The sequence below is a fragment of the Streptomyces sp. NPDC058650 genome, from assembly GCF_042717315.1.
Lineage (GTDB): Bacteria > Actinomycetota > Actinomycetes > Streptomycetales > Streptomycetaceae > Streptomyces.
This window is the reverse complement of record NZ_JBHXRL010000001.1, coordinates 706094-763764: the sequence shown is the minus strand read 5'-3', so window position 1 is coordinate 763764 and position 57671 is coordinate 706094. Positions and strand designations below refer to the sequence as shown.

Below are 57671 nucleotides of genomic sequence, written 5' to 3'. Positions count from 1 at the left end.
TTACGCCCGGATACGGGAAGTCGCCCCGGACGAGTGGTAAGTGGACGCGTCGCTTCGGCGTGCCCGCGCTCTGTGGCAGTCTTGGCCGGTGTTCGGGTCTGGGCGTGCGTACGGGGGCTTCCGCGATGAGCGGTGACGGTCGGGACGATCCGCTGGACAGCGGCGGCGGCGCGGAGACCGGTGGTCCGCCTCCCCGCCAGGTGCCGAGCCAGGGTGGCCCGGGAAGCGTCTCCGATGCGCCCCTGAGCGGGCCGCCGATCGGGGCGGGGACCGTCGAGGCGAGCGTTCCACAGCAGCGCGAGGGCAAGGCGGGAGCCGGGCCGGGTGCCGCTTCCGGTGCCGGGGCCGGGGGCGTCGCGGGGGTGACCGCCGCCGAGGCGGACCAGGTCGGAGACGAGTCCGCCGACGAGCCGGGCGGGGTCCTTCCGCCGCCCCTCGAACTGCCGCCCTCCGACGCCGAACTCGTCCAGCTCATGCGGGACGGCGACGGCTCCGCGTACGAGGAGCTGTTCCGGCGCCACTCCGAGGCCGTCCGGCGGTACGCGCGCACCTGCTGCCGCGACGCGCACACCGCCGACGACCTCACCGCCGAGGTCTTCGCCCGCACCCTCCAGGCGGTGCGCGGCGGGGCCGGGCCCGAACAGGCCGTGCGCGCCTACCTCATGACCACCGTCCGGCGGGTCGCGGCGAACTGGGCCAGGACGCAGAAGCGCGAGCACCTCGTCGAGGACTTCGCCCTCTTCGCGGCGGAGGCCTCCCGCTCCTCCGAGGTCTCCGACCACGACACGATGGACCTCGGCGCCGACGTACGGGCCATGCACGAGGCCGAGCAGTCGCTCGCCATGCAGGCCTTCCGCTCGCTGCCCGAGCGCTGGCAGGCCGTGCTGTGGCACACCACCGTCGAGGAGGAGTCGCCGAGCGAGGTCGCCCCGCTCTTCGGACTGACCGCCAACGCCACGGCCGTCCTCGCCAGCCGGGCCCGCGAGGGCCTCAAGCAGGCCTACCTCCAGGCCCATGTCAGCCAGGCCCTCACCTCGGGCGGCGACTGCGCCCGGTACGCGGACCGGCTCGGCGCCTACGCGCGCGGCGGTCTGCGGATGCGGGCCGAGCGCGGGCTGCGCAAGCACCTGGAGGAGTGCGCCAAGTGCCGGCTCGCCGCCGGTGAGCTGGCCCATGTCAACGCCGGGATCCCCGCGCTGCTGCCGGTCGCCGTCATCGGCTGGTTCGCCGCCGGGTACTCCCTCAAGGCCGCCGGTGTCGTCGCGGGCGGTGCCGTCGGTGCCGCAGGCGCGGGAGCCGCCGCCGCGGCCTCCGGCGCGTCCGGCGGAGCTTCCGGAGGCTCCGCCTCGGGCGGTGCCGCCGCCGAGGGGCTCGGCATGCCCGCGAAGGCCGGCATCGCGGCCGGTCTGGCCGTCGCCGCGGCCGCCGGGCTCGTCTGGGCCATGGCCGGGGATCCGCAGCCCGTCGCCGCGCCCAAGCCCACGCGGCCGGTCGTCACCCCCGTCGTACCACCGGAGCCCGCTCCCCCGGCGAAGCCGACGCCCGCGCCCGTACCGCCGCCTCCGCCCGTACCGTCCGATCCGCCGAAGCCCACTCCGACCCCGACTCCGGCGCCGACGCCCACGCCGACCCCGACGCCAAGCCCGGCGAAGCCCTCCCCGAAGCCGAGCCCCACGCCGAGCCCCACGCCGACTCCGACGCCGAGTCCCAAGCCGACTCCGACGCCCACCCCAACGCCGACGCCGACGCCCAGCCCCGAGAAGACGTCTCCGAAGCCGCCTCCGCCCGCGCCGCCCGTCGTCTACCAGGTCAACGAGCTGGAGTACGGGATCTTCGGCGACGGCACCAAGCCCGAGGTGTCCCTCTCCGACAGCAGCTGGATGTGGCCGCGGAACAGCCCTTCGATCGGCGGCACCCCGTACGCCCACGGGGTGAGCGTGCACGCGCCGTCCTCGCTGCTCGTCAACCTCAACCGGCAGTGCACGACCTACGACGCGATCGTCGGCATCGACGACATCAGCGCCCTCCTCGGCCAGGGGGCCGGCGTCCGCTTCTCCGTCTACGGGGACGACGCGCGGCTCTGGCGCTCCGACGTGGTCCGGGCGGGCGACCCGCCGCTCCCGGTGCACGTCGACATCACGGGCCGCTCCACGATCCGGCTCGTGGTGGAGGAGCACACGCCCTTCGGCCGGGCCGCGGTCGCCGACTGGGCGCAGTCCCGGATCAGCTGCTCCTGACCCGCTCCGGTCCCTCCGGCGGCGCCGTACCGGTGTAGGCGGCGGCGAGTGCCAGGACGTCGTCGGGGCCGAGGCCCGTGCCGGCTGCGCGGGCGGCGGCGAGGCGGGAGGCGCCGAGGGCTGCGAGCGCCCGCGCCGTCACCTCCTCGGCCTCCCGCAGCTCGGGGACCGAGCGGGGCAGCTCGTGGCGCCAGGAGTCGACGGCGGCCAGGACCGTCACCGCGAGGGCCGGTTCGTCCGCCTCGGCCAGGGTGACCGCGAGCCCCTCGCCGAGCGCCGCCACGATGAGGTCCGCGCACTGGGCGTCCCGCGCGGCGCGCAGCGCGTCGGCGGCGGAGGCCGTGGCGGCGGCGCCCGCGCCCTCGTACGCCTCGACGCGGGCGGCGAGTCCGGCCAGCACGGCCGCGAAGTGCGGTGGCGCGGGGCCGGTGTCGACCAGGCTGCCCGCCGTCTCCAGCCGGGCACGGGCCGCCTCGACGTCGCCGAGGTGGAAGGCGATGGCGGCACCCAGGAAGCACACGAACATCTCGGTGTCCCGCACGTGGTGGCGCTCGGCCTCCCGTGACGCCTCTTCGAGTCCCTTCACGGCGGCCTCCATGTCACCGGCGCGGTAGGCGAGTTCGGCGAGCCGGGCGACGAGGAACGGGGTCTCGGCATGGGCGCCGACCTCGCGGGCCAGGCCGAGGGCCTCCTCGTACGCCTCGCCGGCCTCCTCGTAGCGGCCGCGCATCATGTTCGCCTCGGCCGCGGCGCTCGCGATCTGAGCGCCCATCCAGCGGTCGCCGACCCGCCGGGAGAGGACGCGGAGTTCGGCCAGGTCCTCGTCGACCCCGGAGACGCCGCCGGACATGCCGCCCGGCAGGTCGACGACCAGGTGCGTACGGAACATCAGACTGACGCCGACCTCCCAGTCGCCGCCGTGGCGGCGGCAGTTGGCGACGGAGGAGTCCAGCAGGGCGCGGATCCGCGCCGGTTCCTCGGTGAGGTACGCGGTGAACGGCCAGAGCATGCCCGGGAAGCGGGCGCCCTCGGGGCCCGGCTCGGCGCCGAACGCGGCGCGCACCCGGCCGACCAGGGCGAGGGTGTCGGGGTCGTCGCGGTAGTGGGCGGCCGTGTGGCTCTCGACGGCGAGGAAGAAGTGGAGCATGCGCAGGTGCATGCGCGGCCAGTACCGGGGGTCGGCCGGGTCGTCGGGGTCCTCGCCGAGGGCGAGCGCGCGCTCGACCCACGTCAGGCCCTCGGGGCGGTAGTTGCGCAACCACCAGAACCAGCCCATGGCGAAGACCAGACGGTGGGCGGCGGCCTCGTCGGGGACGGTGAGGAGGACCCGGTGGAGCGCGGCGCGGATGTTGTCGAGGTCCCGCTCGATCCGGTCGATCCAGGGGAGCTGCTCCCCGGACCGCAGCTTCGGCTCGGCCTCCTCGGCGAGGGCCGTGAAGTGGGCGGTGTGGGCGGCGCCGGTGGCGGCGAGGAGGGCGGGGGTCTCGGCGGCGCGCTCGGCGGCGTACTCGTGGATGGTCTCCAGGAGGCGGTAGCGCATCTCGCCCTCGTCGGTGGGCGCGGCCACGACCAACGACTTGTCGACGAGCGCGCCGAGGGTGTCGGCCGCCCCGGGGGCCAGCGCCTCGGCGGCGGCGAGGTCCCAGCCGCCCGCGAAGACGGAGACCTGGCGGAGCAGGGTGCGCTCGGCGGGTTCGAGCAGGTCCCAGGACCAGTCGACGACCGCGCGGAGGGTCTGCTGGCGGGGCAGGACCGTGCGGGAGCCGGAGGTGAGGAGACGGAACCGGTCGTCGAGGCGGTCGGCGATCTGGCGCGGGGTGAGCAGCCGGAGGCGGGCGGCGGCCAGTTCGATGGCGAGCGGCAGGCCGTCGAGGCGGCGGCAGATCTCGTCGACCGAGCCGGCGTCGGCGGCCGGGTCGAAGGTGGGGCGTACGGCGCGGGCGCGCTCGGCGAAGAGCCGGTGGGCCGGGGCGGGCGGGAGGGGCTCGACGGGGCGGACCGATTCGCCGGGGACGCCGAGGGGTTCGCGGCTGGTGGCGAGGATGCGGAGCCCCGGACAGTGGGTGAGGAGGGTCTCGGCGAGGGCGGCGGCCGCGCCGATCACGTGCTCGCAGTTGTCGAGGACGAGGAGCAGGGAACGGCGGGCGAGGTGCTCCACGAGGTGGGCGGTCGGATCGTCCTGGAGGGGCAGGCCGTCGCGGCTGATCAGGTTGATCTCGCGGAGGCGGAGCGCGGAGAGCACGGCGCCGGGGAGCGCCTCGGGGTCGTCGAGCGGGGCGAGTTCGGCGACCCAGGCGGCGGGGCCGACGGAGCGCAGGGCGGCCACCTCGGCGAGCCGGGTCTTGCCAGAGCCGCCGGGCCCGGTGAGGGTCACGAGGCGGGAGCGGGTCAGATCGCCCTGGAGGGCGGCGATCTCGGGCTCACGGCCGACGAAGGAGGTGAGGCGGGGGCGGATGTTGCCGGGGGTGGGGTCGTCGGCGGGGTGGGCGGCGTGGCGTCGCTCTGCATCGGGCTGGGGCTGGGGCCCGGGCTGAGGCTGGGGCTGGGGCTGGGGCCCGGGCTGGGGTTGGGGTTGGGGCTGGGGTCCGGGCCTGGACTCGGGCTGCGGCTCGGGGACGTACGCGAGGAGTTCGTGGTGGAGGGCGGTGAGTTCGGGGCCCGGGTCGGCGCCGAGGGCGTCCGCGAGGGTGCGGCGGGCCGACTCGTACGCGGCGAGGGCGTCGGCGTGCCGGCCCTCGGCCCGCAGGGCGCGGATGAGGTGGGCGTGGAAGGCCTCGTCGTACGGGTACGTGGTGGTGAGCTCGGTCAGCTCCGGTACGAGTCCGTCGGTGGCGCCCCGGCGCAGATCGGCCTCGACGCGACGGCGCAGGGCCGCGAGCCGCTGGGCCTTGGGCCGGACGCCCGCCGGGGCGGGGAGGTCGGCGAGGGCCGGGCCCCGGAAGAGGGCCAGGGCTTCCCGGAGGAGGGTGGCGGCGGTGTCGGGGTCGCCGCTGTCGAGGCGGGCGCCCGCGTCCCTGACGCGGCGCTCGAAGACGTACAGGTCGATGTCGTCGGGACCGGCGACGAGCCGGTAGCCGGGGCCGGGCGTCGAGACGACGGCCTCCGCGCCGAGGACCCGGCGGAGGCGGCCGACGAGGGCCTGCAGGGCGGCGGGCGCGTCCTGCGGCGGGTCGTCCCCGTACACGTCGTCGGCGAGCTCGGCGGTCGAGGCGGCCCGTCCGCCGCGCAGCGCGAGCGCGGCGAGGAGCGCGCGCAGGCGGGCGCCGCCGAGGGGGAGGGGGGTGCCGCGGGGGTCGAGGGCCTCGGTGGTGCCGAGGATGAGATACCGCACCGGCTCATTGTGTCCGGTGGGCTCGGGGCGCGCCTCGGGGTTTACCCGGGTGGGCCCCTCAGAGCACGGTGGTCAGAACTGCGAGGTGTCCAGGGCGAAGCCGAGCGGGAAGGGCAGTGGGACGACTGTCCCCAGCTTGTGGATGGACTTGTGGCCGAAGTCGTCCCCTGAGGGCTCGGAGCACACGACGGCCTCGCCTGCCTCGCGGTCGATCATGAGGTAGACGGGGATTCCGGCCCGGGCATAGGCCCGGATCTTCTGGACGCGGTCGCGGCTCGCCGTGGAGTAGGAGGTCACCTCGGCGACGAGGAGGACGGCGTCGGGGCCGTGCCATTCCTGCTGGTCGTCGAAGCTGCCCTTCGGAGCGATGACGAGGTCCGGAATGACACGGACCGTTTCGACGGATCCGAGCAGCCTGAGACCGATGCCCGTGTAGCGCCCGACGCCCTTGTCGTGGTCTCGGACCTGACCGCTCAGCTCCGAGACGATCTCCTCGTGCTCGCCGTTGGCCGGAGGTACCACGCAGATCTCCCCTTCGATCAGCTCCACACGCCAGCCCTTAGGGGCCAGCGCACTGAACAGCTCGAAGGCCTCCGGAACACTCATGCCCTCGCGGTCGGGGATGCCCTCGGAGAACGCGTCTTCAGGAACCGGCAGCGGCATCGCCATGCTGGACCTCCTTCGCTCGGTGCGAGGCTCTCAGCTTAGGACGGGTACCGCGGCGGGGACTGGAACACGTTCACTCAAGCGAGCGTGCTGTGACGTTTCACCAGGGAGCCGTCGCCCGGCTTCACGCCGGCAGTGACCTCGATGCCGGGATCAGTGGGCCCTGGACCGCTCGGTGGGCGCGGGGTTCTGTCGTGTTCGTCCAGCAGGAGCCTCGGCGGGCGAGGAGGCGGTGGAGCCAGAGTTCGGTGGAGACCAGGTCGGCGAGGCCGTCCAGGGGGATGGGGGCGCCGTCGGCCGCCGCGCACAGCGCCTCGCGGACGACGCGGGCCTCGATCAGGCCCGCGTCCGCGAGGAGCGGGGCGTCGAAGAGCGCCAGGAGGTGGGGGAGCGCGGCGCGCAGGCCCGCGCGCGTGGCTGCGGCCGGGACCGCCGGGTGGGGTGCGCCCCAGCCCGGCGGGAGGTCGTGGACGCCGGCGCCCGTGAGGACCGTCCGCAGGATGCTTGCTCGGGCGTCCGGCTGGACCCGGAGTGATTCGGGGAGCGCGCGGCAGGCCCGTACCACCTGGTTGTCGAGGAACGGGGCGTGGAGGCGCTGGCCGCGGATCTCGGCCGCCTGCTCCAGGACCCGGTGGTCGGCCGCCGCCCGGGCGAGGGCGGCACGCGCGCGTGCCTCGCCCGGGCGCTGTACGGAGGCGGGAAGCGTCGCCGCACGGTTCAGGCGAACCGATACTTCAGCCAGCGCCTCCCCCGTCATCCAGCGCGCCGCGGGCCCCGGCCTCGACCAGGTGAGCGCGGAGAGCGAGGCCTCCAGGGGGCCGAAGCCGTCCGGGGCCGCGCGGTTCGCCTCCTGGACCCGTCGCGCCGCCGCCTCCAGGCCCGTCCGGTACGGGGTACGGGCCAGCTTCCGCGCCGCCCTGTACACGGTCAGCGGCACCAGGAGCGCGCCCGCCGACGCGCCCGACGCCTTGGCGAGCGCCGCCACCGGGCGCACCAGGGAGCGGCGCCTGCGGTCCATCAGGAGGTCGGCGAGGCGCGCCGGGTGCGCGTCCAGGACCTGCTTGGCGCCCATGCCCGTGAAGTGGTCGGCGCTGCCGCCCGCGAGGCGCCTGCGGTGGCGTTCCGCCGTGACCAGCGCCGGACCCGGCTCGTCGGTGAGCGGCCCGTCCAGGACGGCGTACGGGAGCGCCTCCTCGCCCGCCGCGACGACCACGTGGTGCAGGCGCGGGTCGGCCGCGAGCTCCCCGGCCCGTTTCAGTTCGTCCTCGCGGTCCGAACCGGCCCGGGTCGCCAGGTCGTTGAAGGTGACCGCGAGCAGGCGCTCCCCCGCGCCCGAACCGTGGCCGAGGATCGTGCCCGGCCGGCCCGGCAGCCCCGCCGCGAGGAGCGCGATCGTGCCGGAGGCGCTGCCGCCGGACAGGTCGGCGCCGATGCCGGCCGCCGGGCCGCCGCCCCGGGCCGCGCGCCGGTCGGCCGGCCCCATCCCGGGGACCGGGCCCGGGTCGGGCAGCGGGGCCTCGGGCGCGTGCCGGGGCGCGGTGAGCCGGGCCCTGACGGCCTCGACCAGGGCGTCCCGTACCCCTTCGACGGCCTGCCGGGCGTCGGTCTCGGCCGCCGCGACCGCGAGCGAGGCCACCGTCTCGTACCCGGCGATCTCCCGCGATCCCTCCCGCAGGATCAGCGCGTGGCCGGGCGGAACCCGCCGCACGCCCTCGTACGGGGTGGAGTCGCGGAGCGCCTCCGGGGTCTCGGGGCAGGCGAGCAGGGCGCCGAGGTGGCCGATGTCGAGCTGGGCCTCGACGAGGTCGGCGAGCGGCAGGGCGGCGGTCGCGAAGGCGGTGCCGCCGGCCCACGGGGTGTGGAACACCGGCCGGGCGCCCGCGAGATCACCGGTGACGGTGACGCGGCGGCCGGCCTTGACGACGGCGGTGTAGCTGCCCGGCCACGCCGTCAGATGCCGCAGTGCGCCCCCGCGCGCCGTGAGCAGGCCGACCCGTAGCTCCTCGTCGGTGGCGGAGCAGCAGCCGAGCACGGCGAGGCGGGTGTGGTCGTCGACGGCCACCACCCGCACCTCGTCGGGGCGCCAGTCGCCGACCGCCCACAGGGGGTCGGGGTCGCCCCAGAGGAGCTGCGCGCCCACCGGTTGCACCGTGCGCCCCTCGGACGCCGTCGCGCCGGAGCCGGCGTAGCCGGTGGCGCCGGAGGTCGCGTAGCCGGGTGTGCCGGAGCTCGCGTAGCCGGTCGCGCCGGCGTCGTAGCCCGTCGTGGAGTCGTAGCCCCTCGTGGAGTCGTAGCCGCCGTTCACCGCTCCCGCCCGCGCCCCCGCGGTCGTTGCGAAGCTCGCGGCGACACTGCTCCAGCCCACCAGCCATCGCATCGGCGCCTCCACGTCCGTTCCGGTGGAGGCCATGCTGCCACGACAACGGCGCACGGGGCGGAGTCCGGGCGCACGCGTACGAAAGCCGAATGCGCCCCTGGCATGGGCCAGTTGGGAACCGGTGTCATTCGGCCAAATATCGACCCTCCCCTGCGGGTCCCGAAGGCGTCCGGGCGTCTGCCCGGCGCACCCCCGGCCCTCATGCGTCACCGGCAGCCCGGGAGGCGCTCCCGCCTCCCGGCGCCGTCCGCCGCCCGCGGGGAGCAGAGCGGCGGTGTCCCCCAGCCCACTGGTCCGGGACACCGTTCCCGGCCGAGCGGGCCGACCCACGCACCGACCATGGAAGCGCTCCCCCCGCCGACCGTACGAGAGCGCACGGCCGGGCGCACGGCCACACGGCGGGAGCACGGGGCGGGCCTGTGGCCCTCGGTGCCGACCGTTCACACAACAATCCCGCCATCCGGAACACCGCCCCTTAACGGTAGGGATGCGGCGAACTACGCTGTGTTTACGAATGCCGCACGCCTATGCCCGGCGTCGTGGCGGCCGTCTGTGGTGTCGAGGGGTGGCGTCATGTCCAGGGAGCAACGCGGGCCGAACGAAAAGCTCGGCACGGTTCTCGCCCTCGCGGGAATCAGCAACGCCGGGCTGGCCCGGCGCGTCAACGACCTCGGTTCACAACGGGGTCTGACGCTTCGTTACGACAAGACCTCGGTCGCCCGGTGGGTGTCGAAGGGCATGGTGCCGCAGGGCGCCGCCCCGCACCTGATCGCCGCCGCGATCGGCCAGAAGCTCGGCCGGCCCGTGCCGCTGCACGAGATCGGGCTCGCGGACGCCGACCCGGCGCCCGAGGTGGGGCTCGCCTTCCCGCGCGACGTGGGCGAGGCGGTCCGCTCGGCCACCGACCTGTACCGGCTGGATCTCGCCGGACGTCGGGCCGGCGGTGGCGGCATCTGGCAGTCGCTGGCCGGCTCCTTCGCCGTGAGCGCGTACGCGACGCCCGCGTCCCGCTGGCTGATAACCCCCGCCGACCCGTCGGTGGAGCGCGAGGCGCCCCGCTCCGGCCCCGGCGGGGAGGGCACGGGCTCCGCCGCCACGGCCGCCGCGGAGCACGCGCGCGTGGGCCACAGCGACGTCGCCAAGCTCCGCGAGGCCGCCGAGGACGCGCGGCGCTGGGACTCCAAGTACGGCGGCGGGGACTGGCGCTCGTCGATGGTGCCCGAGTGCTTACGCGTGGACGCGGCACCGCTGCTGCTCGGCTCGTACTCGGACGAGGTCGGCCGCGCCCTCTTCGGGGCGACCGCCGAGCTCACGCGCCTGGCCGGCTGGATGGCCTTCGACACCGGCCAGCAGGAGGCCGCCCAGCGCTACTACATCCAGGCCCTGCGGCTCGCCCGCGCCGCCGCCGACGTGCCCCTCGGCGGGTACGTCCTCGCTTCCATGTCCCTCCAGGCCACCTACCGGGGCTTCGCCGACGAGGGCGTCGACCTCGCTCAGGCCGCGCTCGAACGGAACCGGGGGCTCGCCACCGCCCGCACCATGTCCTTCTTCCGGCTCGTCGAGGCCCGCGCGCACGCCAAGGCCGGCGACGGGCCGGCCGCCGCGGCCGCGCTGAAGGCCGCCGAGGGGTGGCTGGAGCGGTCCCGGGCGGGCGACGCCGACCCCACCTGGCTGGGCTTCTACTCGTACGACCGGTTCTGCGCCGACGCCGCCGAGTGCTACCGGGACCTGAAGGCGCCCCGCGAGGTGCGCCGCTTCACCGAGCAGGCGCTCTCCCGGCCGACCGAGGATTTCGTCCGCTCGCACGGGCTGCGGCTCGTCGTCTCCGCCGTCGCCGAGCTGGAGTCGGGCAATCTGGACGCGGCCTGCGCGGCGGGCACGCGCGCGGTGGAGGTGGCGGGGCGGATCTCCTCGGCGCGGACGACCGAGTACGTACGGGATCTGCTGCACCGGCTCGAACCGTACGGGGACGAGCCGCGCGTCATGGAGCTGCGGGAGCGGGCCCGGCCGCTGCTGGTCGCGCCGGTGTGACGCCCGGCCCCGGCCCGGGGCCCATCCGGCCCTGATCCGCCGGACAGGCCCCGATCGGCCGGAGAGGCCCTGATCCGCCGGACCGGCTCCGATCCACGTGACCTGCGTCTCGTGAGCTCTCGCGAGGTTTCGCGGGATTGTCAGTGGGCCAGTGCACTATCGGGGTGGGAGGTGACAGGTGGCGCCGGTGTTTGACTGTGACGTGCTGGTGATCGGCGGCGGGATCGTCGGTCTGTCGACGGCGTACGCCCTGACGCGCGCCGCCCCCGGCACGCGGGTCACGGTCCTGGAGAAGGAGCACGCCCCCGCGCGGCACCAGACCGGCCGCAACAGCGGGGTGATCCACAGCGGGATCTACTACCGGCCCGGCTCGCTCAAGGCGCGGTTCGCGGTCGAGGGCGCGGCCGAGATGGTCAAGTTCTGCGCGGAGTGGGGCATTCCGTACGAGGTGACGGGGAAGCTCGTCGTCGCCACCTCGCGCGACGAGCTGCCCCGGCTGCACGCGCTCGTGCAGCGCGGCAGGGAGAACGGCATCCCGGTGCGGGAGCTCGGCCCGGCGCAGATCAGCGAGTACGAACCGCGGGTGCGGGGGCTGGCCGCGATCCACGTCGGCACGACCGGCATCTGCGACTACACGGCCGTCGCCGGGCGGCTCGCGGAGGCCTCGGGAGCGCGGATCCTGTACGGGGCCGAGGTCACCGTCATCGACCGGCGACCGTGGGGCGTCGCCGTGCGGACGGCGGACGGGCGGATCGTGCAGGCGCGGGTCCTGGTGAACTGCGCCGGGCTGCACTGCGACCGGATCGCGCGGCTCGCGGGCGACGATCCGGGGATGCGGATCGTCCCCTTCCGTGGGGAGTACTACGAGCTGGCGGACCCCTCGCTCGTGCGGGGTCTGGTCTATCCGGTGCCGGATCCGGCGTTCCCGTTCCTCGGGGTGCATCTGACCCGGGGCATCGACGGCGGCGTCCACATCGGGCCGAACGCGGTGCCGGCGCTCGCCCGGGAGGGATACGGCTGGTCCGTCGTCCGCCCGCGCGAGCTGGCCGCCACGCTGGCCTGGCCCGGGTCGTGGGCGATAGCCCGCGACCACTGGCGGTACGGGGCGGGTGAGCTGCGGCGCTCGCTGTCGAAGCGGGCCTTCACGGAGGCGGTACGGCGACTGCTGCCGGTGGTGGAGGAGTCCGACCTGCGGCGCGCGGCGCCGGGGGTGCGGGCGCAGGCGGTGCTGCGGGACGGGACGCTGGTCGACGACTTCCTGATCCGGGAGGCGGCGCGGACGGTCCACGTGCTGAACGCGCCCTCGCCGGCGGCGACGGCGTCGCTGCCGATCGGGCGGGAGGTGGCTCGGCGGGCGCTGGCGCGGTTGTAGCTCCGCGGGTGGTGGACGGGGCGGGGGGTTGCGGCCCGACCTCTGTCGTAGCCCCCACCCCGCCCCTTCCCGAAACCCTGCCGGGGGCTGGTGGGGAGGGAGGGGGAGTTTTTCTTCCCGGGGGCTCCGCCCCCGGCCCCCCGAGGCGGCAGCTCCGCGCCGCCGACACCCGGACCGGCACCTCGTCGTCAGCGGCACCGCGCACCCGGCACCTCGTCGTCAGCGGCACCGCGCACCCGGCGCCCCGTCGTCAGCGGCACCCCGGACTCGGCACCCCACCGTCAGCGGCACCCCGGACTCGGCACCCCACCGTCAGCGGCACCGCGCACTCGGCACCTCGTCGTCCGCGGCACCCCGGACCCGGCAGCCCGCTCAGCGGCACCCCGGACTCGGCACCCCACCGTCAGCGGCAGCCCGGACCCGGCGCCTCGTCGTCCGTGTGGTCCGCTTCCGGGCCCCGCGTCCCGGGCGGGCCTCCGCGCCGCCCTCACCATCAGTGCCGCGATCGTAGAATCGGACATTGTGTCCGAGCAGCCAGAGAACAGCCCGCAGTCCGCCGCCGACCCCGTCCAGCCCGTCGCGCGGCGGGGCAGTCGGATGTTCGCCCCCGGTGAGGGGCCCCTCCCCGATCCCGCCGGGGCTCATCACGAGCGCCGGATCCGGAGCTTCCAGCCGCGCCGCAGCCGCGTCACCTACGGGCAGGCCGAGGCCATGCTCAAGCGGTGGCCCGACTGGGGCCTCGACATCGACGGCAAGCGGGTCCTCGATCTCGGCGAGATGTTCGACGGGCTTCCGGTCGTCCTGGAGATCGGCTTCGGCATGGGCGAGGCGACCGCACAGATGGCCGCCGCCGACCCCGGCACCGGCATCCTCGCCGTGGACGTCCACACCCCCGGCCAGGGCAACCTCCTCGGCCTCGCCGACCGGAACGGCCTGACCAACGTCCGGGTGGCCAACGGCGACGCGATCATCCTGCTCCGCGAGATGATCGAGAAGGACGCCCTCGACGGCTGCCGCGTCTACTTCCCGGACCCGTGGCCCAAGGCCCGCCACCACAAGCGGCGCCTGATCCAGCCCGAGTTCCTCAGCCTGCTCGCGACCCGGCTCAAGCCCGGCGGCGTGCTGCACTGCGCCACCGACTGGGAGTCGTACGCCGAGCAGATGCTGGAGGTCCTCTCCGCGCACCCGGACTTCGAGAACACCCGCGCCGACGGCGGCTTCTCGCCCCGCCCGGACTTCCGGCCCGTCACCCGCTTCGAGGGCCAGGGCCTGGACAAGGGACACGTCGTGCACGATCTCCTCTTCCGGAGGAAGTGACACGGAGTACGTAACTCCTTCGCCCGGTGTCGGTGGGGATCGTTAGGGTCGCTCACGTGTCGAACCCCGTCCCCGCCGAAGCCGAAGCCGCCGCCGAAGCCGAAGCAGCCGCAGCAGCAGCCGAGGCGCATCGCGCGACCGCTCCCGTCCCGCACCGGGACACCGACGAGCCGGCCTTCCCGGCCGCCGCCGACCGGTCCCAGTGGCGCTACCGGCCCCGCCGCGCCTTCTGGCGCAACCGGCTGGTCCGGGCCATCGCCGTGATCACCGTGCTCGCGACCTGCGCCCTGTTCATCCTGGCGCTGGTCCGCGAGCAGACCGGCACCCAGGGCTTCCTCGTCGGCCTGGGCCTCGCCGTGTTCCCCGTACCGCTGCTCATGGCCACGTTCCGCTGGCTCGACCGGGTCGAGCCCGGCCCCTGGAAGAACCTGCTCTTCGCCTTCGCGTGGGGCGCCTTCGCCGCCGCGCTCGTCGCGATCCTGGCGAACTCCTTCGCGATCCGCTGGATCGCGACGGCCACCGCCGACCCGGACTCGGCGGACACCCTCGGCGCCACGGTGATCGCGCCGGTCGTGGAGGAGACCGCGAAGGCCGCCGCGATCCTGCTGCTCTTCCTCTTCCGCCGACGGCACTTCGGCGGACTCGTCGACGGGGTCGTCGCCGCCGGTTTCACCGCGACCGGCTTCGCCTTCACCGAGAACATCCTCTACCTCGGCAACGCCTTCGGGGAGGACCAGGAGTTCGGCTCCTCCGGCATCGGCTCGGTGACCGCCGGGACCTTCTTCGTACGCGTCGTGATGTCGCCGTTCGCGCATCCGCTCTTCACCGTGCTCACCGGCCTCGGCTTCGGCTTCGCCGCGCTCGCGCCGCGCAGGAAGCGGATCCGGCGGGTACTGCTGCCGATCACCGGACTGCTGCTCGCCATGGGCATGCACGCCGCCTGGAACGGCGCCGCCACCTTCGGCGGCCCCCTGGCCTTCTACGTGGTGTACGGCTGCTTCATGGTCCCCGCCTTCGGCCTGCTGACCTGGCTCGCCGTGTGGAGCCGGCAGCGCGAGCTGCGCACGATATCCGGGACGCTCCCGGCGTACGCGGCGGCCGGCTGGCTCTCCCCCGACGAGCCGCTCGCCCTCTCCTCGATGCGCGCCCGCCAGATGGCCCGCGCCTTCGCCGCCCGGACGTACGGCGCGCAGGCGGCGCGGGCCGTCGGCGAGTACGAGTCCTTCGCGACGACCCTCGCGTTCCTCCGGGACCGGGCCCGGCGCGGCACGGCCGGGCCCGATTTCCCGGCGCGGGAGCAGGAGCTCCTGCACCACCTCTGGCAGCGCCGGGCGGTCGCCTCCCCCTCGCTCACGTACGCGGCGCGGGCGAGCGGCCGGGTGTGGGCGCCGCCGCAGTACCTGGACTACAGCGGCTACAACCCGTACCGCAGTTAGGCAGTGGCCGAGGCCTCCGTGAGGAGCGTCAGGTCGGCCTCCGTGAGGGTGAGCTCCGCGGACGCGACCAGGGCCGGGAGCTGCTCGACCGTACGGGCCGAGGCGATCGGCGCGGCGACGGTCGGCCGGGAGGCGAGCCAGGCGAGGGCGACGGTGGCGAGCTCGGCCTCGTGCGCCTCGGCGACCGCGTCGAGCGCGGAGAGCACGGCCCGGCCCCGCTCGGTGTCCAGGTGTTCGCCGGCCCCGGAGGCGCGGACGCTGTCGACGGTGGCGCCGGGGCGGTACTTGCCGGTGAGGAAGCCGGAGGCGAGCCCGAAGTACGGGACGGCGGCGAGCCCGGCGCCCTCGACGGTCTCCAGGAGCGGGCCCTCGTAGGTGTCGCGCGAGACCAGGTTGTAGTGCGGCTGGAGCGCGACGTACCGGGCGAGGCCCTCGGCCTCCGCGAAGTCGAGGGAGGCGCGCAGCCGCTCCGGGGAGATGTTGGAGGCGGCGACGGCCCGCACCTTGCCGTCCTTGACGAGCTGGTCGAGGGCGGTGACGATCTCCTCGACCGGGACCGACTCGTCGTCGAAGTGCGTGTAGTAGAGATCGATGTGGTCGGTGCCGAGGCGACGCAGCGATTCCTCCACGCCCGCCTTGATGGTGGTGGCGGAGAGCCCCTTGAGGCGGGGGTGGGCGCCGACCTTGGTGGCGACGACGATGTCGTCGCGGTTGCCGCGGGAGGCGAGCCAGCGGCCGATGACGGTCTCGGACTCGCCGCCCTCGTTGCCCTCGGCCCAGGCGGAGTACGCGTCCGCGGTGTCGACGAAGTTCCCGCCGGCGGCGGCGTAGGCGTCGAGGACGGCGAAGGACTGTGCCTCGTCGGCGGTCCAGCCGAAGACGTTGCCGCCCAGGGCGAGCGGGAAGACGTGCAGATCGGAGGAGCCCAGCGTGCGGAGAGAAGTCATGGGTTGATCAACCCTCCGCACCGCCGGGCCTATTCCGGGCAAGGCCCGGGAGTGTCGGACGTCAAGGCGTCGGACCCCGGAGCGTCAGATGGACAGGCCCTTGGAGCGGAGCCAGGCCGCCGGGTCGATGCCGTCGCCGCCGGAGGTGTGGACCTCCATGTGGAGGTGGGCGCCGGTGACGTTGCCGGTGGCGCCGACGCGGCCGATCGTCTCGCCGGTGGTCACGGTCTGACCCGCGCCGACCGTCATGGAGGAGAGGTGCGCGTACCAGACCTCGGTGCCGTCCTCCAGCTCCAGGACGACCCGGTAGCCGTAGGAGCCGGACCAGCCCGCCGACGTGACCGTGCCGCTGTGGACGGCCTTGAGCGGGGTGCCCGTGGGGGCGGCGAAGTCGAGACCGGTGTGGTAGCCGGAGGACCACATCGAGCCGGACTGCATGTAGGTGGCGCTGAGGGAGTACGAGGAGAGGGGCATCGAGTAGCTGGCGGCGAGCTGGGCGAGGCGCTCGGCCTCGGCCTCCGCGGCCTTCCGCTCGGCCTCCGCCTTGGCTTCCGCCTCCGCCTTGGCCTTGGCTTCCGCTTCGGCCTTGGCCTTCGCCTCGGCGGCCGCCTTCTCCGCCGCATCGGCCTTGGCCTCGGCCTCGGCCGCCGCCTTCTCGGCCGCGGCCTTCTCGGCGGCGAGCTTCTCGGCCGCGTCGGCGGAGGCCTGCTGCTGCTCGGCCTGCTGGAGGATGCGGGCGCGCAGGATCTCGCCCGCGTCGGCCACCCGGGCGGTCGGGGCCGTCTCGGCGGTCCCGGTCTGCGTGGTGTAACCGGCCTGGGTGGTCCGGGCGGTCGCGGCGGTGCCGTTCGTCTTCTCGCCGGCCGGGGTGACGTACGTGGCGGCGGTGAGCGGGTTCGGGTTGCCGCCGGTCGCCTCGATGGTGTCCCGGATGCGCTGGTCGGCGTCGTCCGCGTCGTCGGTGAACAGCGCGCCGACGCCGGGGAGGTCCTCGGCCGCCGGGAGGTTCAGGTCGGGGAGGTCCGGGAGCGATATCGCGACCGGCGGCTTCTCCTGCGCGGTGGCGAGCCCGCCCGCACCGACGGCCGCGATGACGCCGACGCCGAGGACGGTGGAGGAACGGGCGAAGTTGGAACGCTGCTTGACGACCCGGTGCCGGCCGCCGGAGCGGCTCTCGGCGCGGAGGGATCCCTCGGTGGGGTTCCACTCGGTGTCCGGAGCGGCAGGACCCGCACCACCACCGAAGGCATCGAAGGGTGCTTCGGGTGCGGGAGTGTTGGACGCCACGAAGGCGCGCTCCTTTCCTTCCTTCTCGCCTACCGGGTTAGCTGACGGGTTCGGAGCAGGAAGGTCTCCTACGGGCGCGGTCGCACGGGTGCGAAGGGCCCGATTCACCCCAAGTAGTGGTTCCCCGGTTCCTTTTCAGGATTCGGCGCGTGCGCACGGTGCCGTCTCTTGCGACGGTTGTGACGACCGCGCTGCGTTATCGAACGTTAATAGACAGGGGGGTCCGATTCCAAGCCGTTCCCGGTGATCATTCATTGAATTGGTGGGGAATCGCCCGAGTTGACCCCCCTTCAGCAAGAGGCGGCCAAACTCTCGCGATCTGACGTTGTGTCAATTGTTATCGCAGCGACACCCTGTGACTACGCCTGGTGACCGGGGCGGATCGAGGGTCCTCCCGGCTGCGCCGGCGGTACCACCGGCATCGTCCGTCGCCTCTCCGGCTGCCCCGCCGCGGGCCTGCTCAGCGCGAGCAGCGCCATGTCGTCCGTCGACCCGCCGCCCGTGTGGAGCCGTACGTCGTCGACGAGCGCGTCGAGCAGCTCCTCGGGCCCCGGGAAGATCCGTCCGGCGAGGCGGGACGCCGGGTCGTAGAAGACGCCCTCCGCGTTCCGCGCCTCCGAGAGGCCGTCCGTGTAGAACAGCAGCGTCGCGCCCCGCGGGTACGGCCGCTCCTCGGCCCGGTCCGGCCACGCCGCCAGCTCGCCCATGCCGAGCGGCAGCGCCGGCTCCGCCGGATCCAGCACGTCCAGGTTCCCGTCCGCGTACAGCAACAGCGGTGGCGGATGGCCGCGGTTGACGACCCGTACGCTCCCGGCGTCGCCCTCGCCCCCGCCCGTCCCGTCGGCGCGCGGGATCTCCGCCAGGACGGCCGTCGTGAACCCCTCGAAGGCGTCGAGCCCGTGCCTGCGGGTCCCCTCCCGGGCCAGCGCCCGTTCCAGCCGCTGCGCCACCCCCTCCAGACTCGCCTCCTGCTCGGCCGCCTCCCGGAACGCCCCGATCACGACGGCGACGGCCTCGACCGCTTCCATCCCCTTGCCCCGCACGTCCCCCACGACGAGCCGCACCCCGTGCGGGGTGTCCTGCACGGCGAACAGGTCGCCGCCGATGAACGCGTCCGCCTGCGCCGCCTCGTAACGGGCCGCGCACTGCAGCCCGCCGATCCGCTCGTCGGGCGTCGGCAGCACCGCCTTCTGCGCGGTCTCCGCGATGACCCGCGCGGAGGCCAGCCGCTCGCCGCTGCGCCGCACGACCCGGTTGACGAGCATCGCGAGCGCGGAGACGGTGACGACGGTGAAGACCTCGGTGAGGGCCGGGACCTCGGTCGCCGTGCCGTTGTAGACGTGCAGCCCGACGCAGGCGAGGACGGCGGCGATCCCGGTGAGCAGGGTCGTGAGCGTCGAGAAGAACGGCGCGGCGATCAGCGGGGCGGCGGAGAAGAGCGGCGCGGCCGTGTACGTGGCGGGCGTCGACAGGTCGAAGACGACACCGCCCACGATGATCAGCGGGGGCAGCGCACGGAGGAAGCGCCGGGCCCCTCTGTACGGGCCGGGGCGGCGGCCCTCGCCGCCTCGCCGCCCGCCGCCCGCTGCTCCTAGGGGGTGCCCCACCTGTGCTCTCCTGCCCGGTCCGCACCGGCCACGGTGTTCCCGTACCGCGCCCTCCCAGGGTGGCCGCCACCGCACCCGGTCGCGACCCCCATGGGGCCGACTGGCGTACGCCCCCCTCGCTTCCGAGCACGTCCGGCGCGGCGGCTACAGGTTCCGCTCCGCGTAGACCGCCATCGCGTCCCGGACGAGGAGCGCGGTGCCCTCGCCGTGCTTGTCGTAGTTCACCGTGAAGCGCGGGTCGTCGACGTACATGCGGCCGAGTCCGATCACGTACTCCTTGGTCGGGGTCGTGGTGGCCGACAGCCACGCGATCTGGCGCCGCGTGATCGCCTGCACCTCGTCGCTGTCGGCGGCCAGGCCGTCCCGTACCGCCTGCCCGAAGTCGCGGGCGATGCCGGCCTGCTCGTCCAGGAACGCCTTCCTGCCTTCGGCGTCGAGCGAGCGCCACCAGCGGTCGCCCTTCTCGTACGCCGCGCGGCCCCAGCGCTCGGTGACCTCCGCCTCGTACCGCGTGTGGTCGAAGCCGTCGAACACTTCTTCTGCCATGAGTTCTTCTCCCCTCTCGGTCTTGTGGAGAGTGGTGCGGACGGCCTCGATCTGCCGGCCGATGCGCTCCCGCTCCTGCTCCAGGAGGAGCAGATGGGTGCGCAGCGCGGCGGACGGGTCGCTCTGCCCCTTGAGGACCTCGGCGATCGCGGGCAGCGAGAGCCCCAGCTCGCGCAGCAGCAGGATGCGCTGCAGACGCACGAGCGCCGCCTGGTCGTAGTACCGGTAACCGTTCGCGCCGATCCGGCTCGGCTCCAGCAGTCCCCGCTCGCCGTAGTGGCGGAGGGTACGGCTGGTGGTGCCGGCCTTCTTGGCGATCTCTTGGATCGACCACTCCATGCCGACCACGCTAAATCTTGACGTCGCGTCAAGGTCAAGCGGACGTCCTCGCGACACGAGGGGGGGAGGGGCATACGACGAAGGCCCGGATCCGATCGAAATCGGATCCGGGCCTTCGTTGCTACTGAGTAGCGGGGACAGGATTTGAACCTGCGACCTCTGGGTTATGAGCCCAGCGAGCTACCGAGCTGCTCCACCCCGCGTCGGTAAACACGACTCTACGTCATGACCGGCGCAAACGTGAAATCGGTTTCTCAGCAGCCGCAGTCGTCGGAGTCCACGGGCGCCGTGAGCGGGTCCGCGGCCTTCTCCGCGGGCCCTTCCCAGGTCTCGTAGGCGAAGCCCTCGCGCACCCAGTACTCGAAGCCGCCGAGCATCTCCTTCACCTGGAAGCCCAGCTCGGCGAGGGCCAGCGCGGCGCGCGTGGCGCCGTTGCAGCCGGGGCCCCAGCAGTACGTGACGACCGGCACGGACTTGTCGAGGAGCTGCTCCGCCTGCTCGGGGATGAGCGCGGTCGGCAGGTGGAGCGCGCCGGGGACGTGTCCCTGGTCCCAGGAGGCGGTGGACCGCGAGTCGATCACGACGAAGCCCGGGTCCGTGCCCTCGGCGGTCGCGGTGGCCAGCGCGGAGGCCACGTCGGAGACGTCGGCGTGGAAGGCGAGGCTGGCGGAGAAGTAGGCGGCCGCGGCGGCGGGGGAGGCCGGCGGGGTGCGGAGTACGGGGTTGACCTGCGTCGTTGTCGTCGTCATGGTGATCAATCTACGGACGAAGATCATCGTGCTGAAGTACGGATCCACGGCGGTCGGGGGCTTCGGCCGGGGAATCCCGGGCGTTGGCCACGGGGCGGCGGGGATCTCACGCAACGAGACCGTTCGGCCCGCTCGAACGCCGCGGCTCGTGTCACATCGGCAGGGTTCCATCCGTCATGACGACATGACGGAACGCGAAGGGGGAGATCGACGAGTGAACGGCGAGCGGGACGAAGCCAAGGAAGCCTTGGAATCCGAGGAAGGCAAGGAAGGCAAGGAAGCGCTGGCCCGGCGGTTCGAGGACGATCGGGGCCATCTGCGGGCCGTCGCCTACCGGATGCTCGGCTCGCTGAGCGAGGCGGAGGACGCCGTCCAGGAGGCCTGGTTCAAGCTCAGCCGCGCCGACGTCAGCGCGGTGCAGAACCTCAGCGGCTGGCTGACCACGGTCGTCGGCCGCGTCTGCCTCGACATGCTGCGCTCCCGCGGCTCGCGCCGCGAGGACCCGCTGGAGTACTACGTCCCCGACCCGGTCGTCAGTCTCCCCGACGCCACGAACCCCGAGCACACCGCGGAGCTCACCGAGTCCGTCGGCCTGGCGCTCCTCGTCGTCCTGGAGACGCTGTCGCCGGCCGAGCGGCTGGCGTTCGTGCTGCACGACATGTTCGCCGTCTCCTTCGACGAGATCGCGCGGATCGCGGACCGCACCCCGGCCGCGACCCGCCAGCTCGCCAGCCGGGCCCGCCGCCGGGTGCAGGACGCCTCGCCCGCCGCGGGGCCGGACGCGCGCCGCCAGCGGGAGATCGCCGACGCCTTCCTCGCCGCGGCGAACGGCGGCGACTTCGAGGGCCTGCTCGCGGTCCTCGACCCCGACGTGGTGCTGCGCGCGGACGGCGGCAGGGTCCTCGCGGCCGCGTCCAAGGTGGTGCGGGGCGCCGAGGCCGTCATCTCGCAGGCCCTCATGTACGCGAAGTTCCGTCAGGCGGCGCTGCCGGTCGTGGTCAACGGCGCGCCCGCGTTCGTGGCCGTCGTCGACGGCCGTCCGACCGTCCTCATGTCGTTCACGATCGCCGGGGACCGGATCGTCGGGGTCCAGATCCTGGCGGACCCGGAGCGGCTCGCCGCGCTCGGCCTCTCGGAGGAGGACCTGGCCCACGCGACGTTCTGAGGCTCCGCCCCACCCGGCGCACCGCATGCGGAACCCCTTCACCGTCGTCGTCAGGGTCTACGGCCCTGACCGCTCCGTCCTCGACGGCGGCCGGCGGCTCCCGCCCCTCACCGTCGTCGACTGACGGCACGTCACCTCTCCCCGGTGGCCACCCAGGTCACGGCCGCCAGGGAGACGGCGGCGCTCGCGACGCCGAGGACCGCACCCGCGGCGACGTCGCCCGGGTAGTGCACCCCGGTGTGGACCCGGGAGTAGCCGACGGCCCCCGCCAGGAGCGCGAGGGGCACGGCGGCGACGGGCAGCACGACCCCCACGGCGGTGGCGAAGGCGACCGCCGACGCGGTGTGCCCGGAGGGGAACGAGGCCGAGTCGGGCATCGGGACGTGCCGGCCCACCACCACCCGGGCCGCCTCCCGGTCCGGCCGCGGCCTGCGCACGAGCCGCTTGCCCAGCAGATTGGCCGAGGCCGAGGCCACGGCGATCGCCCCGGCGCCCGCGAGCGCCGCCCGGCGGGGCCGGCCGGGGACCACGGCGAGCACGGCGGCGACAGTGAGCGAGATCTTGGAGTGGTTCGCCGCCGTGGACAGCCGGCGCAGCGCCGTGTCCAGCGTGGGCGTGGGCGTGGCGGCAACGGCGGCGTACACCGCGCCGTCGACGGCACGGAGGTCGTGCATGACCGCCCGGAAGGTCTCGGGCTCCGCGGTCTCCGCTGTCATGTCCGTCATGCGCCGCTCCTTGGAAGGTTCAGGGGGTACGAGGGGTGTGGAACGCGAGCGTGGTGATCCGCCGCCAGTCGAGCGGCGGCAGGGGAGGCACCGTCCCCGGCCGGTCGCGCGGGACACGGACCCGCAGCGCGCCGGGGCGGAGGGTGCAGACGACCGGGGTGGGCAGGGTCAGCGCCTCCCCGTCCACGGCGACGGAGATCCCACCGGCCCCGTTGCCGGTACTTCCCGGACTTGCCACGACCTCGACCCTACGGGCCGTCAGCACGTTCAGGCCGGCCGCCTGGGTCCCCCGTACCGCCAGCTCGGCGGCCTGCGCGGCCCCGTCCACCCGGATGCCGATCACCCCGAGCTCGCCCCCGTCGAGGCGCGGCCGGTGGGCGGAGGCGACACCGAAGGGATCGGGCGCTGCATAGGGGTTGTTGCTGACGAGGAGCGCCTGCTGCGCCGGGAGGCGGACGGTGTCGACGGTCGCGTCGACACGCGCGCCCTCGCCGCCCTGGAGCAGGTCGGGCAGGACGTCGACGGCGGTACCGGCCTTCGCGTCGCGGTACTCGGGGCGCTGGACGACGTCCGCGTACACCCCGAACGAGACGGTGTTGACGAAGGGACGCCCGGCGACCTCGCCCAGGTCGACCCGGAGCTCCTCGCCGTCGGTCAGGGCGTTCAGGCAGGTCGCCGGGTCGGTGCGGTCGAGGCCCAGGTCCATGGCGAAGTGGTTGCGGGTGCCCGCCGAGATGACGAGGAACGGCAGGTCGTGCTCGGCGGCCACCGCGGCGACCAGCGCCTGGGTGCCGTCGCCGCCGGCCACGCCGAGGAGGTCCGCGCCGTCGGCGACGGCCTTCCGGGCGAGCGCGGTGACGTCGGTCTGCGCGGACAGGTCGAGCAGGACGACCTGGGCGCCCATGGCCTCCGCGCGTGCGACGAGCCCGAAACGGCCGACCTTCCCGCCCCCGGACTTCGGGTTCATGATCAGGACGGGCCGCCGGGGACGGGCCGCGGGTGCGCCGCTCCTCAGCGCGTTCCACTCCCGGTCCGGGCGGCGCAGCGCGGTCCGCGCGCAGCCGAGCGCCGTGCCCCAGAGCGCGAGGGCCACCAGCGCGTTGCCCCAGACGCCGCCGACGACGTACAGGACCAGGACGGCGATCGGCGCGGCCACGGCGAGCAGCCCGCCGAGCACCCGCAGCGGCCCGCGATGGGCGAAGAACCACCAGAGGCCCATGGCCGAGGCGACGAGCCCCACGAGTCCGGTGAGCAGGATCAGCACGCCGCCCGTCAGGGCGGTCACGATCGCCACGACCGCGCCGGCCGCGGCCAGCAGCGCACAACGGGCCAGCCGTCGGGCCGACCTCGCCGGATCGCCGGAACCGCTCTCCGTCACCGACCCCACCTCCACGTTCCGGATCCACATTCCCCCACGGTCCCTCACCCCGCGCTCCGGGAAGGCCCGTTCGGAGGAAAAAGATCTTCGAGGCGCCCTGGTTCTCCTCGCGGAGCCCTCCCGGAACGCCTACGTAACCCCCTCACGGAGCCCTCACGGAGCCCGCATGGGGCCCTCATGGGGCCCTCATGGGGCCCTCATGGGGGCTCATAGTGCCAGGCCCAGTGCGGCGAGGGCCGCCGTACCGGCGGCGGCGTGCTCGCCCCCGGCGAGGAGCAGCGTGCGCGCGGCCTGGTAGCGGCTGCCGGCCGCCTCGAACGCCCGCGCGGCGGCGAGGAGCCGCGGCGGGTCGCCGTCGAGCAGCGCCTCCGCCCGGTCCAGCTGCGCGGTGGCGACCGGGTTGCCGGCGACCACGGCCCGGGCGGCGGCCGTCCGGGCCCGGGCGTCCGGGTGCCCTGCGAGCACGGACGCCTCCGCCCGGAGGGCCACGTACCAGTGCAGCCAGATCCAGGTGACCCACTTCCACACCTGCTCCGGCTCCGGCGCGACCCGGTCGAGGGCCGCGGCGGCGTCCCCTTCGTGGAGCAGGACCATGGCGTCGAGGATCGCGCCGTAGCCGTGGCGGTACTCGTCCGCGGTGCCCGCCCGGTCGACGATCCCGAGCCACTCCGCCCGGGCGGCGCCGTCGCCGCGCAGGCCGTGGACCATGGCGACGGAGGCGGCCGCGGGGCCGAGGGAGAACGACTGCTGACGGCCGCTCCGCTCCCACGCGTCGAGGAACCGCCCGCTGCCGGTCTGCACCTCGTCGCCGCGGCCGGCGAAGGCGTCCGCGACCAGGAGCCAGGCCGTGGCGTGGTGACCCACCTCGGCGAGGATCGGATGGCCGGCGAGCTGCCGGCCCCAGCGGCGGGCCTCGGCCAGCCGGCCCGCGCCGAGGGCGGTGCCGGAGGCCATGGCGAGGGCGTCGAGGAGTTCGTGGGTGCGCGCGGGGTCCGCCGGCAGGGGGCTCAGGAGGTCGATCCGGCGGCGCGCGGCGGCCGCGGCGGCGAAGGCGTCACCGGCCCAGCTCCGGGCGCCGGACAGCGCGTCGAGGGCGGCGGACTCCGCCACCGGGTCGCCGACGCGCCGGGCGAGCACGACGGCCCGCTCGGCGAGCGCGATCGTCTCCTCCACGGTGTTGTCCGTGGCTCCCTGAACGGCACCGAAGGCATCCGCGAGCACGGCGGCCTCGGCGAGCGCGACGGCGGCGACGGCGGGGCCCTCGCCGCCCTCGCCCGCCGCGCCCTCCTCGCCCCCGGACAGCTCCCGCGCCCGCGCGAGGAGGGCCGTCGCCTCCTCCACCGACGGGAGCCGCGTGAACTCGCTGGAGAAGCGGTACGCGACGGTGGCGGCGGCCGCCAGGTCGCGCCCCGCCCCGGCGAGGTCCCCGGCCCGGCGGGCGGCCTCCCCGGCGGCCCGGTGCAGGCGGAACATGTCGTCACCGAGCCGCCGGCACCCGGCCACCGCGGCGGCGAGCCGCAGAGACTCCGCCGCCTCGGCATGGCCACCGGTACCGGCATCCGCACCGGCGAGCGCGGCGGCCTGCTCGTACCGCTCCTGGGCCTCGCCGAGCAGGTTGCGGGTGAAGGCCGCCTCCGCCAGGGACAGGGCGAGCCGATGGGCGTCCGCGCGAAGCTCCGGCCGCTCGGCGGCCCAGGCGAGGGCGGCCCTGAGGTCCTCGGCCACGGCGTCGAACCGGGCGCGCCAGTCCGCGCCGCCGACGTCCAGGAGGCCGGTGGCTCGCTCCAGACACCACTCCACGTGCCGCGAACGGACGACCGCCGACTCACCGACCTCGGCGAGACGCTCGGCGCCGTACTGCCGGATGGTCTCCAGGGCCTGGTAGCGGGTGCCGGCGGCGGACGGCGTGACGGTGAGCAGGCTCTGCTCGGCCAGTCGGCCGAGCCCGTCGGCGACCGCGCCGGGATCCAGCGGGGCGATACCGGCGACCTCCGCGGCCGCCTCGGCGGTGAACGGCACCACGAAGACCGACACCCGGCGCAGCAACGCCCGGTCCGCCGGCTCCAGCAGGTCGTGGCTCCAGTCGAGGACCGCCCGCACCGACCGGTGCCGGTCGGCGGCGCGGGGCCCGCCGGCGAGAATCCGCAACTGGTCGGAGAGCCCGGCGACGAGCCCGTCGAGCCCGAGCGTGGGCCAGCGCGCGGCCGCGAGTTCGATGGCCAGCGCCATGCCGTCGAGCCGCTCGCAGAGGGCCACGACCGTGTCGCGTACGGCCGGATCCGGCCGCATGCCGACCGCCGCCGCCCGCTCCAGGAAGAGCTCCACGGCCTCCGATTCCCCGCCCCCGTCCCGCGACAGCGGCGGGACGGGGAAGACCCGCTCGAACGGCACCATCAGCCGGGCCCGGCTCGTCACGAGCACCCGCACGCGCGGGCAGGCCGCGAGGAGCCGCTCCAGGAAGGGCGCCACGCCGCCGCGTATCTGCTCGCAGTTGTCCCACACCAGCAGCGCATGACGGTCCGCCAGCACGGCGAACAGCGACTCGTCGACACCCCGCCCGGGCTGTTCGCCCACGCCGACGGCGGCCGCGACGGCAGCGCCCAGGCGGCCCGGATCGGTGACCGGGGCGAGGTCGACGAACCAGACCCCGTCGGCGAAGTCGTCGGCCAGCTCCGCGGCGACGGCGAGCGCGAGCCGCGTCTTGCCCACGCCTCCGGGACCGACCGCGGTGACCTGCCGATACGCCTTCAGCGCCTCCGCGAGCTCCCCGCGCTCCCGCACCCGGCCGACGAACGCCGTGAGCGGCGCGGGAAGGACGGGCGCCGACATCGCGGCGGGAGCGGACTCGGCCGCCCGCCGGGAGAGCGCCCGCCGGTCCGGCACCGCCAGCTTGCGGAGCAGCGAGGAGACGTGCGACTCGACGGTCCGTACGGAGATGAACAGCCGCGCGGCGATCTCGGCATTGCTGAGGTGCTCCCCGAGGAGAGCGAGCACGTCGGCTTCCCGAGACGAGATCACTGAAGTGGACACGACGTCATTATCGGCTCGTACTGAGTCCGTTCCGTAGTCCGTTCCGTAGTCCTTTCCGTGGTCACCACGGAGGCGCGCGCGGACCGGCTGACGGACAGTGGAACCACGGCGAACGAGAGCCCGCCGGAAACCACCGCCCCACACACACCACAGGAGTGACCATGTCCGGTACGTCCACCACCCAGGGAATCAAGACGATGCTGCACCCCGTGTCCGACCTGGCGAAGGCCAAGGCCGTGTACGCCGCTCTGCTGGGCGTCGCGCCGCAGATCGACGAGTCGTACTACGTCGCCTTCGAGGCCGAGGGCCAGCACATCGGACTGCTGCCGGGCGGCGGCCCGCAGGGCCTGACCTCGTCGCTCGCCTACTGGCACGTGCCGGACATCGAGGCGAAGCTCGCCGAGGTGACGGCCGCGGGCGCCACCGTGAAGGACGCGGCGCAGGACGTCGGCGGCGGCCGCCTGGTCGCGACCGTCGTCGACCCCGACGGCAACCTCATCGGCCTCCTCCAGGACAACTGAGCGCGACCGATGACCGCCGCGCCCCGCTCCCGCGCCCAGCGCCGTCACGACACCGAGCACCGGCTCGCGCACGACGTCGACGTCTGGGTGGCCACCGCCTCACCGGACGGCACGCCGTACCTCGTTCCGCTGTCCTTCGACTGGGACGGCGAGGCCCTGCTCGTGTCCACCCCGGCGAACAGCCCGACCGGCCGCAACCTGGCCGCGACGCGCCGCGTCCGCCTGGGCCTCGGCCTCACCCGCGACGTGTCGATGATCGACGGCACGGTCGAGGTCCTGGAGATCGACGCGCTGCCGCGGGACCGCGGCGACCGCTTCACCGAACGGACCGGCTTCGACCCGCGCGCCGAGACGACCCCGTACCGCTGGTTCCGCATCACGCCGCACCGCATCCAGGCCTGGCGCGAGGCGAACGAACTCCCGGCCCGCGAACTCCTGCGCGCCGGCCACCCGGTGCCCTGACACCCCGGGAACGACGAAGCGCCCCGACCGGTCGAAACCGATCGGGGCGCTCGCCAGCAAGTCAGTAGGCCGTGTGGGACTCGAACCCACAACCAATGGATTAAAAGTCCTGGCTGGGGCGGGGTGGGTGGTGCCGGACGGTGTCGCACCATCCGGCATCGCCTGGCCAGAGTGGTCGAACGGTGTCACGTCATCCAGCCCGATCCGGCCTGTGCCGGAACGTCCGCTCACGCATCGCTCACGCATCTAAGGCAGGAACCCCGGATGGGCGGGTTCCCTTGCGGGTCCCACTCGGTAGTCAGCTGTTGGCGCTACGCACCGAGCGCTCCCGACCCGCGGGCCAGAATGCGGAATCCTCGGATGATGTGGTCGCCGATCCGGTTTGATGCGCCATAGGGCTCACCGCCCGGCAGGCGCCGCGCGACGAGTGTGCGAGGGACGAGGGGAACGGCCATCACATCGACGTACGACACCGTCGGCAGCGCATTCCGGGACACCGTGATCGCCCTGACCCGACGGCGGATCGAGATCTACCAGCACGCCGGTGAGGAGTGGCGATTCGCGGAGAGCCTGAAGTCCGTCAGCGAGGACACCGCCCAGGAGTACGAGGGCCGCACCGTACTCGAACTCGTCCAGAACGGGCACGACGCACTCGGCGGCGACCGCCCGGGACGCATCTCCGTCCTCGCGGTCCCCGAGGAGGGCGGCGGCGTCCTCTACGTCGCCAACGAGGGCGCGGCCTTCAACGAGAAGAACTTCCGCGCCATCACCGAGGTGGCTCTGTCGAGCAAGGCGGCGGGTGAGGGCATCGGCAACAAGGGGCTCGGTTTCCGCAGCGTGCTGCAGCTGACCGACTGGCCGGAGATCTACTCCAAGACCTCGGCCGACTCCCCGGTGTTCGACGGCTACTGCTTCCGGTTCGCGCGCCCCGACGACGTACACGCTCTCGTGGAGGATCCCGATCTGGCGGCCCGCGTGGTCGAGGATGTCTCCCCCCTCGCGCTGCCCGTGCCGGCCGCAGCCACGGACCCGGTACTCAAGGAACTGGCCGAGGACGGATTCTCCACCGTCGTACGGCTCCCGCTGCGGGACCAGCACGCCTGGGGACTCGCCGTGGCGCAGATGAGCGAGATGGCGAACGGCGACGCGCCGCTTCTGCTATTCCTCGATCGGGTGGCCGCACTCCTCATGGAGGTACGCGGCGAATCCCCTGACGCGTTCACGCGGGTCCTGTCCCGTACCGAGCATGCATCGGGCCTCGTCCGCGACCGCGAGAACGACTGGGTGACGGAAGTCGATCTCGCTGACGCCGGCCGCTATCTGCTGGCGCGCCGCACCGTGGAGGCTGGCTCCCTGAGTGAGGCGATCCGACGCAGCGTACGAGCCCGGGAGATCGATGCAGCCTGGGAGAACTGGAACTCCGAGGCATGGGTGGCGGTGGCCCTGAGGCTGGACACCCCGCTCGCGCACGGCCGTATGTACACGTTCCTCCCCATGGCCGCCGCTGCCCGGTCTCCCTTCCCCGGGCATGTCCACGCCCCCTTCTTCACGAAACTGGCGCGGCTCGACATCAGCGAGTCGGTGGCCCTCAATGACCACCTCCTCGACCACGTCGCCCACCTGGCGGTGGATCTGAGTCGGCGCATCCGCTCGGAATCACCGCACCTCGTGGCCGCCGATCTCGTTGTCGACCTCGTCAGCTGGGATGTACCGAACCGGCTGAACGCCGCTCTCGACGGAAAACTCGGCACCGAACCGATCGTCCCGCTACACGGCACGGAGACCTGGGGCTCGCTGCGGGACTCCTACGCGTGGCCTGAAGGAAAGCGCTCCTGGCGGGTACTGACCACCGACGCCCTCGCCGATGCAGGAGCTCCGCTGCTCGCTTCATCCGTCGGTTCCGTCCGCCACGCGCGACTCGACAAGCTGTGCAGAGCCGTCCTTCCCACCTCGCTCCGCGCACCGGCACAACTGTCGGCCGAATGGGTCGAACGCGTGGCCGCGACGCTGCCCCGCGAGGACGAGACAGCGGCAGGACCCCTGTGGGGTGCCTTCTACGGTGATGTCGCGCATGCGTTCGCGAGGGATCAGGACGCGCTGCGCGGCCGCCGCATCATCCTCGACCAGAGTCTGCGGCTGAGGAACACCCTCGGCGGCGCGGCCGAGTCGCAGCAGAACGACGAAACCGTCTTCTTCCACCCCGACGCCGACTCCATCACCCAGGTCCCCGGTGACCTGAAGGCGCTGCGCCGCCGCATCGCCTTCACCCACCCGACGATCGTCTGGGACCCCCAGGGGCGCGACTTTCTTCAGCACCACCGGCTCGTGCGCCCGTACGAGCTCGACCGGGTCTTCGACGCGCTGGAGGACCTGCTCGCCGGCCGCCCCACCGAGGCACTCGGCCGCGACGCCCTCGTCTTCGCCTTCCGGCAGTACCCAACGCTCACCCAGACCCAGCGAGGCCGCCTGCCCCGCATTCCCTTCCGCGTCCCGCTGGCAACCGACGGCTGGGGCAGGGCGGCACGATGTTCCTTCTCACCCGCCTGGGGCACCGAGGGGGCACGGAGGCTGGACCGGTTCCTCGGCGAAGGTGGGGCCGGGGTGCCCGCCGCGATCGCCGCTCAGCGTGACAGCTGGATCAGCGGACCAGACGCCTGGCCCACACCCGTCCGCGACAGGTCCGCCTACGTCGAGTTCCTCTCGGCCCTGGGAGTATGCGACGGCATGCGCCCGACCCTCGTCGGCGGCCGGCTGAAACCCAGCCACGGCAACGATCTGCGGCCGGCCGGCCTCGCCGTACGCTTCGGACTCGGGGACCCGCTCGCCGCTGTCTGGACCGCGGACGTCCAGAAACGGTGGACCAGGTTCGCCCACCCGTGGACACCGTACGAGTTCACGCGGGCACCGGCCCACCTCGCGGGAGGGGCCGACGTCGCGGCACTGCCCAGAACGGCTCGGCGTGAGTTCGCCGAACTGCTCCTCCACGGGCTCCGCACCTGGGGCAGCGAGGTGTTCACCTTCACCGTGCACAGGCCCACGTATCCCTTCAAGGACGAACACGTCTGGCCGACACCGCTCGCCTCCTTCCTCCGGGGCCTGGCATGGCTCCCCGTGGAGGAAGCGGACGGCCCCTCCTTCGTCACGCCCGGCCAGGCTTGGTTCAGCACCGACGGCGAACTCCCCGCCTTCGTCCCGGCCCTGCCCTTGACGACCCGGCGGCTGCTCGCCGACAAGGCCGTCGCCGACCGCCTCCTCCAACTGGGTCTGCGCAGATGGGACGACCCGCAGCACGCAGGGGCGGTCGTGCTGCAGCTCGGGGACACGCTGGACAATGGGGAGGTCCCCGAGTACCTCAGCGTCTCCTTCAAACGGCACTACGAACGGGCTTGGTCGCAGATCGCGCAGACGGGAGTCTGGCCCTGGGCCCCCAGCGAGGAGATCCGGCTGGCCGTCAGCCGCGCCAACATGCTCAGCGCCCTGGCGGTGCCCGCCTCCGCCGGGGGAGTCACCGTCTACGTGCGCGACCAGGAGGACCCTCTCAAGGAAGCGCTCATCGAGCTGGCGGGTCACCCCGTACTGGTCGCCCCGGCCGAGTCCGGGGAGGCCATCGTCCGACTCGCCGAGGCGAACGGGCTCCAGGTGGAACGCACGTCCGCCACCCATGTCCAGGTCCGGCACAGGGACGGCTCCCCGATCACCCCGGACGGAGCGGCCACCGCACTCGTCGAGCGAAGGGAATGGCTGGTCACCGTCGTCGCCCTCGCCATGGAGCTGAAGTCCGGGGCGTTCGTCCGGCGTAGCGAGCGCGGCGTCCGTGCCGCGCTCGAACGGCTCCGCACCATCCGTCTTGTGCACGCCGCCGACGTGGAGATCGCCATCGCGGGCGCACCGACCGAACCTCCATCGACGACCCGGGCGCTGCCACTGCCCGACGACAACCACCCCACCGTGGTGGTCTGGAGGAGCGAAGAAGGCTGGGACGAACTCCAGGCGGCAACGCCGGCCATCGCACAGCTCCTGAGCCGTCCGTGGCTGCAGGACGCGCTCGAACTAGTCCTGGTGAAACTGGAGCGGCTCTTCGGCGGCCACCTACCCGGCCACATCGACGACGGATTCCTCGCCCAGGCCCTGGACACGACCGAGGCGAAGGTCACCGAGATCAGACGCCACCTCACCGGCGACGTACAGGACGCCGTACGGCTGATCCGTCCCGTCCTGGCCTGCGTCACCACCACCGACTGGGACGAGGAGTCGGAGAACCTCCTGGCCCGTGCGGGAAACGAGTCCGAACTCCAGGCGGTCATAGACCGGTACGCACCCGACCTGCCCGTCTCGTCGGAGGACCTGGTGGCCCTCGCCCGCTCCTCCACGACGCCCGCCGAGCTGCGTGACGAGCTGCGACTCGACTTCATGGAGTTCAACGCGGCACTCACCACGCTCGGCCCCGGGTACTCGCCGTACTCCTACCCCGACGTTCACGAGCAGGTCTTCGGCGACTTCGTGCGTACTCACGCCGACACGATCCTCGACCGACTCCGCGAGCGCTACGCGGCCGTTGCCGACGAGGGCGGCGACTTCACCCCATATGCGGCGGCCCGCGGTCTGCACGACCTACGGCCCGACCCGGACTGGCTGCCTCGCTTCATGACTCCGCCCCCGGAGGCGATGCGCGTCAGGGTGGGGAAGTGGCTGCGCGAGCACGGCGCCGACGACGACCTCGACCGGCCGGGAACCCTTCCGCCCGTCGACCTGCTGCGTGAACGCAACGCTTCTGCGATCGACACGCTGGTGAAGGTTCTGCTTCCCCTGGTGGAGGCTTGGTGCCGCAAGCAGGGCGTCGAACCTCCGAGCGGCTGGCACGGCGCTGTCCTTCTGGAGTCCAAGAGCTGCGTCGACAGGTCCGGGCTGAGCGATCTGGTGGCGTTGAGCGAGAGCCAACTGATCGACGCAGTGGAGCGCGCGGTGAGGTGGCCCGACGGCATGCCGCGGACTGCGGATCTCGTCCAACTGGGCCTAACTTCGAACGACCTGGCGCGGACGGCGAAGCGCCTCTCCCATGGTTCCGGCGGCACCAGCGGCATCGTGCCGCGCACCATCACCATCGGGGACGCCGAAGTCAGCGTGGGACGCGACCAGCTCTCCGCCATTGCGGACATCGCGGCGCGTACGGTTGGCGAATCCTTCCTCGCTCAGAGCGGCAGGGTGCGCCTTGACGCCGTCCAAGGCGTACCCCGGCCACGTCCGGGAACGAGCTCCCCCAAGCAACGCATCGTCGTGGCGAAGATGAATCAGACCAACGAGGATCAGCGATCGGCCATCGGCCTGGTCGGAGAAGTGGCGGCTCGCGCATGGCTCCAGCGTCGGTACGCGGACGTGCGCTGGAGGTCGGGATACGCCGCTGTCGTCAACGGAGACCGCGACGCATCCGACTCGCTGGGGTACGACTTCGAGGTGAAGTGGCGCGACACCACCCGGTTCTTCGAGGTGAAGGCGCTGAGCGAACCGAGCGCCGACCGAGTCGAGTTCGAGCTCGGACCGTCCGAGGTGGACGCTGCCCGCCTCCACGCACGCGGCAGCCGCTACCGCATACTGCTGATCACTTCCGCGCTCGCCCCCGAGGACCGCAGGGTCTTCGAGCTTCCGAACCCCTTCTCTGCGCAGGGCCGGGACAGGTTCAAGATCGTGAGCCGAGGATTGCGCTACCAGTGCTCACCTCTCGGGAAGAGGTAGGCACACTGCCGAGAGACAGCTCTTGCACCAACACCTGGGGAGGTGCCCCGGATGCGGAGTACAGCGGCCGTCTCGAAGGCCGCTTGGACCTATTAGTAGCCCCCTCTCCTTCCAGCGAGACCCAAAACTGGTTGTTCAGGGGCGCCGAACATGCGATCCTGCAGGGCTCTACACAAGCGATGTCGGTGAGGTATGGATGTTCAATTGGCACCTCGGCTACGCAACAAGAGATCCCCAAGGCAAGATCAAGGAATTGAGCCTAGGCGGAGAAGCCGTATCTCCCGACTTGGCCGACTCTCACCAAGAACACCTGAACATTCTTACAGAGGCTCTAGAAAACCCCCCATACGCCCAGCTCTCAGCTCAATACGGCAAGCTATTCGAAGCACTCAATGAGCTGCATAGCGGAAACTTCCCATCCCTCTCATACAAGGAAAAGCTGGACCCTCTGCCCCTTCTGCTCGACTCATTCCTTTCGGCCTTCCGTGCCTTCGATGACCGAACATGCAAGTGGCTCTCAGGGCGATACGAGCCGAACATTCTAAACGCCTTCAGAACCAGTCTATCCCATGAGTACGACACCGTTTTCGCCTACCGCTTCATGTACAAGCTGCGCAATTATAGTCAGCATTGCGGATTGCCACCCATTTCAGGGCACTCCAGCAGGTGGCTCGACCGTGACGGGGTACAACGGAGGGAAGTGACCGTAACTTTTGACTCAACCGAGCTCTTGAGGCGTTTCGACAAATGGGGCCAGCCCGTGAAAAGCGAGCTCCAAGATATCGCCGGGGAGTTTTCCGTTGTCGAAATGGCCGCCCAATTGATGGCATCTTGCACGATTGCGCAAGCGAAGCTGCTGTTGTCCATATCTCGCCACTTGCAGGAATCGGCAGATTTCCTGATCTCCTGCGACCGAAGCCCGTCAGGGCCGCAGACCGTCCCTGTCCTTATTCGAGTAAACCCCAACTCTTGGCGCGACCCCGAAGGACTGAGAGATCTTCAGCTTCGCTACATCCGCCCGGAGTTGGCGCATTTTCTAGAATCATCATTGCGTCAATCAGAGACGATTCTGGCCGAGTTCGAAAATTCCCACACCACAAAGAAGTGACCCCATCAGGACAGATCCCCTGCGAGCGGAGCGCAGGACTCCCAAAAGGCTCTTAAAGGCATCAGAATACCGGCGTCATTGCGAGCACGGCCATCATCTCCAATGCCGTAGGCCGGCACCTATTTCATGATCGTTAATGAGCACCTTCTGGACGATCACAATCAGGTCCAGCCATTGGGAAGCAGCAGTGGATGGTAGGCGCCCCGACGCGACAAGACCGCGAACCTATGGGCCTGTCAGGCTGCGTTCAGGGGCAGCGCCAACCGCTGTGTAGTCACAGGCCCAAATACCGGTGCTGGCATACCAGAAGGCGGCAGCGAAGGTACAGACCTCGGCGGTGGGATCACCGGACCGGGCGATGACCGGCTCAATCGGTCTACCGGCCCATCATGAATGTGACCGCGGCAAGGGAGGCGCCCCCGAGGGCCATCGCACACAGTCGTAGCTTCCACGTGACGGGGTGAGTGACCACCCTCTGCGCCACGGCCCAATGCCGGTAGAGCAAGTAGCCCGCTACGTCGAGGAGGACAGCAGCCCCACCCGCCAGCCAGATGTACAGCACGAGGGCATGACCGAGATCCGCGAACCGTGAGAAGAACTCCTCGCTGAGAACCGTCTGCGTCCACCGTGCCACCGCTGGGCAGAATGCCCAAGCGGCCATGATCGCCGCCCAAGCTTGTGAGGTTATCGACGGCCCAGGGGGCGTCGGAACAGAGGTGCCACCGAGCACGTTCTGGGTCCCGCCGATCACGGTGGGCCCGACGAAGACGTTGTGGTGGACCTCCGAGGCGTCAGAGTCCTGGCCCATGCTCCACCGCTTACATGTTGACGATCTGGGTGCCGCCCAGCTGGGTCGGTCCATGAAACTGGTTGCCGTGGATGTTCATCCCGATGCATGGCTGCGAGACTCCCAAGGCGTCTTGCAGCTGCCGGAGAAGGTCCTCGTCGGATGCAGCAAGTCGCCGGACATGCTCGTGCACGGCGCTGCGCAATGTCGTTGGGTCCTCCCCACGAAGACGATCAAGATCTTCGATTCGCGCACCCTCGTCGCTTCGTGAACGGCTCAAGATCGCGCTCAGCCGCGGACGAGCGGCTGCATAGGCATCAGTGACGAGCAGCGCGGTAAGCGCCGTGGCGACGCTCTCAGCCAAGAAGCCGATATCTGTCATGCGTCCTCCTACCTCTTCGCACATTCCAGGCTACGGAGAGCAACGCCTGCTGTCTGGGAGATCGCCAGACAGCACCACTTCCATCCACCTATCCGCGGGCGAGAGCATGGGCCCACGCCCTGCGAACGCGTTCGACCAGTGGCAGCGGCAGGCTCTGCGCGCAGCCGCACCGCCGGGCGGTACCTTCGCTCGGGAGACAAACTGCGGAAGGGGTCAAACGCCGAATGTCGCACAATACGGTCACCGCCGACAGACATGAGCAGCGTGGCCTGATCCTCGACTTCGCCGGGGTGCTCACCGCCAGCCCGATCGAGGTTCACCGCGCCTGGTGCGTGTCGGAGGGGCTGGAGCCGGGTGCGTGGCGGGCCACCCTCAACGATCACCCCAAAGGTCGACGCCTGTACGCGGCTCTGGAGATCGGGGAGATCGGGCAGGCCGAGTGGAACGAAGGTACGGCGGCCCTGCTGGGCCCGCAGGTGGATCCGGTGAACCTGATGGGCCGGGCCTGGGCCGGGGTGCCTGCGGCCCGCCGGATGGTCGGGCTCGCGCGGGCCGCGCGGGACGCCGGGCACCGGCTCGCCCTGCTGTCCAACAGCTTCGGCCTCGACCCGTTCAACCCGTACGAGCACGTCGGTATCTGGGACCTGTTCGACGTGCACGTCGTCTCCGAGCTCGTCGGGATGGCCAAACCCGATCCAGCGATCTACGAACTCGCTTTGGAGCGCATCGGGTTGCCTGCCGAGCAGTGCGTCTTCGTCGACGATCACGCGGTGAACCTTCCGCCGGCAGCTGATCTCGGTATCGCTACCGTCCACGTCACGGAGGAAGACGAGGCCGTGGCCGAACTGGAGGCCCTGCTTGGCGTGACAGCCGTACTCGCCGGCTGAGGCCAACTGCACTCTGCGCAAAGGGCATCGAAGCTGCCGCTTCTGCCAGTACTGTCCGTGTGGGGCCCATCATGCGGAGGTTCTGGATCATGCAGTGGTCGGAGTACACCACCTCTGAGCGCCTGAAGGCGCTGCGCGGCGGCATGACGCAGGAGCAGCTGGCGGAGGCGTCCGGCGTATCCGTCGGCGTGGTCCGCAAGCTCGAACGCGGCGGGACGGCGTCCCTTCCGTCCCTGCTGTCGATCGCCGACGCGCTCGGTACGGACATCGCCGTGCTCTTAGGGCAGCAAGCGCCCCGCCGGTCCATGGACCGTGACGAGCGGGCCGCGCTGCGCATGGTCTCGGCAGCCACCCACGACGCGGCCATCGGCATCCCCTCCGAAGTCGAGCCAGGCACCGTCGAGGAGCTGAGGGCCGTCGTCCGCCGCGCGGACGACGCCTACTGGGGTGGCCGGTACACCGAGCTCGGCACCCTCCTGGGGCAACTCCTCCCCGAGGCGCGAGCGCGGTTCGACGCGGCCGGCACCGACGAGCGCGAAGCCGCGGCCGGTGTCCTGATCGACACCTTCCAGACGGCGGGCATGGCCGCCAACGTGCTCGGTTCGCGCGATCTCGCGTACGCGGCACTGACGTACGGCCGCCAGATCGCTGTCCAGGGCGGTGACGTTCTCCGTGACGCGCATCTCGCCGCCACGACAGCGTGGGTCAACCTCCGTGACGGCCGTACGAAGCAGGGCTTCCTCCTCGCCGCAGCCCAGGCCGACCGGATCGAGCCCAAGATGAGCGAGCACGACCCCGACAGGCTGAGCGTGTACGGGCAGCTCGTCACCAACGCCGCCGTCGCCGCGTCCCGAGGCGGAGCGAACGCCGACAGCGCGCGCGAGTACCTCTCACAGGCCCATGCCGTCGCCGCCCGCATAGGGGACGAGCACGCCCGCGGCTCCCACGCCCAGCCGTACGGGCCGATGTACGCCGCCACGCAGGCCATGAGCATCGCCGTGGCTCTCGGGGACACCGCCGGGGCGCTACGGCTCATGGACACCGTCCGCCTGGACGACACCGTTCCCCTGGCCACCCGGGCCCGCTACGGCCTCGACGTCGCCCTCACTCAGGTCGAATGCCGACGGTGGGACGCTGCCGCCGATACCCTCCAGGCCGTCTGCACGATGGCTCCCGGGTGGGTGCGCCACCAGATGCTCCCCGGCGTCATCATCAGCCGGCTCGCAGGCGTGTCCGTCACCCGGCTGCGAGGGCTCGCCGACTCCGCCGGCGTTCCCCTCGGAGTGCGCTGACCCGCACACCAGCACTGCAACGACCCGTAGTAGCCCCAGGACCGCCACCAGCCCGACTGCTACGGGACGTTGCACACCGCCGAGGGCGCCTTCTCCCGCTGCCACGGAACGTGGCACGGCGAGCGACGGCGGACCGCCGTCGGCGTCACGGCCCGTGCCTGGGCGCGCGCCCGGCGGCGCAGCAGCCTTGTGGGCATGCCGATCAACCCGCCCGACGGCCTCGGGCACGTGCCCGTCGCCGTCTACGCCTGTGCCACCACCCCCGCCGTCATCCGTGAGGGCGAGGAGCGCGGTCGCTACTACGCCGACGCCCGGCACTGGCACGTCGCCGGCGCCTGGTTCGACTTCGACCCCGCCCTGCCGCTCGCGGAACGCCCCGGCTGGCAGGCCGTCCTGTCCGCCCTCTCGGCCGGAATGATCCGGGGCGTCGTCGTCTGCGCCTTCGCGCACGTCGCCACCGACGCGGCCCAGTTCGCCGGCCTCGGCGTCCGCATCCGCGAGGAGGGCGGCTTCCTCGTGGATGCCGCGAGTGCCGCCCCGATCCGCCGTACGCCGGGTCAGCGCCAGCGGCGCCGTGACATCGCCGACGCGGCCTCCGGCTGGGACCCGCAGAGCGAGACACGTGAGGCGGACACCCTGTGACCGCGGAACGGGCGTGGGTCGGCGATCTCGTCAGGGACGCGAGAGGACGGCGGGCGATCGTCACCGATGTCCGCGCCGGCGGCACCGTCTGGGTGCTGCGCCTGCCGACCGGCGGCGGCCCCTACTGGGAGACCGCCGACCCCGACACCCTCGAAATCCTCGACCGCCGCAGCTCCGGGCCCGGTCAGTGAGCCCTCGTGAGCCTGTCATCCCCGACCAGCAGTAGACCGCCCGTCACGCCCATGCACCACGTCCGGAAGGCGAAGCGCTCATGTACGCGTTCGGCCTGTGCATCGACCAGCAGTACCTCGTCCCCGGCCTCGCCGCCCTCAGCGGCCTGGCCGACGGCCTCACCCTAACCGCCCGCCGCAACGCCGCTGTCCGGGTGCTCACCCTCGACCTCACCCCGGGGCAGGCCCTGCTCCTCTCCGACTTCGCCAAGCGAGTCGGCTTCGGCTCGTTCGACCTCCGCCACTGCGTTCCGCTGCGGACCTCCCGCATGGCCGACGCGTCGTACATCACCGTCACCACCTACCTGCGCTTCGAGTTCACGTCGGAGTTCGTGCGCAGGCCGTACCTGATCTACGTGGACGCCGACGTCCTCGTACGGGGAGACCTCACCGACCCGTTGGGCTCTCTCGGGCCGTACGAGACCGGAGCCGTGCGCGACGAGTTCAACCCGGCCGTCGGCGAGTGCCCGGCGCTGCCCGGAGCCGCCGAGCGCTGGCCTCATCTGCGCGGACGTCCCTATTTCAACGCGGGCGTGCTCTGGACCCATACCGCCCACATGCCCCGGATACGCCGAGGCGTCGAGCAGGCCCTGATCCACGCCCGGCGCCACATCCTCCACAACGACCAGGACGCCCTGAACCTGTGGCTCCTGCGATCCGGCCACGTGCGCCCGGTGGCCGCCGGCCTCAACCGATTCGAGGTCGGTCGCTTCCTGGAACGCGGGAACTGGGTCCGCCGGGTCGTCACCCGGCCGCCGAAGTCCGACCCATCAGCTGCTCTCGTACACTTCGTGGGCCCCGAGAAGCCGTGGCAGGCCGACTGCCCCGTAACGGAGGACGTCTCCGAGTACCGCCTCCACCTGGAGCGCACCCTGCGGCACGTTCGCCGTCTCGGCGCCGTCGATGTCGAACCGGCAGGTGTGCGGTGACCGCACGGGTTCCCGCCGCAGTCGTGCGCACCGCCATCGCCCTGGCTGGAGCACCGCCACACACCACGCAGCGTCTGTCCTCCCGCTCGCGTACGGCCGTGTACCGGGCGAGTCTGGCCGACGGACGCAGCGTCGTGATCAAGCTGTACGCGGCGACCGCCCGCCGCAACGCGATCACCGAGAGCGCGGCGATCCGGGCCGTGGCCAACCACGTCGCCGTCCCGGCGTTGATCGGCTACGGCCACGTCCCCGGCCACGAGGCGACGGCCCTCGTCACCGCCGATCTAGGCACGCTGACCCTGGGCAGCGCCAGGCGCTCCGGCCAGCTCTCCGACGAGCGAGCGCTGCGTGACCTCGCAGGTCTGCTCGGCCGCCTGCACCGCGCGCCCGTCCAGTCGTGGGCGCCACGGAGACCCTTCTTCGAACAGGCCACGTCACTCGGACGTCGCTGTCCGCCCAGCGTGCTGGACCGCATCGCGCCAGCCCTCGCCGCCATCACCGACGCAGTCGAAACGACGACACCCGTGTGGTGCCACGGCGACCTGCACGGCGACAACGTCGTGCTCGCCGGCCACCGATCCGTCCGCCACCTCGTCGACTTCACCGACGCCACCGCTGGACCCCGCGAGTCCGACGTCGCCCAGACCTTGGTCATGACCGACGCGGTCCGGTCGCCCCTGCGGGCCCGCACGGTCACCGACGCCTACCCCCTGGCCCTCGACCACCACCTGCTCGCCGCCTGGACGGTCTTCCACACCACCCGCTGCTGGGCTCACTCCTCCCCGGGCGACGACCGCGCCCTGTGGGCCGATCGCCTGGACGAGCTCAGCCGACGGACCCCGCACCTCTTCCGTACCCGCCGCCCGGAAAGGACGCACCGATGACCACCCCCGCCCTCTCGGTGGTGATCCCGGCCTTCAACGAGGCCGCCTACCTGCCCCGCTACCTGCCCTCCGTCCTCGCCTCCCTCGCCCGCTGGGAGGAGGTCACCGGCCATACCGGGGAGGTGATCGTCGTCGACAACGCCAGCACCGACGCCACCGCCGACATGGCCGCCTCCTTCGGCGTCCGCGTCGTCACCGAAGCAGTCCGCAACATCGGCCGGGTGCGCAACACCGGAGCGAGCGCCGCCCGCAGCGGACGCCTCTTCTTCACCGACGCGGACGTGGCCCTGCCCCTGGAGGCGGTCACCGCCGCCGCTGCCGCCATGGACACGGGAGCCATCGGCGGCGCCATCCCGCCGCTCTACACACCCGAACGGCTCGGCGCCCGTCTCCTGTGCGCGTACTGGGACCACTACCGCACCCGGCGCGGCGGAGCCCAGGGCGTCAACCAGTTCTGCACCGCCGACGCCTTCCATCACGTCGGCGGGTACCGGGACGACCTGTTCATGAGCGAGGACGTGGAGTTCTTCGCCCGCCTCACTGCCCACGGGCAGGCCACCGGCCGGCCCGTCGCGATCCTCGACGAGCTGCGTGTACGCCCCTCCACCCGCCGCTACGACCAGTGGTCGAGCCTCCGAATGCTCTGGTGGCAGAACCCTGTGACCGCCCGCCTCCGCCTGCAGTCGCCCCGCAAGTGGCGCCACTGGTACGAGACCACCGTGCGATGACGAAGGAGCCCCCTGTGCACGCGATCCTGCCCGTACCGGACGGACACGGCATCTACGCGTTCGCCGACGACCTCCACCGCGCCCACCAGGCACACAACGAGCGGCTCGGCACCCGTCACCAGGCCCACGACCACCAGGTCCTGGAGGTGACGGCACCCCACACCCGCACCCCGTACTACGTCGAGTCCCGCACCCCCGTCGGCCGCCCGGTCCTCGTACTCGAACCCCACCACGACGACTTCGCCCTCTCCGCCTCCGGCACCTTCCTCGCCCACCCCCGCCCGCTCTCCGTGGTCACCGTCTTCACCCGCTCCCGAAGCGTCCACCCCGCCCTGGAGCCCACCTACACCGACGTCGACACCGTGTCCGAGCTGCGCGACCGCGAGGGCGCCGCCGCACTCGCGCCGTTCGCCGCCCGACGACACCTCCTCGGCCACAAGGACGCGGAGCCCCCGTACCGCCCCTACGACCCCAAGAAGCTCGACCGGATCACCGAGGAGCTACGCCGGATCGTCGCGGCCCACCCCGACGCCGAACTCCTCGCGCCCGCCGCCGTCACCCGCCACCCCGACCACCTCCTCGTCCACCAGGCCGCCGTCCGCCTCGGCTGCACCTGGTTCTGGGAGGACCTCGCGTTCTGGTCCACGTACGCGCTCGCCGGCTGCGACCAGCACCTGTTCCGTATGCGTACGGGGGCGACGATGCGGCCCGAGCTGGTCGACATCACCGACGTCGTCCTGGACAAGCTCACCGTCCTGCGGATGCACGGCTCGCAGATGCAGCCGGCCCGGAAGATGTACCGCCCGATCCGGCACGCCTTCACCACCGCGGCCGACCTGGTCGACGGGGCCGGTCTCTACGCCGAGCGCTTCTACCGGAGGGAGGGATCGGCGTGCTGATCATCGCCTTGGAAGGCCCCTCCTACGCCGGAAAGTCCACGGCGATACGCCACCTTCGCCAGACCGCCCTCGGCACGCGCGCGTTCATCTCCGACTGCTATGTCAGGCACATCGCCCACCGCGACGACATCCCTCCCGCCCGAACCGACTCCGCGGCTGCCCAACTCGCCGCCTTCGAACGATTCATGGAGATCGAGAAGACCCGCGTCGCCGAGGCCGCCGCAAGCGGCCGTCAGCTCCTCATCCTCGACCGCTCCGTGGACACCCTCCTCGCCCACGCGTACGCCCTGGACGCCCTCTTCGACTACGGCGTCCACCACCAGCTCCGCGACCGGCTCCGCAGCCTCCCGTACCTGCGCCCCGACCACACGCTCTACCTCGACGTACCGGCCGAGACGCTCCACCTACGCCGCAAGACCGCCGGCCACACCGCCGCCGAGTCCGAGTACTTCCTCCACGAACCCGGCTTCCTCCACCACGCCCGCGACTACTTCGTCCACGCGCCCCGCAGGCCCGTGACGCGAGAACTCGCCGTGCTGGCCGCCGACGCTGGCCCCGACGACGTCGCCAAGGCTGTGGAAGCCCTCGTCACCTTCTGGGCGAGGTGATGCGCCGATGCCCACCGCGCTCTTCGCCTGGCGCCGCACCCCGCCTCCGTTCCTCATCGGCGGCGCCGAGGTCACCCAGCAGCTACTCGCCGAAGAACTCGCCGCCGCAGGCTGGCAGGTCACCTACCTCGGCTCACACGAGGCTCCCTGGGACGGAACCACCCAGCTCCCCGGCATGCGTACCCACCTCGACACCCACGGGATCCCTTACGACGAGGAAGAGGGCACCCTGCGCTACCGGTGGAACGGAGTCCACTGCTCGGCGTTGACGCAGAACAACGTGGAGCGCGTGCTCGGCGGCTTCATGCGAGACCTCCGACCCGACGTCGTGTTCACCTCGCAGGAGGGCTCGGCGGAGCTTGCCGCGCAGGCACGACCGACCTCGCTCGTTGCCGGCCTCCTGCACTCCGTCTCCGCCACCGGCTTGGGCGTCCTCGCGGGCCGCCCCCACCACGCCCTCGCGGTGTCGGAATTCGTCCGGGCCCGCGCACCCCACACGCCCGGAACCCGGCTCACCGTGATGTACCCGCCGTTCGCGCCGCCCCAGAAGAGCGCGAACCCGGCCCGCACCGAGTCCGTCCTCATGATCAACCCCATCCCCGCCAAGGGATCCGAGCTGCTGCACGACCTCATCCGGCACATGCCGGAACAGCACTTCACCCTGGTCGAGGGGTGGTGGGACACCGCAGCCGATTTCGCCGCCTACCCGAACGTGACGTACGTGCCCCGCGTGTACGACATGGAGCCGCTGTACCGCAGCCACCACCTCCTGCTGGTCCCGTCTACCGTGGAAGACGCCTTCCCGCGCGTGATCATCGAGGCCGCGCTCCACGGCGCTCCGACCGTCGGCACCGACCGGGGCGGCATCCCCGAAGCCGTCGGCGACGCAGGAATCATCCTGCCCAGCGCCGCCGGCCCCGAGGCGTGGGCACGAGCGATACGGGACGCCGACCACAGGACCTTGGGGGCGAGGGCCCAACACCGGGCCCTCCAGTACACACGGCCGTGCCTCCCCGAACTCCGGGCACTGGGGATCTAGGCAGCCCCGGCGAACGCTCGCTCCACCACGTCGAGCCGCTCCGTCCACCAGTGGAGGAGCGCCTCGTCGGCGAGGAACAGGTCGTCGCAGGAGTGATCGCCCCGGCCGTAGTGGAACTCCAACTGCCAGAAGTCCGTCATGCGCTTCCACCACAGGCGGCGCGCGGCGTCGAGAAGGGCGTCCGGCTCCAAGGGCACCACCGCCCGGTAGCCGCTGACGAAGGCGGACACCCGCTCCAGGTCGAAGACTCCCTCCACACCGAACTGCACCTGCGCCGTACGGACGACCTCCTCCGCGTACGGGCGGACGCCCAGCCGGTCCCAGTCCAGGATGGCGGTCAGCTCGCCGTCGACCCAAAGGAGGTTCCTGTACTGGAAGTCGCCGTGCGTCCAGCCGTGCGGACCCGCGGGGAGGTCGCCCTCGGGGCGCAGGTGGGCGTGCTTGTCCAGCAGGACCTTCCGCTGTTCGAGGGCAAGGCCGGCGGCCACGTCGAAGCTGTCGCCCGCACCCCGCGCCGTCACCGCTTCGGCGAGCCGGTCCGCCTTGTGAACAGCTCGGCCGGCGTCGGTCACTTCTGCGGTGACTGACGCCGGCACGGCAGGCAGTCCCTCGTTGGTGACCACGCGGCCGAGCGCCGCGTGGAGCCCCGCAAGATGAGCGCCGAGCTCGGACACCTGCGCCAGGGAAAGGTCGGTTCCGCGGATGTGCTCGCCGGGCGTCCACGGGAACAGGCAGTAGGCGCTGCCGCCGATCTGGGCGATCACATCACCCTGGGTGGTGGCGAGCGGCGCGGGAGCAGGGACGCCGTACGAAGCCAGTAGGGGAAGAGCTGCGAGGTTACGGCGTAGTCGTTCGAGCGGCACGTCCGTGACCCGCTTGAGGGCGAATCGCCCCACCCGGGTGTCCAGCCGCCAGTTCACGTTCATGAGGCCCTCGGCCAGGTGGTGTCGCTCCACCACTTCTCCGAGGTCGAACGCCCTGATCAGCTCGGCAAGATCATCGGCGGGGATGCGCGTCCTGTCCGCCATGCTCGCGTCGGTCACACAGGCGACGATACGGGAGCTGGACGCCCAGGCGCAGAAGGATCACTGGGCTGCCTACCCAGACGGACGCGGAGCGCGAGGACCTTGTGGAGGATTCCCGCCGTGGCCCAATAACCAGGCTCTGCGCCAGTCGTTTGCCGGGTCATCAAGAAGATCATCGCTACCGCTGCCCTGGCCCTGACGAGCCTCGCGCTCGCGACTCCGGCTCACGCCGACGACGACAGCAACTTCGGACCGGGCATCAACGCCGCCAACAACTGGAACTTCAGTGCCGCCGCCGTCTGCTTCCAGGAGCTCGCGGTCGTGCCCGTCGGCGGGGCCTGGACGGGCGACACGGTCAACCACTGTGTCAACGGCAACGTCATCGACCCGAGCAACGGCTGATCTCGCAGCGTGTCCCGTTGCTGTTCCGCGCCGGAACAGGACTGCTGTTCCGGCGCGGAACCCCTCCCTGGGGAGGGCTTCCTCCCGGTTCACCGAGTGAACATGCCGAGGCGGCCCGGTGCAGGCTCCGCGTCACCGGCTCCTTGGCCGGGAGGTGGTCGGCGGGGCGGGCGGTGTCGTGGCGGCGCTGGGCTGGATCGGCGCTGCTGCCTTGCGAGGTGAGGACTTCCCCGCCTCTGGGGCTCGCAGGCGGTTCAGACGCCAGATGAGGACTTCACTGAGGTTGGTGGCGGTGTCGAGCTCGCGGTGGCGGGCCGCTTCAGCGAGGAGCCGTGCTGCGGAGCGGCCGGGCTTCGCGGCGTCGTTGAGGGTGGCGGCCAGGGCGGGCCAGCCGGGTTCGGTGAGGATCTGTTCGGCCAGGTCGGGCAGTGTGCGGCGGATCAGGGCGGCCTGCTGGTGCAGCTGCCACTGGGGAAGGGCCTTGCCCTGGTGCTGGAGCGCGGTCAAGGGATCAGTGGCTGCGGTCTGGTAGGCCGCGCGGATGTGTACGGCGGCCTGCTGTGCGGCCTCGGCCTGTTGGTGGTGGGCGCGGGTGCGGTGCCAGTGCTGGGCGGCGATGACCGCGAGCAGCAGGGCGTCGAGGGTGATAGCGAGGAGCGCGCCGTCCTTGGGGGCGGGTTCGCGCAGGATCGCCTTCACTGCCCTGCGGGTGGCCTGGGCCTGCTGGTGCTCGGCGCGGATACGGGAGCGGCTGGCTCGTTCGTACGCGGCTGCCGCCTGCCCGAGCTGGGGGCGGATACCTGCCGGCGCGACCATCGGCAGGGCGTCTAGCGCTTCTGCGAGGACCGTGATGTGGGCCTGTCCTTCTTCGTCCCCGCCGCTGGCGAGGTGGTCGGGCATCCTGTCGACCGCCTGCGCGAGGCGGCTCCAGGCGGTGGTCTCGGGCGGGAGCGCGAAGCTGACGGCGGCTGGTGCCAGGCGTTCGGCGATCTTGGGGTAGGAGAGGTCGGGGGCGAGGGTGGAGCCGGAGAACCACACCGGTTCGCCCTGGGCGTTGGTGTCGCCGGCGAGGGCCACCTTGTAGCCGCGGACGTCCCCGGAGGGGAAGTACTGGACGTCGATCAGAGCTCCGGCCCCCTTGATGACGCGGAAGAACTCCTCGGTGCTCGTGGCCGCTGAGGCGGCGGTGCGGGTGATGGTGCGCAGGCGTTCCCGGGATGTCCGGGCGGTTCCCGTGCGGCGGGCCTTCTCCTGTTCGGCGCGGGTGGGGCGCTTCGCGGCGGTGAGGTCGCCGCGCGGGACCTGGCGGAGCCCGTACTCCTTCTCGATGGCGACGAGTTCCTTGTCGGCGCGCAGGAAGTCGTTCCAGTTTCGTGGCGGGCGGAGGTCGCCTCGGACCTTGGTGGCGACGATGTGGATGTGGTCGTCGGCGTGGCGGACGGCGATCCAGCGGCAGGCGTCGGGGTCGCCGGCCGGGGCGATGCCGGTGGCGTTCAGGACGCGGCAGGCGATGGCGGCCCACTCGTCGTCGGTTAGGTGGCGGTCTTCGGGGGCGGCGCGGATCGAGCAGTGCCAGACGTGGCTCTTCGGCGCCTTGTGGCCGGCCTGCTTGACCCGCAGGTCGAGGGCTGTGGCGAGCTGGGCGAGGGTGGCGTCGGGGTCGCGGCCGGGGTCGGGGGCGAAGCCGTCCCAGGAGGCGACGAGGTGGGGGTCGGTGTGCTCGTTGGCACGGCCGGGCCCGAACAGGTAGTTCAGGACGCCCCTGGTCTTGTGGCCGGGCTTGCCGATCTTCGCGATCAATCAGGCCGCCCAACGCTTCGTGGCCGCCACATCGGCAGCGGCGTCGACGTCCTTGACCGTCTCCTGGACCAGGGCCACGAGCCGTCCGGCCTCGGCGAGCACGGCGGCGTCCACAGAGTGTGTATCGCCGCCGGAGTTGAGGCGCTTGGCGATCTGGTTCACGTTGGTGCCGATCCGGGCGACCTGCTCGCGCAGGGCCGCGTACTCGTCGATCAGGTCATCGACGGCGGTCCGCTCGGCGGGAAGGGCGAGGTCGCCGTTGAGGTGCGCCATGACGACGGCGCCGACGAAGTGCGCGCCGGCCAGACCGAGGCGACGGGCCTCGGCGCGGATCGCCTGCTTCTCGGCGACGCTGTAGCGGACGTCGACGCGCTCTTTGCGCTGCTCGTCCTGGCGGGCGCGACGGCGGGCGACACGGCGCAGAGCGGCCTCGTCCGCCGCGCGCACACCCCCTGTCCCCGGTGCGCCCTCGCGCCGGGGACCCGCCGCCTCCGCCACCCCCGGGGCGGAGGCGTCCGCGTTGGACCGACCCTTGGACGGTCCAACGCCATACCTTGCTCCGCCCGGGGCAGGGTGGGTGGCCGGCTGCTGGGTTGTGCGTGGGGAATCGGGGATGGTCTGTGCGTGCATGGGCGGGCTCTCTGATCCGGCGGGGAGGGTGGAAGCAGCACTCGCCCCGGAGGGTTCCGAGGCGAGTGGCCTGTGGTCGGGGTCGGGGCTACGCGGCGGTTTTGGTGAGCTGCTGGTCGAGCTCGGTCTGGAGCTCGCCCTTGGCCTTTTCGAGGCGTTCGCGTCGGCCGGGCCTGAGGCCCTCGGCGCGGATGGCCTTCTCCATGTGGCGGCGGGAGACGCGGCCGTCGCGTCCCAGGGGAGCGGTGCGTCCGATGGCGATCACCTGTTCGTAGGTGGCGAGCGGGCGCTGGCCGCCCTCAGCGGCGGGCGGCGGTTCAGGATCAGCCACTTGCTCGTCGGCGCCCTCGGCCACGTTTTCGGCGGGGGCCGGGTCTTTTGTGGCTGCCGGTGTGCCGGGCTCCGGAGGCGTGGCCGCCGGGACGTGGCGGGCCTCTGTGTGAGGCTCTGGGTGGGCGGGGCGGCGCTGGACGAGGAGGTAGAGGTGGACGGCGCCGGCGAGGGCGAGTGGGGCGATGGCGGAGATGACGCCGACGGTGATGTCATCCAGCACGAGCCCGCCTCGGTGGGTCTGCTGGTTGAGGCGGACGGCGTGCAGGACGTTGGCCCAGATGCTGGTGGCGGTGGCGATGCTGACCAGGCCCCAGACGTACGCCCGGGACCCCCAGTGCGCGGTGCGCACGATGAGGAGGGCTCCGATGCCGATGGCGATGAAGCCGTCGATCACCAGGGGGAAGGCGTAGGTGAGGCCCGGGTGGATGTGGCTGGCAGTGGCCATCTGGCGCAGGGCGTCGTACGAGAGCGCGAAGGCGGCCACGGCAAGGAGGGCGACGCCCGCGGGGATCAGGACGGGGAGGGCGACCCACCTGCGGATCAGGGCGAGGGAGGGGAGGCGAGGGACGGAGGGAGGTGCGGTGGTGTTGGGGTAGGTCAAGACGGGGTGCTCCGGAAGCTCGGGGAGGCGGGGTTGGCCGCGCGGCCGGTGGCGTGTGTCGGGTGACAGGTGGGAACCGTCCCGACTCGTCGCATGCCTGGTCAGCGCAGGTACGGGTCAGGGTGGCGATGTCGGGTCGACTCGTTGCGTGCCGGTGACCCGTCCCGGCCCTGACCTGCGCGGCGACGGGTCGGGACGGGTCGTGCCGGGTCAGGCGCCGGGTGCCGGTTCCGGCAGGAGCAGCGGCTCGGCAGCCAGGGAAGCGGCCGGTGCGGGCTCGGGGCAGTAGCGGGCCCAGGCGTCGGTGAACTGCAGGCGGGTGAAGCCCTTGGCCTGGCAGCCGTCGGGGAATCGGCGGTTGGCCGAGCCGATGCCGTAGTCCTTCAGCAGGAGCTGCAGGCCGCGCGGGGTGAGGCCCTTGTCCGTGTAGTCGGGCCACGGGGATTCCGCGTCCTCGTTCAGGATCCCGAGCAGACGACTGGTGCGGATGACCGGCGGGTTGCCCTCGGCGGCGAAGGCGCGGCGGATGTCGGCGAGGAGCCGGAGGTTCAGGGCGCTGTTGTCCTGGTCCTGCTCGGCCTCGTGCTTCGTCATCGCCAGACACGCGGTACGGGCGGCCTCGGGCCAGGCACCGCCGGCGAGGTCGGCGACGGCGACCAGCGGCTCCCAGGTGTCGGCGGCGCGGTCCTCGACCGGCATCGGCGGAGTGAGGTCCATCGCGGTGGCATGCAGCGGTGCCAGCCACTCCACGAGCCGGTCTCGCACGGCGTGCAGGGTGGTGGTGTCCCGTACGGTGCGGAACTCGGCGACCTTCTCCCCCGGCCTGCGCCGTCGCATCCGGATCACGACCGACCGGTCCATGATCGTGTCGGGGAGGTCGCCGATTCCGGCGAGGGCGGCCATGGCGAAGGTCGGGAACTTCGACACCTCGTGGTTCGGGCCGGACACCCGCAGGGTCGGGCGGTTGCGCTGGTGGCCGGCGTTGAGCAGGCCACGCATCTCCTCGTTCTTCTCCGCGACCTTCGCCGACCCGAAGAGGGTGTCGGCCTCGTCGACCAGCAGGGTCGGCGGGTTCTCGGTGATCGAGCGAAAGACCGCGGCGGCAGAGGCGTTGACCGTGATCAGCGGGTCGTGGACGGTCTCGGTGACCACGTCCAGGAGCCGCGACTTCCCGCACCGCTTCGCAGGGGCGACCACCGCGAGACGCGGGGCGTGCTGCCACGCCGTCTGCAGGTGCGTGGCCGCCACCCACAGCGTGACGGCGTCCAGCGCCTCCGGCGAGGGGAGGATCACGAACTTCTTTATCTGCCGACGCAGTTCGTCCAGGCGGGCTGATCCGACGGTCGGCTCGGGGGCCTCCTCCGCTGCGGGCTCGTCTACCGGAGCGTCCTCGATGCCGTCGGCCGCAGAAGGCCGGCCGGTGTACTCGCCGGGCTTGCCCGGCTCGGCAGTCGGTGGCCATTCGGGCTCGCCGGAGGCGGAATAGGGCTGGGTTTCGGGATGTTCCACGGGGCAGCTCCTCGTCTGGCGGTGGCGGGCTCGCACGCCCGTGCCGCCGGGTTGGTTCTTCCAGGGCCGTTCGGGGTTGCTCGGGCCTCCGGCGTCGCACCGCCGGGGGCCCTTCTCCTTCTCGCGGGCAGCAGGCCGCCGCGAGGGACCACGAACCGTACGTCCACCCCCGGCAACAGTCCAGCGATTCTGTGTCAGCTCAGCGCAGAACCGTCTGCTACCTTCTTCCGCTCTCAAGCGGCCAAACCCAACAGGTCGAGCAGGTCGGCCGTCACCACGCGGTACGCGTTTCCCAGCCGCAGGACCCTGCACGGGTACTCGCCCCGCTTCGCCAGCTCATAGCCCTTGCTCCGCCCGAGCCCCAGCGCGCGATTGCCCGTATCCAGGTCAACGGCTACCGGCAGGGCCAGCAGCTCCTCCCGGCTCATGCCCTTCGGACCGGTTTCCATGATGTCGTCGCGCACGCGGCGCCCCTCTCGTCACAGCCCTCGGCGAACACGGCTCTCGCGTCCGGCTCCAGGCCAGCAAGAACCATGATGGGGAAGTTAATGTGTCTGCATGACACAATGTGATGGGGACGATGAAGCGGACGACTTCCCCGAGTGGGTGGACCGGGTGAAGGCCAACGTGGCCGGAGAGGTCCGGCGGAGAAGGAAGGAGATGGGGTGGAGCGCACAGGACCTGGCGGACCGCTGCGAGGAGCTGGGGCATCCCATCCCGCGGAACGTGATCGCGAACATGGAGTCCGGCCGCCGTGCCGTCCTCCCCCTGGTGGACGTCATCGTCCTGGCCGCCGCCCTGGAGACGTATCCGGCCCATCTGATCTTCCCCGTCGGCTACGTCGAGGAGACCCAGGAACTCCCCTTCCAGAGGCTCGTGCCCACCTGGGACGCCTTGCGGCGCTTCACCGGCGAGACAGAAGTGCCCGGGCACGACGCCGGCCTCGTCCCCGACTTCGAACGCCACGCCAGCCTCGTCCGCACCGCGCTCGCCGCGCTCGAAGAGGAGGAGAACGCCCGCTTCGCGGCCAAGCAGGCCACCAGCCGCGCCCAGCGGGAGGAAGCCGAACGCAAGCAGGCCGCCTACGCCGACCAGGCCATCTCCGCCAAGTACAGGCTCCGCCACCTTCGCCGCGAGCTCCGCGACGAGGGCGCCGTCCCACCCGACCTGCCCCACGCACTGAGTGACGTCGACCCGCCAGAAGACAACCCCGTCCAGGAGGACCGCCTTTGAAGGGCTCCACGCACCGACGTTGCTACTGCCGCGACCCCCACACCGGGAAGCCGCTCGGCAAGAACTGCCCCAAGCTCGCTGGCCGGAAGCACGGCTCGTACTCCATCCGTCAGGAGCTCCCGCCCCGCGAGGACGGCACCCGCCGTTCCTTCAGCCGCGCCGGCTACGCGACCCTCAAGGAAGCCCAGGCCGACCTCGACCACGTCCGCTCACTCCTCGCGCTGGCCAACGCGGACGACCCCGACAGCCTCCAGCGCCTCGTCACGCTCCTGGAGGAGATCGCTGCCGAGAAGGCCCCGCTGCCTGAGATCGAGGAGACCCGACGCCGCCTGCGGGCCGGACTCGGGCTGCGGGGCAGCCTCACCGTCGGCGAGTGGCTGGACTCGTGGTTCGCCTCGAAGAAGCGTCGCAAGACCACCCTCAACGGCTACGCCTCGCACATCCGCGTCCACCTGAAGCCCCGCATCGGGCACATACGCCTGGACCGGCTCAACGTCGGTCACCTGGTGGAGATGTTCGACGGGATCGCCGACGACAACGAGGTGACCGCCGCCGAGAACCAGGCCCGCCGCGAGCAGGTCGCCCGCTGCAAGCCGAGCAAGCCCGGTCGTCCCGTCGCCGCCGAACGGGCCCGGCTCGCCGCCGAGCGGGCGAAGCTGGCGGAGATGAAGCCGTTCCGGAAGATCACCGGCCCGGCGACCCGGCAGGCCGTACGCCGCACCCTCCGCGCGGCCCTGAACTCCGCCATCGCCCAGCAGCTCATCACCTTCAATCCGGCCGCCCACGTCGAGCTGGAGTCCGGCAAGCGCCCCAAGCCGCTGCTGTGGACCGACGAGCGGGTTCGCCGCTGGCGGGAGACGGGCGAGGTCCCCGGCCCCGTCATGGTGTGGACCCCGCAGCAGTTCGGCGCCTTCCTCGACGCAGCCGAGGAGGACCGCCTCTATGCCCTCTTCCACCTCATGGGCACCCGCGGCCTCCGGCGCGGCGAGGCCGTCGGCCAGGACTGGCACGAGACCGACCTCGACGCCGGCCTCATCACCCCGGCCAAGGAGATCGTCGTCGACGGCTGGGACCCGTACGAGTCCGAGCCGAAGACCGACGGCAGCGCGGGCACGATCGCCCTCGACAGCGTGAACATCGAGGTCCTGCGCGCTCAGAAGGCCCGTCAGGCGAAGGAGCGGAGGAAGGCCGGCGCCGCCTGGCAGGACACGGGAAAGGTCTTCACCAAGGAGGACGGTTCTTGGCTCCACCCGGAGACCGTCTCGGAGACCTTCCGTCGCATCCTCGCCGCCACCGACCTCCCGCCCATCACCCTGCGGGACCTCCGCCACGTCTCGGCCACGCTCACCCACGGCGCGGGCGGCGACATCCACACGATCAAGGAGACCCTCCGCCACTCCACGATCACGTTGACCTCGGACACGTACACAAGCCTCCTCCCGGAGGTCGACCGCGCGGTGGCCGAGGCAGCAGCGAAGCTGATACCTCGCTCGCGTGACAGGACGTCAAGCACGGCGGACTGATGCTCTGACGCCGCTCTCCGCCACCGGCCTCAGAGCGGTACAAGCCCTTCCAGGAACGCGGTCACCTCGTCGCTGTACATCTCCATCCATTGCGATGGGTCAGCAAGGGGATGCCGGACGACCGGGATATGGCGACAGAGGTTACGAAGATCCACGGACGTGACATCTTCACCGAACCGAATCCACTCGTTGGCGACCGCCCAGCCTTGTCGATCAAGGACCGACTCGACACCACTGAATGGCGCGTCTCTCTCCTGGGCCGTCAGAACCCAGGCAAGCGGAGGGAAGTACACCTCAGCGAACGTGTTGTAGTGCTCCCGCTTCCCGAGGACCCTCTGGGAGTAGACGGGGCCAGTCAGCCGTGCAGTCCTGTGGGGGTAGATCGCCATACGCAGGGCGAGAGTCTCTGGCATGGCGATCCCCATCTTGCCCTCATGGAGTTCGGCCGCGAGCTGGGGAAAGAGAAGCCGCAGGTGCGGGCTGATGGCGAACATACCGATCAGGACCGACCGTGCCACCAGCCCTGGCGCTACAGAGACCGCGGGCGGAGCCTGCGGATCCACGAGCTGGAGGTGCTTGGCCGCTCGCCCGTAAGTCCAAAGCCTTCTCACGAAGTCGCCGTAGGCGGCGTCGTACCGCGCGCCCGCGAAGTTGTTGCACTGCTCGCACAATCCCCGCAGCCAAAGGCCCCCGGCTGCGGGGCGGCCGTGCATACGGACTCCATCAGAGATACGGACGACCGCACTCGTCACTCTGTCGCCATTGCCAGCAGCCTGGGGCGGAACATGGGCCCGAGACATCCTCCGCGTGTCACCGCACAACCCGCACGGCCGAGGGCTCCGGCTTCGCAGGTCGAGTCCCAAGGTCCCTGGCGGGCGCTTGTCAGCCACCGCTTGAGTGTAGGAGTCGGCAGGAGTCAGCCGGTGCGAATTCCCGAAACTGCCGATGTCTTCGAGCACACCGCCTCCCGCTCACGCACCGCTCACGCAAGCACCCCCGAACGCCGAAGCGCCCCGACCAGTCGAACCCGGTCGGGGCGCTCCCCAGCAGGTCAGAGGGTTTCCCCTCCCCCACCACGTGTAGGCCGTGTGGGACTCGAACCCACAACCAATGGATTAAAAGTCCACTGCTCTGCCAATTGAGCTAACGGCCCGTGGACAAGCACACCCGAGCAGCATAGCCCGAGAGCTCCCCGGAACCGATCGGGTATCCGACACGAGACGCGGCACGTTGCGCGGCGCGAGGGGCGGAGAGGGCACGGCGAGAGGCGCGGGGAGGGCACGACGAGAGGCGCGGTCGGAAGATCAGAGGCCCGGCCGCCCCGGACCGGGCCCCTCAAGCGTTCGTCAGGTCGTCAGGTCGTCAGTGAAGGCTCCTGAAGGCGTTCCAGCCGCCGCCGACCAGTCGGCGCGAGCCGTACGCGCCGGTGCAGGTGCCGTCGTAGGCGAACAGGTTGCCCGTGGTCTCGCGGGCGACGAGGTCCGGGCAGCCGTCGCCCGAGATGTCGCCGACGCCCGTCAGGGCGGAGTAGACGCCCCAGCCCGAGCCGAGCCGTACGCGGGCCGTCACGCCGCCGGTCGGCGTGCCGTAGTACCGCCACAGCACGCCCGACGCGTCCACGCCCAGCAGATCGCTCCGTCCGTCGCGGTTCAGGTCGCCGGCGCCGGTGATCTTCTTGTACAGCTTCCAGTTCGTGCCGATCCGGACCCGGGGCTTCAGCCGGTGGTCCGCCGTCCCCCCGTAGAAGTACATGTCGCCCGTCGACGTCTGACGCACGACCAGGTCCGCGGACCCGTCGCCGTTCGTGTCGCCCGGGGACGTCAGCGTGTCGTACTGTCCCCAGCCCGAGCCGACCGGCGTGTACGGCGAGGACGCCGACACCACCTTCCCGCACCCCGGCCGGTACGCCCGCAGCTGGTCCCCGACGCGCACCAGCACGTCCAGGCATCCGTCGCCGTCCACGTCGCCGAACGGCACCGGGACGGACGTCGTCGCGAACCTCGCGCCCGTGCCCGCGATCCGTGCCATCAGCCCTCCGTACCCGTCGCCCCGGTACATCGACACGAGGCCCGCCGGGTCCATCACCAGCAGATCGCCAAGGCCGTCGGTCCCGGCCATGTCCCGCCACGCCGGCCGACCGCCGGACACCGTGATCACGCCGGAGATCACCAGGTCCTGGCCCTGCCCGTCCGCCGTACGCGCCGTCAGGTCCCAGGAGTACGGCCCGTTCGGAACCGCCTTCCCGCCCGCCGTCCGGCCGTCCCAGGCCACATCGACGCGGCCCCGGGTCTCGCCGCCCCCATAGGTACGGATCGGGGCCCAGGAGCGGAAGTCCCGGATCGTCAGCTCCCAGTTCGACGCGGGCTTCGAGAGCGCCCAGGAGGCCTTCCAGCCGTCCTTCGACCGCATGGTCGTCGGCGTGCTCCTGGACGCGGCCGTCAGATCGGAGGCGGGCACGCCCGTCCACACCACGTGGACGCGGTTCTCGCCGTCCTTGTACGCGACGGCCCCGCCGAAGCGGTCCACCGTCCAGGCCACCCGGCGGGCGCCCGGGACGGGCTCGGCGTCGACGAGGACACGGGCCGAGGCAGTTCCCGTGTGGAAGTCGGTGAGCCGCAGGTGGCCCGACGCCCGGTCCACGTAGTAGCCGTCGCCGAGCAGGCCGTCGGAGGTCACGCCCTGGCCCAGCGGAACGTTCCGCTTCGTCCTCAGGTCGACGACCCCCCGCGTGGAGGTCCCGCAGGCCCAGTACAGCCAGCGTCCGGCCGCCGCCTGGAGCTCCGTCACCGGGCAGGCCGCCCCGGTCGCGACCTTCCCGAGGTCCTTGCCGCTGACCACGTCGACACGGCCGACCTCGCCGTTCACGCCCGTGCCCGAGAACAGGGTGTCGCCCCACAGGGCCGCCGCCGTCCCCGGCTGCCTCCGGACGACGGCGGACGCCCCGGCCGCCGCGTTCAGATCCACGACGAGCGTCTGACCGCCGCTGCTCCGGAAGGCCGCCCACCGGCCGAACGCGTCGGCGAGCGCACCGTCGGTCTCTCCCGTGAGCGCGCGGCTCGCCTGCCCCGAGGAGCGTCGGCCGACGACCTCCAGCGTCCCGGCACCGTTCCGCACCGCGTACACCGTCCGCCCGTCGCCGCTGTCGAACAGCGGCGTGGTGCTCTCCGGGCTCCCCGGCTCCGGGCTCCCCGGCTCCGCGCCCGCCCACACCGGCGCCGACTGGCCCGTGTGCAGCGGGCCGACCGGCAGGGTGCGCGCGTGGAAGCCGCCCTTGCCCGCGTCGGGTTCCAGAGTGGACAGCCGGCCCGCGCCGAGCGCGAGCGAGGCGACCGTCGCCGGCAGCGGTTCCACGCGGCGCAGCTTCTCCAGGACGGGCGCGCCGCCCGCCTTGCCCGGGACGGCCTTGAGGAGGGACCAGTCGGTGGCGGACGTACCGCCGACGACGGCCGCGCCCCCACCGCCGTCGATCTGGGCGAGTCCGGCCTCGGCGCTCCCCAGCAGCGTCTGCGCGCGCCCGTCGGGGTGCAGCGCGACGAGCCGCCGGTTCACCGGCCCGGAGCTCTCGCCGAGCGCCAGGACCCAGTCGCCGACCAGGCCGATACGGGCGGTGCTCAGGTCCTCGGGGAGGGCGAAGGCCCACCCGGGACCGGTCAGGGCGGCGCGCTCCCGCACGTGCACCGTGCGGGCCGCGTCCACCCACGCGATCCGGTCGGGGCTCACCGCCACGGCCGCGACCTGCGTGCTCCCGGTCGGGCCGACCGTCATCCGGCCGGTGCTCAGGTCGACGACGCCCAGGTACGCGTGCGGGTCGGCCGGGCGGCCGAAGCGGATCACGGCCAGGGAGCCGTCGCCCGCGACGAGCCGCGCCAGGTGCAGGTCCGCCCCCGCCGGCCAGCCGGTCACCGGGACCGGCGGCGCGGCGAGATCGGCGGCGCTGCGCAGGTAGAAGCCGGTCGTCGTGGAGGAGTCCCCGGCCGACGCGTACCGCTGGAAGAGCAGGGTGGAGCCGAGCAGGCCCCGGTAGGTCGCGTCCTCCGGCACGTCGAACGACTGCTCGGTGCCGTTCTCCAGGTCCCGGAGGGCGTGGGCGCGGATGCCGCGCTGGACGTACAGGTACCGCCCGCCGGTCCCGGACGTCGCGACGGCGCCGTCCTCGGGCCCGTACCCCACCGGGACGCTCTCGCCGCTCGCGAAGTCGGTCCACTCCAGCTGCCCGCCGGAGCCCTCCGTCGCGTGCGCGTAGCCGGTGGCGCCGACGGAGGTGACGATCTCCTGCCGGGGCACGCCCCGCCAGTTCGGCGTGATGTCCAGCTGGTCGATCCCGACGACCGGCGAGGCCTGCGCGGTCCCGGCGGGCGACAGGCCGACGCCTGAGGCCAGGAGCGCTGCGGCGAGCACGGCGATACGCGCGCGGGGTCGCCGCGCGCGTGCGTAACGAGACAAAGAGAGGTCCCTCCCCAGGGCAACCACGTCGACCGGCTGAGCGTAGCCGCCCGAACGGCGACACGAATCCCGGATACGAGCCCGGATACGAGCCCGGATACGAGTCAGGGCCCGTACCAGCACCGAAGTGCTCGTACGGGCCCTGCTCAGCGTGCTACACGGACTCAGCCGTTGCGCTTCCAGCGCGGCTTGTCGTCGCGGCGGCCGAAGGAGGAGCCGCCGGTCGAACCGGTCGAACCGGTCGAGCCGGTGCCGCGGTGCTCGTCACGACGGCCGTACGGGCGGTCGCCGCCGGCGGGGCGGAAGCCGCCGGCGGGGCGGTCGTCGCGACGGTCGCGGTTGAACGGACGGTCGCTGCCGCGGTGGCCGCCGGCCGGACGGTCGTTGTCACGGCGCTCGAAGGGGCGGCCGCCACGGTCGTCACGGTTGAAGCCACCCGACGGACGGTCGTCACGACGGAAGCCACCCGAGGACGGACGGTCGTTGTCGCGACGGAAGCCACCA

44 protein-coding genes, 2 tRNA genes, 1 pseudogene and 1 riboswitch are annotated in these 57671 nt (G+C 72.3%); of the genes and pseudogenes, 22 read left to right on the top strand and 25 right to left on the bottom strand.

Annotated elements, in window-relative coordinates:
• Nucleotides 1-125 precede the first annotated feature (125 nt).
• On the top strand, nt 126-2237 hold the full coding sequence (locus ACFWWU_RS03715; protein ID WP_384138345.1) for a sigma-70 family RNA polymerase sigma factor: 2112 nt from the start codon (nt 126-128) through the stop codon (nt 2235-2237).
• On the opposite strand, the gene ACFWWU_RS03710 is transcribed toward ACFWWU_RS03715, so the two are convergent.
• The 3 genes from ACFWWU_RS03710 to ACFWWU_RS03700 form a co-directional block, all read right to left on the bottom strand.
• Nucleotides 2224-5568: a BTAD domain-containing putative transcriptional regulator gene (locus tag ACFWWU_RS03710; RefSeq protein ID WP_384138343.1), complete on the bottom strand. Its 3345-nt coding sequence runs from the start codon at nt 5566-5568 to the stop codon at nt 2224-2226. The two genes, ACFWWU_RS03715 and ACFWWU_RS03710, sit on opposite strands and share 14 nt — an antisense overlap.
• Nucleotides 5569-5640: 72 nt before the next feature.
• Complete coding sequence (locus tag ACFWWU_RS03705) at nt 5641-6231, bottom strand: Uma2 family endonuclease (protein WP_384138453.1); 591 nt, start codon at nt 6229-6231, stop codon at nt 5641-5643.
• A 127-nt stretch (nt 6232-6358) separates the two neighbouring features.
• On the bottom strand, nt 6359-8644 hold the full coding sequence (locus tag ACFWWU_RS03700) for an asparagine synthase-related protein (RefSeq protein ID WP_384138341.1): 2286 nt from the start codon (nt 8642-8644) through the stop codon (nt 6359-6361).
• Between the two features lie 540 nt (nt 8645-9184).
• On the opposite strand from ACFWWU_RS03700, the gene ACFWWU_RS03695 reads away from it, so the two are divergent.
• The 4 genes from ACFWWU_RS03695 to ACFWWU_RS03680 all read left to right on the top strand — a co-directional run bounded on the left by ACFWWU_RS03695 (nt 9185) and on the right by ACFWWU_RS03680 (nt 14767).
• The gene (locus ACFWWU_RS03695; RefSeq protein ID WP_384138339.1) at nt 9185-10642 is read left to right on the top strand and encodes an MFS transporter; all 1458 of its coding nucleotides are present in this window, start codon (nt 9185-9187) and stop codon (nt 10640-10642) included.
• Nucleotides 10643-10829: 187 nt separating this feature from the next.
• Complete coding sequence (gene lhgO / locus ACFWWU_RS03690) at nt 10830-12014, top strand: L-2-hydroxyglutarate oxidase (protein ID WP_384138337.1); 1185 nt, start codon at nt 10830-10832, stop codon at nt 12012-12014.
• Nucleotides 12015-12536: 522 nt separating this feature from the next.
• A complete protein-coding gene (gene trmB, locus ACFWWU_RS03685; protein WP_329622157.1) occupies nt 12537-13331 on the top strand; it encodes a tRNA (guanosine(46)-N7)-methyltransferase TrmB in 795 nt (264 codons plus the stop codon).
• A gap of 56 nt (nt 13332-13387) precedes the next feature.
• Nucleotides 13388-14767: a PrsW family intramembrane metalloprotease gene (locus ACFWWU_RS03680; protein WP_384138335.1), complete on the top strand. Its 1380-nt coding sequence runs from the start codon at nt 13388-13390 to the stop codon at nt 14765-14767.
• Here ACFWWU_RS03680 and ACFWWU_RS03675 read toward each other — a convergent pair.
• From ACFWWU_RS03675 to ACFWWU_RS03650, 6 genes are all read right to left on the bottom strand, one after another.
• Nucleotides 14764-15714, bottom strand: coding sequence for an aldo/keto reductase (locus ACFWWU_RS03675; RefSeq protein WP_384138333.1), 951 nt, complete (start codon nt 15712-15714; stop codon nt 14764-14766). The genes ACFWWU_RS03680 and ACFWWU_RS03675 overlap by 4 nt on opposite strands.
• Nucleotides 15715-15798: 84 nt before the next feature.
• The gene (locus tag ACFWWU_RS03670) at nt 15799-17001 is read right to left on the bottom strand and encodes a M23 family metallopeptidase (RefSeq protein WP_384138332.1); all 1203 of its coding nucleotides are present in this window, start codon (nt 16999-17001) and stop codon (nt 15799-15801) included.
• An 11-nt stretch (nt 17002-17012) separates the two neighbouring features.
• A riboswitch (cyclic di-AMP (ydaO/yuaA leader) is annotated at nt 17013-17159 on the bottom strand.
• Between the two features lie 201 nt (nt 17160-17360).
• Nucleotides 17361-18608: a PP2C family protein-serine/threonine phosphatase gene (locus ACFWWU_RS03665; protein WP_384138330.1), complete on the bottom strand. Its 1248-nt coding sequence runs from the start codon at nt 18606-18608 to the stop codon at nt 17361-17363.
• 144 nt (nt 18609-18752) lie between these two features.
• On the bottom strand, nt 18753-19493 hold the full coding sequence (locus tag ACFWWU_RS03660) for a MerR family transcriptional regulator (protein WP_384138328.1): 741 nt from the start codon (nt 19491-19493) through the stop codon (nt 18753-18755).
• A 129-nt stretch (nt 19494-19622) separates the two neighbouring features.
• Nucleotides 19623-19696: transfer RNA gene (locus ACFWWU_RS03655), tRNA-Met, on the bottom strand.
• A 51-nt stretch (nt 19697-19747) separates the two neighbouring features.
• On the bottom strand, nt 19748-20242 hold the full coding sequence (locus tag ACFWWU_RS03650; RefSeq protein ID WP_189508567.1) for a rhodanese-like domain-containing protein: 495 nt from the start codon (nt 20240-20242) through the stop codon (nt 19748-19750).
• Nucleotides 20243-20426: 184 nt separating this feature from the next.
• On the opposite strand from ACFWWU_RS03650, the gene sigJ reads away from it, so the two are divergent.
• Nucleotides 20427-21407 carry an RNA polymerase sigma factor SigJ gene (gene sigJ, locus ACFWWU_RS03645; RefSeq protein ID WP_384138326.1) on the top strand — a complete coding sequence of 327 codons (981 nt, stop codon included), beginning with the start codon at nt 20427-20429 and terminating at the stop codon, nt 21405-21407.
• 131 nt (nt 21408-21538) lie between these two features.
• Here the strand turns inward: sigJ and ACFWWU_RS03640 are convergent, their stop codons facing one another.
• The 3 genes from ACFWWU_RS03640 to ACFWWU_RS03630 all read right to left on the bottom strand — a co-directional run bounded on the left by ACFWWU_RS03640 (nt 21539) and on the right by ACFWWU_RS03630 (nt 26540).
• Complete coding sequence (locus tag ACFWWU_RS03640; protein WP_384138324.1) at nt 21539-22132, bottom strand: phosphatase PAP2 family protein; 594 nt, start codon at nt 22130-22132, stop codon at nt 21539-21541.
• A 19-nt stretch (nt 22133-22151) separates the two neighbouring features.
• A complete protein-coding gene (locus tag ACFWWU_RS03635; protein WP_384138322.1) occupies nt 22152-23510 on the bottom strand; it encodes a diacylglycerol/lipid kinase family protein in 1359 nt (452 codons plus the stop codon).
• A gap of 207 nt (nt 23511-23717) precedes the next feature.
• Complete coding sequence (locus ACFWWU_RS03630; protein WP_384138320.1) at nt 23718-26540, bottom strand: ATP-binding protein; 2823 nt, start codon at nt 26538-26540, stop codon at nt 23718-23720.
• A 161-nt stretch (nt 26541-26701) separates the two neighbouring features.
• Between ACFWWU_RS03630 and ACFWWU_RS03625 the strand changes: the two genes are divergently transcribed.
• The 4 genes from ACFWWU_RS03625 to ACFWWU_RS03610 all read left to right on the top strand — a co-directional run bounded on the left by ACFWWU_RS03625 (nt 26702) and on the right by ACFWWU_RS03610 (nt 34361).
• The gene (locus ACFWWU_RS03625) at nt 26702-27061 is read left to right on the top strand and encodes a VOC family protein (protein ID WP_384138318.1); all 360 of its coding nucleotides are present in this window, start codon (nt 26702-26704) and stop codon (nt 27059-27061) included.
• A 9-nt stretch (nt 27062-27070) separates the two neighbouring features.
• The gene (locus ACFWWU_RS03620; protein WP_384138316.1) at nt 27071-27523 is read left to right on the top strand and encodes a pyridoxamine 5'-phosphate oxidase family protein; all 453 of its coding nucleotides are present in this window, start codon (nt 27071-27073) and stop codon (nt 27521-27523) included.
• 498 nt (nt 27524-28021) lie between these two features.
• Nucleotides 28022-33253 (top strand): sacsin N-terminal ATP-binding-like domain-containing protein, encoded by a 5232-nt coding sequence (locus ACFWWU_RS03615; protein ID WP_384138314.1) that lies wholly within the window; start codon nt 28022-28024, stop codon nt 33251-33253.
• Nucleotides 33254-33449: 196 nt separating this feature from the next.
• Nucleotides 33450-34361 (top strand): hypothetical protein, encoded by a 912-nt coding sequence (locus ACFWWU_RS03610; RefSeq protein ID WP_384138312.1) that lies wholly within the window; start codon nt 33450-33452, stop codon nt 34359-34361.
• A gap of 376 nt (nt 34362-34737) precedes the next feature.
• On the opposite strand, the gene ACFWWU_RS03605 is transcribed toward ACFWWU_RS03610, so the two are convergent.
• Nucleotides 34738-35169 (bottom strand): hypothetical protein, encoded by a 432-nt coding sequence (locus ACFWWU_RS03605; protein ID WP_384138310.1) that lies wholly within the window; start codon nt 35167-35169, stop codon nt 34738-34740.
• Nucleotides 35170-35179: 10 nt separating this feature from the next.
• Entirely contained in the window at nt 35180-35530 is a 351-nt protein-coding gene (locus tag ACFWWU_RS03600; protein ID WP_384138308.1) for a hypothetical protein, read from the bottom strand.
• A gap of 224 nt (nt 35531-35754) precedes the next feature.
• Here ACFWWU_RS03600 and ACFWWU_RS03595 point away from each other — a divergent pair, with 224 nt between their 5' ends.
• The 10 genes from ACFWWU_RS03595 to ACFWWU_RS03550 all read left to right on the top strand — a co-directional run bounded on the left by ACFWWU_RS03595 (nt 35755) and on the right by ACFWWU_RS03550 (nt 43668).
• On the top strand, nt 35755-36417 hold the full coding sequence (locus ACFWWU_RS03595) for an HAD-IA family hydrolase (protein WP_384138306.1): 663 nt from the start codon (nt 35755-35757) through the stop codon (nt 36415-36417).
• An 89-nt stretch (nt 36418-36506) separates the two neighbouring features.
• On the top strand, nt 36507-37709 hold the full coding sequence (locus ACFWWU_RS03590) for a helix-turn-helix domain-containing protein (RefSeq protein ID WP_384138304.1): 1203 nt from the start codon (nt 36507-36509) through the stop codon (nt 37707-37709).
• 195 nt (nt 37710-37904) lie between these two features.
• Nucleotides 37905-38351 (top strand): hypothetical protein, encoded by a 447-nt coding sequence (locus tag ACFWWU_RS03585; protein ID WP_384138302.1) that lies wholly within the window; start codon nt 37905-37907, stop codon nt 38349-38351.
• Nucleotides 38348-38542 carry a hypothetical protein gene (locus ACFWWU_RS03580; RefSeq protein WP_384138300.1) on the top strand — a complete coding sequence of 65 codons (195 nt, stop codon included), beginning with the start codon at nt 38348-38350 and terminating at the stop codon, nt 38540-38542. Before ACFWWU_RS03585 ends, ACFWWU_RS03580 begins: the two co-directional genes overlap by 4 nt.
• A gap of 80 nt (nt 38543-38622) precedes the next feature.
• The gene (locus tag ACFWWU_RS03575; protein WP_384138298.1) at nt 38623-39510 is read left to right on the top strand and encodes a glycosyltransferase; all 888 of its coding nucleotides are present in this window, start codon (nt 38623-38625) and stop codon (nt 39508-39510) included.
• Nucleotides 39507-40394, top strand: coding sequence for an aminoglycoside phosphotransferase family protein (locus ACFWWU_RS03570; protein ID WP_384138296.1), 888 nt, complete (start codon nt 39507-39509; stop codon nt 40392-40394). Before ACFWWU_RS03575 ends, ACFWWU_RS03570 begins: the two co-directional genes overlap by 4 nt.
• Nucleotides 40391-41122, top strand: coding sequence for a glycosyltransferase (locus ACFWWU_RS03565; RefSeq protein ID WP_384138294.1), 732 nt, complete (start codon nt 40391-40393; stop codon nt 41120-41122). Before ACFWWU_RS03570 ends, ACFWWU_RS03565 begins: the two co-directional genes overlap by 4 nt.
• Nucleotides 41119-42021 (top strand): PIG-L deacetylase family protein, encoded by a 903-nt coding sequence (locus ACFWWU_RS03560; protein ID WP_384138292.1) that lies wholly within the window; start codon nt 41119-41121, stop codon nt 42019-42021. The genes ACFWWU_RS03565 and ACFWWU_RS03560 overlap by 4 nt, the downstream gene beginning before the upstream one ends.
• Nucleotides 42015-42629, top strand: coding sequence for an AAA family ATPase (locus ACFWWU_RS03555; RefSeq protein WP_384138291.1), 615 nt, complete (start codon nt 42015-42017; stop codon nt 42627-42629). Before ACFWWU_RS03560 ends, ACFWWU_RS03555 begins: the two co-directional genes overlap by 7 nt.
• A 7-nt stretch (nt 42630-42636) precedes the next feature.
• Nucleotides 42637-43668 carry a glycosyltransferase gene (locus ACFWWU_RS03550; protein WP_384138289.1) on the top strand — a complete coding sequence of 344 codons (1032 nt, stop codon included), beginning with the start codon at nt 42637-42639 and terminating at the stop codon, nt 43666-43668.
• On the opposite strand, the gene ACFWWU_RS03545 is transcribed toward ACFWWU_RS03550, so the two are convergent.
• The 7 genes from ACFWWU_RS03545 to ACFWWU_RS03515 form a co-directional block, all read right to left on the bottom strand.
• The gene (locus ACFWWU_RS03545) at nt 43665-44696 is read right to left on the bottom strand and encodes a phosphotransferase (RefSeq protein WP_384138450.1); all 1032 of its coding nucleotides are present in this window, start codon (nt 44694-44696) and stop codon (nt 43665-43667) included. The genes ACFWWU_RS03550 and ACFWWU_RS03545 overlap by 4 nt on opposite strands.
• A gap of 221 nt (nt 44697-44917) precedes the next feature.
• Nucleotides 44918-45046: a hypothetical protein gene (locus tag ACFWWU_RS03540; protein WP_384138287.1), complete on the bottom strand. Its 129-nt coding sequence runs from the start codon at nt 45044-45046 to the stop codon at nt 44918-44920.
• A 181-nt stretch (nt 45047-45227) separates the two neighbouring features.
• Nucleotides 45228-46895 (bottom strand): relaxase/mobilization nuclease domain-containing protein, encoded by a 1668-nt coding sequence (locus tag ACFWWU_RS03535; RefSeq protein WP_384138285.1) that lies wholly within the window; start codon nt 46893-46895, stop codon nt 45228-45230.
• Nucleotides 46896-47342: a MobC family plasmid mobilization relaxosome protein gene (locus ACFWWU_RS03530; protein ID WP_384138283.1), complete on the bottom strand. Its 447-nt coding sequence runs from the start codon at nt 47340-47342 to the stop codon at nt 46896-46898. It lies immediately after the preceding gene.
• 271 nt (nt 47343-47613) lie between these two features.
• The gene (locus ACFWWU_RS03525) at nt 47614-48459 is read right to left on the bottom strand and encodes a DUF2637 domain-containing protein (RefSeq protein ID WP_384138281.1); all 846 of its coding nucleotides are present in this window, start codon (nt 48457-48459) and stop codon (nt 47614-47616) included.
• A gap of 210 nt (nt 48460-48669) precedes the next feature.
• Nucleotides 48670-49968 carry a DUF3631 domain-containing protein gene (locus tag ACFWWU_RS03520; RefSeq protein WP_384138279.1) on the bottom strand — a complete coding sequence of 433 codons (1299 nt, stop codon included), beginning with the start codon at nt 49966-49968 and terminating at the stop codon, nt 48670-48672.
• Nucleotides 49969-50201: 233 nt separating this feature from the next.
• Nucleotides 50202-50396, bottom strand: coding sequence for a hypothetical protein (locus tag ACFWWU_RS03515; protein ID WP_367825916.1), 195 nt, complete (start codon nt 50394-50396; stop codon nt 50202-50204).
• Between the two features lie 130 nt (nt 50397-50526).
• Between ACFWWU_RS03515 and ACFWWU_RS03510 the strand changes: the two genes are divergently transcribed.
• Complete coding sequence (locus tag ACFWWU_RS03510) at nt 50527-51201, top strand: helix-turn-helix domain-containing protein (protein WP_384138278.1); 675 nt, start codon at nt 50527-50529, stop codon at nt 51199-51201.
• Nucleotides 51198-52724 (top strand): tyrosine recombinase XerC, encoded by a 1527-nt coding sequence (gene xerC, locus ACFWWU_RS03505; RefSeq protein ID WP_384138276.1) that lies wholly within the window; start codon nt 51198-51200, stop codon nt 52722-52724. The genes ACFWWU_RS03510 and xerC overlap by 4 nt, the downstream gene beginning before the upstream one ends.
• A gap of 29 nt (nt 52725-52753) precedes the next feature.
• Here xerC and ACFWWU_RS03500 read toward each other — a convergent pair whose 3' ends face one another.
• From ACFWWU_RS03500 to ACFWWU_RS03485, 4 genes and pseudogenes are all read right to left on the bottom strand, one after another.
• Nucleotides 52754-53437: a hypothetical protein gene (locus tag ACFWWU_RS03500; RefSeq protein ID WP_384138274.1), complete on the bottom strand. Its 684-nt coding sequence runs from the start codon at nt 53435-53437 to the stop codon at nt 52754-52756.
• Nucleotides 53438-53804: 367 nt separating this feature from the next.
• Nucleotides 53805-53877 (bottom strand) — tRNA-Lys (locus ACFWWU_RS03495).
• Nucleotides 53878-54086: 209 nt separating this feature from the next.
• The gene (locus ACFWWU_RS03490; protein ID WP_384138272.1) at nt 54087-57122 is read right to left on the bottom strand and encodes an FG-GAP-like repeat-containing protein; all 3036 of its coding nucleotides are present in this window, start codon (nt 57120-57122) and stop codon (nt 54087-54089) included.
• A gap of 209 nt (nt 57123-57331) precedes the next feature.
• A pseudogene (locus ACFWWU_RS03485) lies at nt 57332-57671 on the bottom strand (RNA helicase); the annotation flags it as partial.

What these genes read in the sequence shown, in the direction of transcription:
- ACFWWU_RS03715 (WP_384138345.1), top strand. Translation starts at nt 126, where the DNA reads ATGAGCGGTGACGGTCGGGACGATCCGCTGGACAGCGGCGGCGGCGCG.
- ACFWWU_RS03705 (WP_384138453.1), bottom strand. Translation starts at nt 6,231, where the DNA reads ATGCCGCTGCCGGTTCCTGAAGACGCGTTCTCCGAGGGCATCCCCGAC.
- ACFWWU_RS03700 (WP_384138341.1), bottom strand. Translation starts at nt 8,644, where the DNA reads ATGGCCTCCACCGGAACGGACGTGGAGGCGCCGATGCGATGGCTGGTG.
- ACFWWU_RS03695 (WP_384138339.1), top strand. Translation starts at nt 9,185, where the DNA reads ATGTCCAGGGAGCAACGCGGGCCGAACGAAAAGCTCGGCACGGTTCTC.
- ACFWWU_RS03675 (WP_384138333.1), bottom strand. Translation starts at nt 15,714, where the DNA reads ATGACTTCTCTCCGCACGCTGGGCTCCTCCGATCTGCACGTCTTCCCG.
- ACFWWU_RS03660 (WP_384138328.1), bottom strand. Translation starts at nt 19,493, where the DNA reads ATGGAGTGGTCGATCCAAGAGATCGCCAAGAAGGCCGGCACCACCAGC.
- ACFWWU_RS03650 (WP_189508567.1), bottom strand. Translation starts at nt 20,242, where the DNA reads ATGACGACGACAACGACGCAGGTCAACCCCGTACTCCGCACCCCGCCG.
- sigJ (WP_384138326.1), top strand. Translation starts at nt 20,427, where the DNA reads ATGACGGAACGCGAAGGGGGAGATCGACGAGTGAACGGCGAGCGGGAC.
- ACFWWU_RS03640 (WP_384138324.1), bottom strand. Translation starts at nt 22,132, where the DNA reads ATGACGGACATGACAGCGGAGACCGCGGAGCCCGAGACCTTCCGGGCG.
- ACFWWU_RS03625 (WP_384138318.1), top strand. Translation starts at nt 26,702, where the DNA reads ATGTCCGGTACGTCCACCACCCAGGGAATCAAGACGATGCTGCACCCC.
- ACFWWU_RS03620 (WP_384138316.1), top strand. Translation starts at nt 27,071, where the DNA reads ATGACCGCCGCGCCCCGCTCCCGCGCCCAGCGCCGTCACGACACCGAG.
- ACFWWU_RS03610 (WP_384138312.1), top strand. Translation starts at nt 33,450, where the DNA reads ATGTTCAATTGGCACCTCGGCTACGCAACAAGAGATCCCCAAGGCAAG.
- ACFWWU_RS03605 (WP_384138310.1), bottom strand. Translation starts at nt 35,169, where the DNA reads ATGGGCCAGGACTCTGACGCCTCGGAGGTCCACCACAACGTCTTCGTC.
- ACFWWU_RS03600 (WP_384138308.1), bottom strand. Translation starts at nt 35,530, where the DNA reads ATGACAGATATCGGCTTCTTGGCTGAGAGCGTCGCCACGGCGCTTACC.
- ACFWWU_RS03595 (WP_384138306.1), top strand. Translation starts at nt 35,755, where the DNA reads ATGTCGCACAATACGGTCACCGCCGACAGACATGAGCAGCGTGGCCTG.
- ACFWWU_RS03590 (WP_384138304.1), top strand. Translation starts at nt 36,507, where the DNA reads ATGCAGTGGTCGGAGTACACCACCTCTGAGCGCCTGAAGGCGCTGCGC.
- ACFWWU_RS03585 (WP_384138302.1), top strand. Translation starts at nt 37,905, where the DNA reads ATGCCGATCAACCCGCCCGACGGCCTCGGGCACGTGCCCGTCGCCGTC.
- ACFWWU_RS03575 (WP_384138298.1), top strand. Translation starts at nt 38,623, where the DNA reads ATGTACGCGTTCGGCCTGTGCATCGACCAGCAGTACCTCGTCCCCGGC.
- ACFWWU_RS03565 (WP_384138294.1), top strand. Translation starts at nt 40,391, where the DNA reads ATGACCACCCCCGCCCTCTCGGTGGTGATCCCGGCCTTCAACGAGGCC.
- ACFWWU_RS03560 (WP_384138292.1), top strand. Translation starts at nt 41,119, where the DNA reads ATGACGAAGGAGCCCCCTGTGCACGCGATCCTGCCCGTACCGGACGGA.
- ACFWWU_RS03550 (WP_384138289.1), top strand. Translation starts at nt 42,637, where the DNA reads ATGCCCACCGCGCTCTTCGCCTGGCGCCGCACCCCGCCTCCGTTCCTC.
- ACFWWU_RS03545 (WP_384138450.1), bottom strand. Translation starts at nt 44,696, where the DNA reads ATGGCGGACAGGACGCGCATCCCCGCCGATGATCTTGCCGAGCTGATC.
- ACFWWU_RS03515 (WP_367825916.1), bottom strand. Translation starts at nt 50,396, where the DNA reads ATGAGCCGGGAGGAGCTGCTGGCCCTGCCGGTAGCCGTTGACCTGGAT.
- ACFWWU_RS03510 (WP_384138278.1), top strand. Translation starts at nt 50,527, where the DNA reads ATGACACAATGTGATGGGGACGATGAAGCGGACGACTTCCCCGAGTGG.
- ACFWWU_RS03500 (WP_384138274.1), bottom strand. Translation starts at nt 53,437, where the DNA reads ATGCACGGCCGCCCCGCAGCCGGGGGCCTTTGGCTGCGGGGATTGTGC.